The following is a 57671-nucleotide window of genomic DNA, read 5'->3' on the forward strand; positions in this document are numbered from 1 at the left end:
GCGAATGTTATTTACAGCTACCCAGGTATAAAAGTACATTCTAAAATTTTATATATAGAGCGTATTGAAGAAAATGCACCGCGTGCTTATGGATATATCAGTACGGGTAACTTTAATGAAAAAACGTCAAGAATCTATACTGATTTTGGGTTAATGACAGCAAACCCTAAAATAACAGAAGAACTTTCTCAAGTATTTCAGATACTAGAAGGACAAATTATAATTCCAAAATCAAAGCAATTTTTAATATCCCCATTTACAACACGACGTCATTTTAAAGCACTCATAGATATAGAAATTAAAAATGCATTAGCAGGGAAAACGGCCTATATCATTTTAAAGTTGAATAGCCTTCAGGATGCTAAAATGATTAAGCAGCTCTATAAAGCAAGCTGTGCAGGTGTAAAAATAAGACTGCTGATCCGTGGAATTTGTTGTTTGGTTCCGGGCATTAAAAATCAAAGTGAAAACATTATTGTAACCAGTATTGTAGATCGGTTTTTAGAACATGGACGACTCTATGTTTTTGGCAATAACGGAAAAGAAAAAATGTTTCTTGGTTCTGCCGATTGGATGACTCGTAATCTAGACCATAGAATAGAAGTTATAATCCCTATTTTGGATCGGGATATTCATTTAAAATTAAAAGAAGTATTAGAATTGCAATTAAACGATACTGTAAAATCAAGAGTTATAGATGCTAATCAAACCAATAATTATGTTGCTAAAGATGACTTAAGTGCGTCTTCGCAACATCAAATTTATAAAACGTTATTATGAGCAATAAATCAAAAGAAAAAGCAGAAGACAAATATTTAATGGACGAGTTAAATATTGATAAAGACGCCTTAAAGCAATTAAAAAAGAAATTGGCTAAAGTAGCACCAAGGTCTGAACGTGGTGTAGAAACATTATTTAGGTTATTGTCTAAAAACCAATATACCTTAAATACCATGATTGATACAAAGTCTAACATTTTAATATCTATTAATGCTTTAATTTTATCGTTAATATTAGGAACTGTTATGGGACAATTAAGTAGCGACCCGCATCTTATTTATCCTATAATCATGATACTATTCACCAATTTAGCCTCTATTGCTTATGCCATTTTTGCAACCCGTCCAGAATTAGTGCATGGAAAAAGTGATGCGAACAACTTGATGTTTTACGGTAATTTTCAAGATATGGAACAGGATGAATACGTTAATAGTGTTACTAACTTAATGAATGAAGGCGATGAACTTTATAAAACCATTGCCAAAGACACGTATCATTTAGGAAAAACGATTGATCGTAAATTTAAGTTGCTTCGAAAATCATTCAATATCTTTTTATTTGGTATTATTTTATCGGTTTTAGCATTTGTTGCTTGTCATGTTTTTTTTGGATAATAAATATAATAAGGTTTATGCATTACTATATTATTTTAACTATGTTATTCTACGCCTTCACGCATCCCATAATTTAATTATTTAAAACCTGCGTTTTCGGCGCTATTTTTGATAATCGCTCCAACTCAAAAATCAAAGCGAAACGGTAGGCGCTATCTCTAAAGTCTGCATAGGATCTGGATTCCTGCCTTCGCAGGAATGACAGGTTTTTATTCATAATCCTATTTTTATTGATACTTTCAGCATTGCAATTCAAAAATGCTGTTTAGTTGGTTCTCGATACTTCCCGACCAAAAAGGGTCGGGACACTCGAACTGACGTAGAGGTTCTCGATACATACTGACAAAAACGTCAGGGCAGTCGAACTGACGTCAACGGTTTTGAAGTGTTTATTAGATTGCCTATTGTTTAATAAGGTTCTCGATACATTTCTTAATGTTTCGTTGCGCTTCTCACTAAGAAACACTCGAACTGACGTGGTGGTTCTCGATACATCCCGACTGAAAAGGAGGCTTTCTTTTTTCTCATTTGTGAAAGCGAAACCTGCTGTGGTTGAGCTTTAGATTAAAAACAAATTGTTTTAGAGTGTTCAATTTTAACAACGCTGCGACTATTCGATGAACTGCAGGTCACTTTTCGATGAACGACACGTAATTGATACTTAAAATGCTATTTTTGTTATACTTAACCTACAAATATTATTTTATGGAAATTAAAAAACTACTATTTAGTTTCGTTGTTTGCTATTCCTTTTTTAATGTTAGCAAGCCTCTAAACGCACAGTCTGATCCCGTAAATCCTACAGCAGCCGCTACAAATTTTAATGTATTTACCTCTGGTGATGCTATCGCTATTAAAACAGAATCTGAAGGCTCATGGGCCGTTGGAGGAGATTTAACCTTAGATGGTACACTGAATATCTTTGGTGGTAACACGAATTATAATGGTGATACACAACCTACGGCTTTGGTGGTAAACGGTAAAGTCAATTATGTTTCTGGTCGACTACAAGTTTTAGAACATAATTACATTAAGATCGGAGATTTGTCTACGAGTACTATTTTTGAAGTGGACCAAAACAATGTGATCAGTAATACACGAATTACTCCATTAGGAGGCCATTTTGATAGTACACCAAGTATTGCGCTTTCCACTCCACAGCCCTCTACCTCTATTGCTGCTGATCCTCAAATAGATTTTGCCGCGGCATTTAACCAGTTTACAGCGGTTTCAGATTATTTAAGTACGCTATCTACCAATGTGTCTTGGAATTCAAATGCATTTAGTCAGGGTAAATTATGGGTTGATTTAATTCCGAATGCCACCAACGTCATTAATTTAACGGTTGACGAATTTAATAGTTTTAGTGAGATTAAGTTTAATGGCTTAGTGCCCTCAGAAACGACTCCGTTCATTGTTAATATTACTGCTGTTAGTGCAGATCAGGATGTGGTTACGTTACACAGTTGGCCTAATATTGTTGGAGGGCCGTTAAGTTATGCTCCTTATATTTTGTACAATTTTGCAGATGTTAACTCCACTCTTAATTATACCGGAGGATCCCAAATTTACGGCACTATTTACGCACCAAGTGCTCGTTTTAATAACCGAAGTAATTTTAATATCGATGGCCAGATTATTGTTGAAGCTTTTGAGCAGAACTCAGGAGAAGTTCACCCTTATATATTTGATACGACTATAGGTTTTCCGCCAACACCGTCTGAAGAAATCTGTGATGGTATTGATAATAACGGAGATGGTGTTATAGACGAAGGCTTTGCCGATACTGATGGAGATGGTGTTGCGGATTGTATTGATAATTGTCCTGAAGTTTCGAATCCTGATCAAGCTGATTTAGATGGCAATGGTATTGGAGATGTTTGTGACGAACCAGAAATAGAAGAAATTTGCGATGGGATTGATAATAACGGAGACGGAGTTATCGATGAAGGGTTTACTGATACTGATGGAGATGGTGTTGCGGATTGTGTAGATAATTGTATTTATGCCTATAATCCAGATCAGACGGATTCTGATGGTAATGGTATAGGAGATGCTTGTGATGGAGTTGCAGCAGCAGGCCCTTTTTATAGAAGTAGTTTTGGTTTAGAAACTTACCCAGTTCCGTTTAATGGGACGTTGAATTTAAAATACAGCACTACTCTAGATGCTAATGCCACTATTGAAGTCGTTGATATTAGCGGCCGTTTATTAAAACGCCTAACACATACGATTAGTAAGGATGATATCAATTCGGTTATCACCGTTGATTTATCAACCGAGTCTCAAAATAATAAAGTCTTATTTGTACGCTTTATAACCAGTGAAGGCACAATTGTAAAACGTGTGATGTCTAAGTAATACTTATATTCTTACTGTATTTAAAAAGCCAGATGAATAACGATTCAGCTGGCTTTTTTTTTGTTTAATTTTTAAGGTCGATTACTCCAATTAAGAACGCGAACTGACGCGGTTGTCTTTGATGTGTTATTTTAAGAAGGGTTAGGATGCTTGTATGACTAAAGTATTAGCTACAATCCGATAGGAACTATGGCTTTTCGTTCTCTTATAAAAAAGAAAAAGCTTTAAGAAAAATCTTAAAGCTTTTAATAATTGAATTGCTATTAATCAACTATTTATCACAAAATATACTAGTTAGGGTTCATAAATTTTGCGATATCTTCTAGGGATATTTTAGGGTTGGCTCCTTCGCTACCTGCCACTAAAGCTCCAATGGCACAAGCGAAGTTTATCGCCTCTTGAGGATCGTGTTTATTAATTAATTTACTAATCAAAGATGCAAGGAAAGAATCACCAGCACCTACGGTATCTACCACATTAATATGGTAACCACTGTTGTAATAAAACGTATCGTTGTAATACAAAATAGCACCATGACGCCCTTTAGTGACACAAATGGTTTTGGTATTGGTGTGTTTTGCAATGAATTGCATATTTTCTTCTAAGCCATTTGTTTTAGAGTTTAACTTTTCGCCAATTTCAAATATTTCGTCGTCGTTGAATTTTATGAAATCAGCCTCATTCATTAAATGGTTTAAAACGTCAATAGTATAATAAGGAACTCTTAAATTGACATCAAATATTTTATAGGACGCCACTTTTAAGAGTTCGTACAAGGTATGCCTTGATACATCATCTCTAGCAATTAAACTTCCAAAAACAAAAGCATCTGCGAGTTCTGTTGTTTCCATGGCGCTTTCGGTAAGCTGAATATTATCCCATGCTCTTGGATACATAATATTATAAGAAGCCGACCCTTTTTCATTCAACATCACTTTTACTTTTCCTGTTTTAAAGCTGTCGTCAATTTGTAGGTTATCTGTATTTATGCCATGATCCTGAATATAGGTCTTAATTTTATTACCTTTTTTGTCAATACCTATACGCGTAATCATAGAAACGTTGTTACCAAAGGACTGCAATCGTAACGCAACGTTTAGTGGTGCTCCTCCAATTTTTTTATGCGTTGGGAATACGTCCCATAACACCTCACCAAAACAAACTATATTTTTCATTTAAATTTCGTTTAAAATAGTACTATTAATATCCTTTACCGCCTTTTCAATACCGTTTTGAACAATGTTTTGATAGGCCTTAGTGTACGCTTCTACAAATGTTGTATTGTCTTTAAGGGATCCGAATATGGCTTCAATTTCAAGAAATGCTTTTGGATGCGCTCTAGAGGCTATGGCTTTTTCATTCAAAACGTTTTCCATAGCGTCTTTAATCATCAGTTGCGTGCCAAATTCATTGACGCCAACACTATATATAGCGAATGCCGCAATTATAAAAGCCGCATGATCTATAGATCCCTTTGTCTCTAATTGGGAGTTGATGGTTGGTAAAATAAATATGGGAATTTTGGCGGAACTCTGTGAGCAAATACGATCAATTTGGTCTTTTATATACGTGTTTCCAAAACGTTGGATTAAAGAGAATTTATAATTTTTTAGGTTCACACCCTCTAAATCACCTAAAGTTGGTGTGACTTCGTTACCCATATAGATTCTTAAAAATGAACTGATATCGGCATTACTAGCGGCTTCATCAATGGTTGAATAGCCATATAATGCCCCAAGAATACCTAATACAGAATGGCCTGCATTGAGTAAGCTTAATTTCATTTTTTCGTAAGGCACGACGTCCTCAACAAATTGTGCGCCAACGGTTTCCCAAGCTGGTCGTCCTGCTATAAAATCGTCTTCAATAACCCATTGTTTAAACGGTTCGCAAACCACAGGCCAGGCATCATTAATCCCAGATGTTTCTTTTAGTAATTCTATATCTAAGGCTGATGTGGCAGGTGTAATTCTATCGACCATAGCATTTGGAAATGAGACGTTGTCTTCAATCCATGCTAACAATTCAGGTTCTGCCGTAGTCACATAACTCATTAACATTCTCTTGGTCATATGGCCATTACCTTGAATATTATCGCAAGATTGAATGGTACATCCTTTTAAACCGCGTTCTTTTCTCAGTTTTAAAGCTTGTGTGAGGTAACCAAAAATCGTCTTTGGAGCTTCAGGGTGTTTTAAGTCGTGCTGAATTAAGGGATTGCTAAAGTCGAATTCTTTGGTCGCTTCATTATAATTGTATCCACCTTCTGTAATCGTTAAGGTGATGATCTTAACGTCAGAACTCGCCATTTTCTCAATCACTTTAATAGGATTCTCAGGAGCAAATAAGCATTCCGTTATAGATCCAATAACGCGTTTGGTTAATGTGCCATCGAGTTCTTTTACGATTAAGGTGTATAAACCGTCTTGTTTTTTTAATGTGTTATATATTTTAGTATCAAAGTCTAATAAGGCGACACCACAAATGCCCCAATCTTTACTAGCTTCATCATGTAATAGTTCATCGGTATAAAATGCTTCGTGTGCTCGGTGAAATCCACCAATACCTACATGAACGATGCCAGTTTTTAATTGACTTCTATCATAGGTTGGACAAGGTATTCGTTTTGCAATTTCTGCTAAATTCTCTTGTTTAAGTTCGACTATATGTTCCATGATATTTAGGTGTTTTTGATTTTTCCACGTTGAAGTGCCCAATAGGCCGTAATAAAATAAGTTAAGGTACAGATGAAGGCATATTTATAAAAGACTTCTCTGTTTTGCGTGTATATCGCTTCATCGGCACTTCCGAATAACACAATACACGCTAAGACTACTGTGATGAGTAATGCTATTAAAGATATACTTTTTAATACTTTAGTACCTATTGAGGTGTCTTTAATAATCACCTGCTCTGCTTCTGCTTGTTGTTCTTGAAATTTTGAGATGTTTACGTTTCGTATGTTTTCTTTTTCTTCAGCTTCAGGGTATTTGTCTTTAGCACCATATTTTCTCGCTAACAGCGTATACACGATTATGGTGAAAATCCAAGTGGGTATAAATAGGTAAAAGAAAGACATTACATCTAATGTGTTTAGTCCAAACCCAAATGCTAGACCAAGTGCCCAAGAAGCGATTGCAGGCTTGCTCACGGTTAATTGGCGATAATGCAACCAATAACGTGTATAACCAATACGAGGGAATATTTGATGTTCAGCAAATACAATCGCTCCGACAGGGACTACTAATAAACCAGCATAAGTAAGTAGGGGTAATATTTGAGAGAATACAAAAGGAAAACAAGCGACTACCATGGTCACTAAACCAACAGCTATGGTGGTTTTTTTACGCGAATGATTTTTGAATATGGCTTGTGCTGCTAAACCAGCTCTATAAAGGTTTGCAACCGCAGTTGTCCAACCTGCTACAATAACAATTACAAAGCCAGACCATCCTAAGGCATAATAAGCTACATCACCTGGATCGAGTTCTACAATAGACTTCCCAATGATAACGGCTGCTCCAGCGCCCATAATTCCGGCAGAAATCCATGCGACATAGTGTCCAAACATCATTCCTGTACTGGTGGTTAATCCGTAAGCTTTCTTTTTAGCAAAGCGAAACAAGGCCATGTCTATAAGTCCGAAGTGCGTAATGGTATTGGCAGCCCAAGCAAAGCCAATCACTTCCGTTAAACCGATACCAGGTTCTCCATCACTGTTAATGCCTGTCCAAATAGATTGATCACCTAAGCTTATAAAGTCGCTCCATCCACTAGGTATGGTTTTACCTAATACTTCTAATGATAAGGCTGGTAAAAGGACAAAAGCACCACAAGTAAACATGACGAATAACCAAGGAGCACAGATCCCAGAAAAATCAGAGACGGCCTTAAAACCATATATGGCAATAGACACCACAACCGAACCTACAATTAAAACGATTACTATAAACCATAAATTAGTGGGATACCAATTGAGTTGTGCCGGAATATTAAAAGCAAACCGTACTGCTGTAGCTGATACGGTAATCATAGCTGCAGAAATCACGGTAAAAATAATGACATTCGCCCAATTATATAATTTGGTCATAGAGTCTCCAGCAATTTTGTTGAGGTACGTGTATAAACTTAATCGCGTATCAACGGCTATGGGAGATGTAATAAAGGTCCAGCTTAAAACGGCTAAGATATTACCAATTAACAAGCCTAATAAAATATCTTTGGTTGTAGCGCCTAAGGCTACAAAGGTTGCACCAATAACAAACTCAGTTGCTGCCACATGCTCAGCGGCATAAATTCCTGCAAAATGCGTCCAATTGTGCAATTTATTTTTGGCAATTGGTAGCTGTTCTGCTTCCAAGTTTTGGAACTGTTGAAAATTATTGGATGTGTCCATAATATAATGTATTGAATTTAGCCGATATTGTTTTTACTAGTATAAAGAGCAGTCATTATTATGTTTTAAAATATTGTGATATCTAATTGTAAGACCGTTTTTTGCTTTTCGGGATTCCACATCGCTGTAACTTCTGCAGGAATTTTCACTTTACCTAAATTGATATTTTTATTTAAAGCAGCGCCTACATTAACAATGTTGCCTTGGCCTTCTGTATAAAATGTTTTGTCTGTAATAAAAGACCATGCACCACCGACAAAAAGCGATAGTTTATAATCGTCTTTCTCCCAAACTTTACTTTTTATTTCTAAATAATGAGTCCAAGAGTTTTCTAAATCGCCATTATCTTGAATTTCATAATCTCCTGAACCTCCACCAAGAATTGTTGCAAAATATAACGCTGTATGTTTAGAAACATTAAGGCCAAAGTTTAAATCTACAAAATTGTAGCCTTGATCCCTATCGTAGCTCCAATAGCGTAATTTATCACCTCTTTCTTCAACACCTGTAAAATTATTATGTGAAACTGCTTCAATAAAGACATTTTCTGAAAAACGATACTTTGCATATATCGATAACTCTTGATAATTAGCACTAACATAGTCACCTGTATTACTATTTAAAACATCAATAGTGGTTAAACCCGCTCCGCCCCACAATCCTATGGTCAATTTAGAATTACGTGAATTATATTCTAAACTTGTTGCAAACATGGCGCCTGGGTGGACAACAAACCCATGCCAGGTATGCATGTTTTTTAAATGCGCGTTCATACTAAATGGCATGTAATCGTCTTGCGTCTCCATCTCTTCTTCTTGTGCAGCGATTACATGACATCCAAAAAACAATAAACAACATAACATTGGTAAATAAAGATTTCCCAAATTAAGAGTTGTCTTGTTTACCTTGTTCTTTGCCAAATTGTTTTCTATATTTTTCATTTGATGTGTTTTAAACGTCAAAAACTTACAAACGTCATTTTTACGTTTATTTTTCAAATGTATAGTAAAAAAATGATAAAATCCAAATTAAAATAAAATAATGTGTGTTAAATTATTCATTATGTATGCTATATTGATAATTTAAGCGTTAGTTTTGGTATCGTTAAAATCTTGAATTATTAGTGTTAATATGACGTTTAATATTATTTTTTTATATATTAGACGTCCATAAAGTAACTTGTTATTTCTTATTAAATAAGCCTATGAAACCTGAATTAATATTGAATATATCTGTTGATTGCGTTGTGTTTGGATATGATTTAAGTACTAAATCTTTAAATGTATTAGTGATAAAACGTTTCCTAGAATCTGAAACTAAAAAAGAGGTTTTGGTTGATGATTATGTATTAACAGGCTATCATGTTTACACTAATGAAACGTTAGATGACACTGCGACGCGCGTCTTAAAGGAATTAACAGGTTTAACGGGTCAATATAAAAAGCAATTTAAAGCCTTTGGTGATCCAGATCGATTGCTCAACCCAAAAGATTTGATATGGATAAAAAATGCAGAATTTCATGAAAGAACTACCACGATCGCCTATTACTTTCTATTAAAAACCGAAGAGGTCGATTTAAAAAACAACACTTCACAAGCGCAATGGTTTCCTGTAGATGCCTTACCTGAGTTGGGATTTGATCATAAACAAATTATACTAGAAGCTTATGAAGATCTCAAAGGAAAGTGTTTATCTGAACCTATTATATTTGAGTTACTACCCGAAAAGTTTACTATAAATGAAGTTCAAGATTTATATCAGTCTATATTAGGAATTACCATTGACAATCGAAATTTTAGACGCAAATTGATAAATAAAAAATACATCATTGCATTAGACGAAAAACAAGTTGGCGTGTCTAAAAAGCCTGCACAGCTTTATATGTTTAGTAAAGAGGTTTATGATAAGGTATTTCAAAAAAATTATTTAATTAGTATATAGTCGACTTCATCAGTGCTAAAAGAAAAAGGGATTCAATTTGATTTTTTAGACATGTGTGAGCTTAAGTTATTAAATAAGCAACACTTAGCCTTCATTCAATCGATTCAATACTTCCAGTCCTTCCATAGATATTAGGAGATGCATAAATATAGCATGTAAAAAACATGAACAATTAAGTTAAGCTTAACAGCAAAAAACATATAATAAAGTACCTTTGTTTCATTGTTATTTGAAGTCTAAATCTTCACTTATTTTTAATCCAAATCTTTTATTATGAAACATTCAATTATAGTAGTTTTAGCGCTATTATTAAGCTTAACGTCTTATGCACAATTTCAAGTTTCGGCTAGTGGTGGCTATGCCATAGGCAGTGCCGGAATGAAAATTGGTGAAATACAAACTGTAAATAAAACCGAAAACACCTATGGTAGTTACGGTGAAGGTTTAAACACACAAATACGAGGAACGTATTTCTTTAATGATACGTTTGGTGCCGATTTAAGTTTAGGGTATTTACATGGTGATGATCAAACCGTATCAGAAATTAATGCACCAGGTGTTGAGGTTGATGCTGTTGCTAGAGCCCGTGCTTTTGGTGCTGCTCTGTCTTTAGTTTATAAATTTAATAATAATGTATATGGCCGTTTAGGGGCTTTAGTAAAGTTAGGAGGAAAAACGGAAGCTGTTGCTTATCAAAATATGGTCATGTCTGATGATCAAGCTGCAGGATTATCACAAGCCTACGGAACAGATATTCCTTCTGGATCTAGCTTTGAAACGAATTTTGTAGAAGACTATCATGGTCAATTCCCCTTAGGGTTCGTTGCTGCTATTGGTTATGAATATCCAATAAGTACTAATTTTAGTGTTTTTGCTGAAGCTGAATATTATGGTATTAGTTTGAAACGTAAAGATTCTGAAATTGTAGAATTTAATACTGATATTGTAAGACCTGATGGAACAACTGCAGTACAAGGGTTTTATTCTTTAAATAACTTACCTGAAGGTACCAATAGAACGACGACTTATGTTGATGAGATTGCACCAGAAGATAATTATGAGGGCTCGTCAAAAGAATTAGCAGTAAAAGTACCGTATTCTTCTTTCGGGATTAACTTTGGAATTACATATAAATTTAAAAGCGCTAGTGCAGCCACTACGAGATAATACGCTTAGCTTATAATTTAAAAAAAACTCCTAATACTATACATATTGGGAGTTTTTTTATGTGTTATTCTTAATTTAACTCATCCATAATTTCGGCAAACAATTTATAAGACCGAATTCTGTCATTTATATCATATAAATGCGTGACTGCAATAAGTTCGTCTGCTTTAGTTTGTTCTAAAAACTCTTTAACCTGTGCTTTTACTTTAGATTTACTACCAATAAATGAATACTTCAACATTTGGTGGACTTGCGGATTTCTCATAATATCTCTCAAGTCTTCCGTCATGTCTGTTGGAGGTTGCACTTTTGCGCGTCTGCCTGTAAAAATGCCTACAACCATGCGGATTAATGAGGTAGCTAGGCGTTCGGCTTCTTCGTCTGTGTCTGCAATAATGATGTTTACGCCAGCCATAACGTAGGGTTTTTCTATAACTTCTGACCGTTGAAATTCGTTGCGATAAATAGTTATAGCATCCCATAAATGTGTGGTTGCAAAATGACTAGCAAAAGCATAGGGTAGTCCTTTTTTTGCTGCTAAATGCGCACTATCCGTACTAGACCCTAAAATATAAATAGGTACCTCTACTCCTTCGGCTACGGTTGCACGTACCTTGGCGTCTTCATTTTTTGAAGAAAAAAAGGTTTGTATTTTATTAACTTCATTTGGAAACGAATGTGCGGCTTGCATAAAGTCTGAACGAATGGCTTCTGCCGTTTCTCTATCTGTTCCTGGAGCTCGTCCTAACCCTAAATCAATACGATTAGGATATAGCGCGCCTAGCGTACCAAATTGTTCTGCTATAATTAACGGAGAATGGTTAGGTAACATTATGCCACCTGAACCTACATGTATTGTTTTAGTGCCTTGCGCTACGTAGCCAATAAGTACCGACGTTGCACTACTTCCTATGTTTTCAGCATTATGATGTTCTGCTAACCAAAATCGCTTATAACCAAAACGCTCAGCTTGTTGTGCTAATTTTAAAGCGTTATTAAAAGTCTGTTTTAGTGTTTGTCCCTCAGAGACTAAGGCTAAGTCTAAAATAGAATATTTTATTTGTTTAGGATTCATAAATATATTCAAGTAAAAAAATTGGGTTAAAACGATAAATTTACAACAACATAGTCGATTTATTTAGTAAATATTTACAATACCATTCGAAATACTATTGTTTCTGTAGGTATTATTGGACTCTATTTTTAAAGTGTTTTAGTGTTTATAATACCGCAGACGACTAGGTGATTTTATTCTGATTTGGTGGGTTCCTGCCTTCGTAGGAATGACAGGTGATATTGAATGCGCTTTTGGATTCAATTGGATCAGTGAATTCTTGGTTTTGCAGTAATTACAAGTGTTCTCTGTGGTACTATGTTACTTTTTCTTTCTCCAAACAAAGTAACTGATAATAAGCAATATAGGTAACACAATAAAAACGATCACATCAAACGGACTTGAAAAATCGATCCCTGAGTTTTGCCCTGGATTTGGTGTTCCTGAGGGTATTTGTGCAAGTAATTTGGTATATGTTGTTAGCATGTTCTTTAATTAACGGATTAAATGTTTTAATTCTTCAAGTTAAAGAATTTCAACTAAAAAACCGTGAATATTATGTTAAGCTAATGCGATCAACGGATTAAAACTAGCTCAATCTTATTGGGGATGATCTCTTTTAAAATCTTCGTTCAGCAGTTTTTCTTGTTGTTCTAATTCTTGCTTGGCTTTAAAAATATAGTTGGCATCACGATTAGGCTCACTAGCTAAACGTCTTAAGCTTTCTTCGTCGTATTTAATAAAATTTTCAACTTGTTTCTTTAAAGCTTCTTTTTTAAATCCGACTTTAGTGAGTACATCAGTAGCCATTGTTAGAGACGTTTCTAAGGTTTCGCGATAAATATTATCTATACCTAAATTGACCAATTCATAGGCATCATATCTATTTCTTGCTCTAATCATGAGTTCTACATGTGGATATTTTTCTTTTACGCGTTTGGTAATTTGATACGCTGCATCTGGATTGTCAATAGCACAAATTAAAATTTTAGCATTCGCAATTCCTGCAGATTCTAATAAATCGAGACGTGTGGCATCTCCATAATATACTTCGAATCCCATTTTTCTTAAAAAATCGACCCGATTGGAGTCGTGATCTAATATTGTAGCTTCCACATCGTGCGACCTTAAAAAGCGACCAACGGTATTTCCAAAACTGCCAAAACCCACTAGTATAATTTTTCCATCTTTTTTATGGTCTGTATCCATTGGTCTTTCAACAGATTCTTTTGTGCCTATTCGCGGTAAGATTAGTCGCTCGTTAATCATCCCAATAATTGGTGTAATGGCCATAGTTAAGGCTGTAATAACAAGCATAATATCGAGTTGTTCTTGTTCTAGAATGTTAGATTGAAACGCAAAGGATAAGACAACAAAAGCAAACTCACCAACTTGTGATAAACTGAAGGTTAGTATTAAATTTTGATCAATTTTTAGTTTAAAAATGAGGCCTGTAATAAATAACACAAATGCTTTTATAGCGATAACGGCAATTAAAATACCTCCAATGGTTAATGGGCTGTTCGCAATAACAATAAAGTTAATAGATGCACCAACAGCCAAAAAGAACAAACCTAACATGAGGTTTTTAAAGGGTTCTAAGGTACTTTCTAATTCGTGTTTAAATTCACTATTTGATAGCACGACTCCACCTAAAAACGCTCCTAAAGCTGGACTCAACCCTACATATTCCATTAAAAATGAAATTCCAAAAACGATTAAAAATGCGGCTGCGATTAGAAGCTCTCTAACTCCAGATTTCACGACTTTACGTAACATTGGCACAATTAAATAACGACCTGCGACAATAATTAAAGCTACAGACAGTATAATGGCAAGCGTTTGCAATCCTATTGGTAAACTATCTAACAGATTCACCTGTTCGCCATGATTATTATGCGATGATACGTTTTCTGATGCTGATGCCGATAATAACGGAATAGCACCAATCATAAAAATGACTATAATATCTTGAAACAATAAAATAGAAAAGGCCGAAGTTCCAGATGTTGTGGCCATTAAGCCTTTTTCTTTAATAGTTTGTAGTACAATAGCTGTAGAAGATAAAGCAACAGCCATAGAAATGACAAGCGCCACTATAGAGTCGTAACCAAACGAGGTAAAGCATACATAAGACAAGAGCATTGTAGCGGCGACTTGAATGCCTCCCATACCTAAAATGGTCTTACGCATGTTCCAAAAATTCTTGGGTTCAATTTCTAGACCTATTAAGAATAGCATAATCACCACTCCAAACTCAGCAAAATGCATAATGTCTTGGCCTTCTTCTCCAATAACTCCTAATAGATACGGACCAATTAAAATGCCTGCGAACAGGTAACCTAATACAGAACTTAGACCTAGTCGCTTGGCAATAGACACACATATTACAGCTGCTGCTAATAACATTATAGCTTCAAAAAGTAAGCTTCCAGTCATAATATATTTAAGGTATTTATATTGTGCTCTGCTTCTATTGTGGAGATTTACAGCGGCGTCAATATGTGGTTATTTTCGAATGTAGACGAAAAATAAATAGAAATCCTTAAATATTAAATATAATTAATGAAAAAATAAATTGAACGATTATTAGGTGAGTAGATGAGCATTAACGAAATACTTCGATTTTTATCGCGAGTAAATACTAGGCATAATTACTTTTATGACATTAAACTAAACGAAATCTTAATCCCTTGAATCACCATACCTGTACCAATAATGGCGATGATTAAACCCATGAGTTTACCTATTACAGAGATGACATTATTTCCAACAATTTTAACCACATAACTACTCAAACTAAAGGTGACGTACGTAATGATGCTCATGGATCCAAAAATGGCAATCACTAAAAATATTTTTAAAGGCTCGACATTGGCAACAAAATTCATTGCCGTAACAATAGTTCCTGGTCCTGCTAAAATTGGAATAGCAAGTGGAGAGATCGCTATGTTTTCGTCTTCATCTACATTTTTTATGTTTTTTACATTAGATTTTTTAGACTGTAACATCTCAAAACCTATGAAAAAAATTAATATGCCTCCTGTGATTTTAAATGCTGGAATACTGATATTGAATAATTCGAATATAAACTTACCAAGAAGAATGAATACGGTTACTATAATAAAGGCAATTATATTAGCACGCTTGTTAATGTCCTGCTTGGTTTTTCTATCGTCTCCCTGTGTAAGTGATAAAAAAACAGTCATGTTTGAGATGGGGTTAGTAATAGCAAAAAAACCCGTAAATACAGTGATTGAAAACGTTATTAGGTTATCCATTTTATTAAAAAAATTAATCGCGCAAGAACTTAAATTATCACAATATAAACAAAGTAATTAAGATTTATTTGTAGCACAGTAAAAATTGAAAAAATGACAGGTGCTTTTTACTATTTATTTGCTTTACATAAATATATTTTCTTATTATTACATTATATCGCAATATAACGAGATGAACTTCAGCTATAAAAATATTCTAGAAAACGCCTATCATGAAATTCAACAAAAGGACAATGATGGTAAAATAGCGACCTACATTCCTGAATTAGCCCATGTAGCGCCGTCAAAATTTGGTGCTCATATGACTTGTTTAGATGGTACAAGTTTAGGAATCGGCGATCATATAGAGAAATTTTCAATACAAAGTATCGCTAAAGTATTGTCACTAACCTTAGCATACAAGTTAGTTGGTGAGACGCTATGGGAACGTGTAGATGTGGAACCATCGGGTACTAAATTCGACTCTTTATTGTTGCTAGAAACCTATAAAGGAGTTCCTCGTAATCCGTTTATAAACTCTGGTGCCATTGTGATTTGCGATATATTAATTTCGCAATTGGATAATGCAAAAGAAGCATTTCTTCATTTTGTACGCGATTTAAGCGATTTACCAAACCTTACCTACTCCGATAAAATAGCAGATTCTGAGAAACGTACAGGCTTTAGAAACGTCGCGCTGTGTAATTTTATAAAGTCCTTAGGAAATATTAAAAACGATCCTGATGACGTCCTCGACTTTTATTTTGATATGTGTTCGCTTGAAATGACATGCCAGCAACTTTCACACACTTTTATGTTTTTAGCGAATGATGGTTGTAAAGTATCAGATGGAAAACCAATTATTACCGTAAATAAATCTAAACGAATCAATGCCTTAATGTTAACATGTGGTTTCTATGATGAATCGGGAGAGTTTGCCTTTAGAGTTGGGTTACCTGGTAAAAGTGGTGTTGGTGGTGGCATTGTGGCGTTATATCCAGATAATTATACCATAGCCGTTTGGAGTCCATTGCTTAACGAACATGGTAATTCTTGTAAAGCGATGAAATTACTTGAAGAAGTGACAACACATTCAGAAATGAGTATTTTTTAAACTGGGTATTTGTACCGGTTACTACTATAAGTAAGATTAATTCTCCAATTATCCCCTAGCTGAGCGCTTAGACGAATTACTTTAAGGCCATTTAAATTTTTCAAAATTTGAGAAGTATAAACCTTTGTTAAAAAAAAGAATGAACGTTCATTTTTATCGTATATTTGCATCAGAATTAAACACAATGGCAAAACTTCAGAAAAGTATAGACAAACGTAATGCACTGGTTAAGGCAACCATAGAATTGGTTAACAACAACGGATTTCATGCGACACCCATGAGTAAAATTGCTAAAATGGCTAAGGTGTCACCAGCAACGATTTACTTATACTTCGAAAACAAACAAGATTTAGTGAATCAAACTTATATAGATGTTAAGGCTGAGTATACCAACTATGCTTTCGCCAATTTTGAGCCTAATATGCCAATTGAAGCGGGATTTGAATTAATTTGGAAACGTATCGCTGATTTTAAACTCAACGAATGCGAGCATGCTATGTTTTTAGCACAGTGTGATAATACTCCCATAATAGATGAGGAAAGTAGACAGGAAGGTATAAAACACCTACAGCCACTACTCGATCTGTGGGAACGCGGAAAAAAAGAAGGTATTATAAAACCAATGACCAACTACATGTTGTACGCCTACTCTATTAATCCACTATCATTTTTAATGATGTCAGAAAAAAGAGGTGTTCTAAAATTAGATCAATCGCAATTAAATGATGCTTACCAATCGGCTTGGAGCAGTATCAAAATGTGTCATTAAGATGAAAAAGACAGCCATCATATTAGGCGCAACTGGTTTAACCGGGAGCCTATTGCTTCAAAAATTAATTGATGATGATAGTTATGGTCATATCCTATTGTTTTCGCGTTCTAAAATTGAAAACCTACCTAGTAATGTCACGCAATTTATAGGTGACCTTTTAACGTTAGAAGATTTCAAGTCGCAATTTATAGCCGATGAAGTTTATTGTTGTATTGGTACAACAGCGAAGAAAACTCCAGATAAAAATCTATATAAAAAGATTGATTATGGAATTCCTGTAACAGCTGCAAAGCTCGCCAAGGAAAATAATATAAATACGTTTTTAGTGATCTCAGCAATGGGAGCTAATAAAAACAGTAAGGTTTTTTATAATAAAACGAAAGGCGAAATGGAAGACGCTGTATTAGCACAACATATAAAAAACACTTTTATTTTAAGACCCTCACTAATTGGTGGTAATCGTAAAGAAAGTCGACTATTGGAAAACATAGGTCTAGCTATATTTAGGATTATTCAACCCTTATTTATAGGAAAGTTGAAGCAATATAAAATTATTGAAACAGAAGACATTGCTCAAGCAATGATCAACTTAGCAAAGAATTCAATTCGTGCTGAAGTCATTTTGACTTCAGACGAAATAAAACAAATTTCAAAAACAATTAAGTAAAAAAATCATATGGAATTATTAGATAAATTAAATTGGAGATATGCGGCTAAAGCCATGAATGGTGAAAAAGTAGCAGAAGATAAAATAGAACGCATTTTAGAAGCAGCACGTTTAGCACCAACATCAAGCGGTTTACAACCATTTGAAATTATCATGATTAAAAATCAAGATGTAAAAGAAAAAATTAAACCAGTTGCTTGGAACCAATCGGTAATTACAGACTGCTCTCACCTACTCGTCTTTGCAGCTTGGGATACGTATACGGAAGATCGAATTAATTACATGTTCGATTTAACCAATGAGATCCGTGGTTTTAAAAATGAAGGTTGGGAAAATTACCGACAAATGTTATTGAGCTCGTATCCACAAAAAGATGCCGAAGAAAATTTTAATCACGCTGCCAAACAAGCCTATATCGCTTTTTCACAAGCCTTAGCAGCTGCTGCTTTTGAAGGTGTTGATGCCACTCCAATCGAAGGTTTTGATCCCGCCGCTGTAGATGAAATTTTAGGGTTAAGAGAAAAAGGCTTACGTAGCGCCGTATTATTACCACTTGGCTACAGAAAAGAAGATAAAGATTGGTTAGTAAACCTTGTAAAAGTGAGAAAACCAATGGAAGAACTAGTATCAGTAATTGACTAAAAACATTAAATTATGACAAAGACCATTTTATTAAAAAATAGACCAGAAGGAAAGCCTTCAATATCAGATTTCGAATTTATATCAGAGGAAATTGATACCGCATTAGCTAAAGGAGAATTACTATTAGAAACCAAATATGTTTCTGTAGATCCTTATTTAAGAGGACGTATGAGTGATGCTAAATCGTATGTGCCACCATTTCAACTCAATAAACCGATTCAGTCTGGTGTCGTTGCAAAAGTACTTGAATCTAAAAATGACAAATTTGCATCCGGAGATTATGTTTCTGGGATGTTAAATTGGCAAACACAACAAATTTCACATGGCGAAGGTCTCACAAAAGTAGATCCGTCTAAAGCTCCATTATCTGCCTATTTAGGTATTCTTGGTATGACAGGTTTAACAGCTTACACAGGATTAACTCAAATCGGAAAACCTAAAGCAGGAGAAACCTTAGTTGTATCTGGAGCAGCTGGTGCTGTTGGTTCTGTTGTAGGACAAATTGGAAAAATACTGGGACTTAAGGTTATTGGTATTGCAGGTACAGATGAAAAAATAGAGCTTCTTAAAAGTAAGTTCGGTTTTGATGCTGGTATCAATTATAAGACAACAAAAGATATGAAAGCTGCCATTGCAGAAGCGGCACCAAATGGCGTAGATATCTATTTTGATAATGTCGGTGGACCGATCTCAGATGCTGTATTAGTTAACATTAATAGATTAGCACGAATTATTGTATGTGGAGCGATTTCGGTGTATAATAACACAGAAGTACCAAAAAGTTTAAGCGTACAACCGTTCTTAGTCAAAAATAGTGCTTTAATGCAAGGCTTTATTGTTTCTAATTATACAGATAAATTTCCTGAAGCGATTGAACAATTATCAAATTGGTTAGCACAAGATAAATTGACCTATTCTGAAACTATTGTAGAAGGTTTCGATAATATTCCACAAGCATTCATCGATTTATTTGATGGTAAAAACAAAGGAAAAATGGTAGTAGAGGTTTAAAACCGATTTGTTACTACTTTGAAGAATAGAAATTAATGAAATTATAAAATAAAGAATTATGAACAATTTTGAATTTAAAAACCCTACCAAAATCATTTTTGGAAAGGACACGATAGAAAAACTAGAAAACGAAATCCCTAAAGACGCTAAAGTATTATTGCTTTACGGCGGAGGAAGTATTAAGAAAAATGGCATTTACGATCAGGTAAAAACAGCTTTGTCTAAAGTAGATGTTGTAGAGTTTGGCGGTATTCCGGCAAATCCAGAATACGCTAAATTACTAGAGGCTTTAAAAGTAATAAAAGACGAAAATATTACGTATTTATTAGCCGTTGGTGGTGGGTCTGTCATTGATGGGACTAAGTTTTTATCAGCTGCAGCTTTATATGAAGGTGATACTCCTTGGGATATTTTAACCCAAAACATTAGAACTGAAAAAGGAATGCCTTTTGGAACGATTTTAACCTTGCCAGCAACTGGTTCTGAAATGAATTCAGGTTCGGTTATTACAAGAGCAGAAACCAAAGAAAAATTAGCTATGGGAGGGCCAGGATTATTTCCTGAGTTCTCCATATTAGACCCTCAGGTGATTACCTCTATTCCAGAACGTCAATTGGCCAATGGATTAATGGATTCATTCACCCATGTTTTAGAGCAATATATGACGTATCCAATTGGAGCGCTGTTGCAAGATCGTTTTGCTGAAAGCATTTTACAAACCATTATTGAAGTGGCTCCAAAAGTATTAAAAGACCCAACAGATTATAAAGCAGCGTCTAATTTTATGTGGAGTTGTACGATGGCCTTAAACGGATTAATCCAAAAAGGAGTGCCTACGGATTGGGCTGTGCATGCGATGGGACATGAGTTAACGGCGTTATTTGGAATAGATCACGCGCGTACTTTGGCCATAATTGCACCAAGCCATTACAAATTTAATTTTGAAGCAAAAAAGGAAAAATTAGCACAATACGCAGAACGTGTTTGGAATATAACCGAAGGTAGCATAGACGATAAAGCGTACGCGGCTATTGAAAAAACAACTGAATTTTTCCATGAATTAGGTATTAAGACGAAACTATCGGAGTATACAGAAGATTATGAAGGTACAGCTGAAGAAATAGCAAAACGTTTTACGGATCGTGGATGGAAAACCTTAGGTGAGCATCAATCATTGTCTCCAGATAAAGTAGAAAAAATTGTAAAAATGGCTTACTAATTTTAAACTAAATGTCAGTTCGAGTATCCCGGCTTTTCCGTCGGGATGTATCGAGAACAGCTTTTTTAACACTCAAACTGATAATAGAAATTACAAAAATGAAAACACTGCAAACCGTAGTAGTAATTCTATCATTAATTACAGCGTCAAGTTGTAAAAAACATAACGTTTCTGAAACCGTTTCAGAAGCAAAAAAAGAATTAAAAACAGAAAAGAAAATGAAGGTATTATTTGTATTAACATCTCACGATAAATTAGGAGATACAGGAAAGAAAACAGGATTTTGGGTTGAAGAATTCGCAAGTCCTTATTACACCTTATTAGATAAAGGCGCGGCTATAACAATAGCAACCCCTAAAGGAGGTGCTGCACCAATAGACCCAAGTAGTGATTCGCCAGATGCAGCAACTGAAGCTACTGAACGTTTTAATAAGGACGCAGAAGCCAAAAATAAAATAGCAAACACTAAAGTTTTAGCAGCTATGAATCCAGATGATTTTGATGCTGTATTTTATCCAGGAGGTCATGGTCCTTTATGGGATTTAACTAATGATGCTAATTCAGTAGCATTAATTGAAAAGTTCGATCGCCAAAATAAACCTATTGCTTTTGTTTGTCATGCACCAGCAGTTTTAAAAGACGTGAAAAATGAAGACGGTTCAGCCTTAGTAAAAGGTAAACAAGTGACTGGTTTTTCTAATTCTGAAGAAGCTGCAGTGGGTTTAACAGAAGTTGTGCCGTTATTATTAGAAGATATGCTTATTGAAAACGGAGCTTTATATTCAAATGCCGACCAATGGGCGCCTTATGCCGTACAAGATGGTAACCTTATTACTGGGCAAAATCCTGCATCGTCAGAGTTAGTTGCAGAAAAATTATTAGAAACATTAAAATAATCAATTCCCTAAGTTGATTAATAGCGAGAAGCCTGTATAACTTTATGTTTGCAGGCTTTTTATATTTAAAACAGGGATGCTTTTACTTTAAAAAAGTTATTTTTAGTGATAGCATGACATCAGTTTGATTATAGTCAATTTTAAAATGTATTGCGATAATAATAGTGATTGTTCTTGAATATATTGGGTACAAAGAAAACAGTAAAGCAAAAAACATGAAACCAAAAACATTAACTTCAATCTTATTCAGCGCATTATTATTATTATTAGTCTCAGCCTGTAAAGATAATAATGACAACGAGCGGTATCTAATTAACAATACACCAGACACAGCTGGTATTGGATATATAGAAACCAGCGATGCACCTGCTGACATATATACCACTATTATTTCTAATTTAAACTCTAATGATAATATTGGTATTGTTGCAGAAGTCAACCACTCTGAAAACGCACAAAATGTTGGCTTATCTTTAGATTTTACAAAAACAGTATATTTTGGAAATCCGGCTTTAGGAACTCCCGTGATGCAGAATAATATTGAAGCCGGATTAGATCTTCCTCAGCGAATTACGGTTTATAGAGATGAAGATGGAGATACCGTTGTTACATATAATTCTATAGATTATATAATTAATAGGCATAATTTGGGAAATTTATCAACTACAACTATGATTGCAGATGCACTTTCAAATATCGTAAGCACTGCAACCACTAAAGAAGTGATTTTAAATGCTGTAAATACCCAACAAACTGATGGAATTATGTCCGTAACAAGTACTACCGATTTCGATAGCACTTATAATTCGATTATATCAACTTTAAACGGTTTAGACAATATTACTATAATGGCAGAATTAGATCACCAGGCCAATGCCCAAAGTGTTGATATGGATTTGATGCCTGCTAAACTTATAATTTTCGGAAATCCGGAATTAGGAACACCATTGATGTCAGCGTCAAAAACGACAGCCTTAGAATTACCTCAAAAAATGTTAGTTTATGAAGACAGCAACGGAGAGGTGAAAATTTTATACAACGATCCCTTTTATATAGCTGAAAGACATGATATTGATACTAATGACGAAACCCTAACAACGATTTCTCAAGCCTTACAAAATATAGCAGCTTCTGGAGCTTCAGCAGACTAAAAGCAATATACCTTTTGATCCAAGCTATAGTATTAAAAACAGAACTCTTCAAATTAAACCAGCCTATTTATTTCGACGTTACAGGGAAAAAGCTGGTAAAAGTTTGATATTGAAATTTTAGAAATTTCATATGCCTATAAATTTTTTATAGGCTTTTTGTTTTAGTCCTATTTCAATTCAAAATTATTGATCTACACCACTAAACATTTGTATTTTTGCGCCGCATTTAATGAGCAGGCTTATTATTAAGATACCATAACATGATTATATCTAAATTACATTACATATCTCAAGGAAACACTCCTGAAGATCACCTTAAAAATATTCAAAGTGCATGTACATCTGGTATCGAGTTAGTACAATTGCATTTAACTGATGTTCCGGAGGCTAAATATTTAGAGATTGCCAAAGCGGCTAGAGATATCACGTTTCATTTTCAAACCCGATTAATCATCAATGGGAATTATAAAATAGCTAAAGTCGTAAAAGCCGAAGGTGTACATTTAGAAAAATCAGACCTATGCCCTACTGAAATCAGACCACATTTACATACCTGGCAAATTATTGGTGCCACAGCAAACACCTTAGAAGATTGTGAAGCATTACTTGTTAAAGACATCGATTATATTACGTTAGAACCTTTTAGAACATCAACGAAAGATAGTTCAACTATCACTTTAGGTATAGAAGGCTATACCGCTATTAATAATGCATTAATATCAGAAACGCCAATTATAGGTTGTGGTCATATTACTACAGATGATGTCACAGATATATTAGAAACTGGTATTTCTGGGATTGCGGTTTCTGAGGCCATCACTCAAAATTTCGACAGCATAAAACAATTCAATCTGTTACTAAAAGCATCTGCAACCGGAGAGATCCGTCACACGTTTAATTAAACTAACATTGACTTCTTCGCAACAATAAACTACTTCTAAATCGTGTCCGATATGTGGATTTATTTAGGCTTATTAGCCGCCCTTTTTTTAGGCTTACACAACTTATGTAAAAAACATGCCGTACAGGGCAATGAGGTGTTTCCTGTGCTTTTTGGTACTGTTTTTTCTGGTTTTTTAGTGCTATTACCGCTCTATTTAGGTTCTATTTTTTTTGAAGAACAACTTATAAAAATGCAGTTGTATATTTCAGAGATATCGTGGCAAGTTCATGGATTTATTGCAATAAAATCAGCTATCATGGCAAGTTCATGGATATTGGCTTATCAGGCCTTAAAGCATTTGCCTATAACTATTGTTACACCTATTCGATCTGCTGGGCCGTTTTTCACCTTTATCGGTGCGATTTTAATTTACCAAGAGCAACCTAATACATTTCAGTGGCTTGGTTTCTTCCTTATTATTTTTTCGGTGTTATTATATTCAAAAATCGGCAAGAAAGAAGGCATCATCTTTAAACGCAACAAATGGATTCTTGCTATTATTGCCGCTACGTTTTTAGGTGCTTCAAGTGGTTTGTATGATAAGTTTTTAATTCAGAATTTATCTTTAACTCCGCAAACCTTACAATTTTGGTTTTGCTTTTATACCGTTTTAATACTATTTATTATTTTATCCATAACCTGGTTTCCTTTTCCAGAAAAACGAAAAGCCTTCACGTTTCGTTGGACCATTATTGCTGTTGGTGTGTTGTTAGTCGCTGCAGATTACTTCTACTTTAAAGCTTTGCAAGATCCTGATGCTTTAATTATGTTGTTGTCTGCCGTAAAACGAAGTCAGATTCTAATTGCTGTGGTTGTCGGTGGTTTAATTTTTAAGGAACAAAATAAGCGTAAAAAATTAGTGCCGCTTACTGGCATTATGATTGGAGTCTTTTTAATCTTGTACGCCACCTAAAGTGATCTAGTCTCACCACACTGTATTAAAACACTTCGCTTTAAGCAAATCCATCAAGAATTTATGCGTCCAAGTCAATAGTCGTAAGTCTTTATTTTTAAATTGAATCAAACCTTAAAAAAGAAAGACTTATGAATAAAGAAAGCAAACAAAACCAGTACAATTCAGATATTACAGAAGAAGACAAAAAAAACCTTAGGTGACAAATCTGGGAATTTAAGACAAGACAATGGAGATGATGAAATTCTTAAAAAACGAGAAAATGAGCCCGATTTTGCTGCTAAGAATTTAGATATTCCTGGTGGACGTAACGCAAGACCAATTACAAATGATAGACATTCTGATGAAGAAAACCGTCATCACAGTCTTGGTAGCGATCATAATGAGAATCTTGAGTTAGATATTGAAAATAATAAGGACAAATGATAACACGGCATTAAATTTAGTGTAACATTAAATTATCATTAAAACTACTTTTATTATTTGGCTCTAAACTTCATTTTCTGGAACTTTACAAAAAAAATGCAATGACAATATTTGTAGATATGGATGATGTGTTAGCCGATACGTATGGCAAACACATAGAGTTATATAATAAAGAACACCAACAAGAATTACACATCAATCATATTACGTCTGGCGAAATGTGGCAAAATGTGCCCGAAGTTCATCACGATAGTATTAGAAAGCACGCTTTACAACCTGGATTTTTTAGAGATCTAGCTCCTATAAAAGATAGTATATTAGTTATGGAGGCTCTTTACAATAAACATGAAGTGTATATTGCAACTGCGGCCACACAATTTCCAAACTCATTAACAGAAAAAAGCGAGTGGTTAGATGAGCACATGCCCTTCATTACTTGGCAACATCGTATAATGTGTGGCGATAAATTTATTTTAAATGGTGACTTACTCATTGACGATAGAACCTATAATTTAGAAAAATTTGAAGGTGACACGTTATTATTTAACTCACCTCACAATGTTGAAGATACAGGCTATAAAAGAGTAGCGACTTGGGAAGAAATTGCCTCACTTTTGTTATAAATGCTATTATTGTAGACAGTAAGGAGTACTTTTAAAAAGAAGCAAAAGCCCTCGAAGCATTGAGTGAAACGTGGTTTTGAATCACATAAAAAAAGATCGCAACATTGTAAAAGAGATTAGGAAGAACGCATAGTTAACTTAAAGAATACACATAAAAAAAATCCCGATTAACTCGGGATTTTTATTCTATAAATAAAGGCGTTTTAATACTTTATGTCATTTAAAAACTCATTTACACGTTCTTTAGATTCACCTGTACGTTTCTGAATTTTTCCAACGATTTCATCTTCCTTACCTTCTGCATAATCTAAATCATCATCGGTAAGTTCGCCCCATTTTTGTTTTAGTTTTCCTTTCGCAATATTCCAATTGCCTTTTGCTTTATCTTGCCATGGTTTATCCATAATTTCTATAGTTTTTAAGTTGTTGAAGTAAACCGCTTTGATTTACTATTATAAAAGTAAGAGAAACTACAGTGAGTTATTGACGCTAAACATTTAGTTATTGATGCAAATAACCACAATAAAAAGTTAATATGATTTATACTATTATCGACGTTGAAACCACAGGGCAAAGTAATCGCATCACAGAAATTTCCATATTTAAATACGATGGCAATACTGTAATAGATGAGTTCACTTCTTTAGTCAACCCAGAAACTTACATTCCTCAGCATATTACTGCCCTGACAGGTATTGATGACCATATGGTTGCAGACGCTCCACGTTTTGAAGAGGTGGCACAAGATATTTTGAGCATAACTGAACATACTATTTTTGTAGCTCACAACGTCAACTTTGATTATAAGGTTATTAATGGTGAATTTCAGCGTATTGGTTTAGAATTCACACGAAAAAAATTGTGTACGGTTCGATTATCTCGACGATTATTACCAGGACACCGGTCGTATAGTTTAGGGAAACTATGTAAAGCCTTAGATATTAATTTGGTCGGAAGACACCGAGCCAGAGGTGATGCAGAAGCGACCGTCATTTTATTCGAATTGTTATTGCAGCAAACTAAAGCTTCTGAAGTATTTAACGAATTTCTAAATAAGAATTCTAGAGAAGCAACCTTGCCTCCTAACCTACCAAAAGCCACTTTTGAAGCCTTGCCACATGCTGCAGGTATTTATTACTTTAAAGATAAAAAAGGGAAAATCATTTACGTTGGAAAAGCTAAAGATCTCAAAAAGCGTGTATTAAGTCATTTTTACAGCAAGATTAAAAAGTCCCAAGACATGGTAAGAGAAACCGCAGATATCGATTTTGAGGTTTCAGGAAGTGAACTTATTGCCTTATTAATGGAAGATGCAGCTATTAAGCATCATTTTCCGACTTATAATAAATTATCCAAACGAACGGTTCAAACGTTTGCTATTTTCTCGTATGAAGATCGAAAAGGAATTTTACACTTAGCCAGCAATAAAGGCCGTTTGGTACCGAATCCTATTATTACGTTTTTCAATATTAGAGATTTACGGTCTTACGTAGAAAAGGTTTGTGCTAAATTTAATTTATGTCCTAAGTACTGCCATTTACAAGAGTCCGTTTCAGAGTGTTCTCATTATAGTATTCAAAACTGTAAAGGAATTTGCAGAGATGAAGAATCTGTAGAAAGTTACAATAACCGTGTTCTTGAAGCTATTCACGACATGTCTAATCAAAAGGACGATATCATCTTAAAAGAAAAAGGAAGGCAAGCTAATGAAACTGCTTTTGTAATGATTAAAGACGGATCTTATTTAGGATATGGTTTTATTGATAATGATGAACAAGTGAATCATTTAGATGATTTCATTACGTATCTTATTCCACAAAAAGATAGTCTAGATATTCAGAAAATCTTACGACCTTATATTTTAAAAGTGTCATAACGACAAGACAGCTATCACTTGGTTTTTTTCTGAAAAGAGAAAACAGTACAAAATGTACTGCTTTCAATTTAGAAAAATAAGTGGCATATACTAAATCGTTAGGGAAATAGATTTATGTTTATTTTCCTTTTTTAAATCTATTGTATATGTGATTTCTGAGCCTTTATCATGATCATAGCTAACGTTACAAGTACTATAATGAAAAGCCCAACCTGGATAATCTTTAGCCAATTGGTTACTTATTTTTACAGGAAGTCTTACATCTTCATAATATTCCTCTGAGTTTAGAATAATACCGTGAGTATTATAAACTGCAGTAATACGATTTTCGTTAGACTGAAAATTAACCGTATACGTTATAGACTTATTTTTGCTGTACACTGGATCTTTAGTGACATCAAAATCTGCAGCTACTTTCTGTAATTTTTTAATACAGATAGCCAAAGGTTGAGCAGCTTCAACTTCTAAATTTAAATAATTTTCATTTGAAATAGAACTGCTGCTTGACGTAAACTTTTCGTCATTTAACTGAGTGGTCGCCATTGCTAGGTCGTGTTGTGCTGTACTAAGGTTGGTTAGTCCTAAAAAAATTAAACCAAAAAGACATGTTTTCATGAGTGATACGGTTTTAGAGTTATACTTAATAATTAAAATGGTTAAAGCTTTTTCTACAGAAATATGGAGTTTAAGTAGAACACAGCTAATGTATAACCTAAGTCGGAATCCACCGTATAATAGGAATAGACCACTAATGTACAAGCGATAGACATTTAATAGACAACAAATCAAGGTGTGTCTTAAGTGCTTGTTGTATAAGTGTTTATAAGTTTTGAATAAAGAAATCTAAATCGGTGTCTTCAGAGAGGTTTAATTTTTTTCGTAAGCGATAACGACTTGTGTTTAGGGATGCCAAAGTGATATTTTGAAGGGTAGCAATACTTCGACTTTCAATTTTTAAGCGAATTAAAGAGCATAGTCTAATTTCGTTTTTACTTAAATTAGGATAACGTTTTGTAAGCTCACTATAAAAGGTATCACTCAATTTATCTAAGCGTTCAAAAAACTCTTGTGTATCGCCATCCACACTTATTTTATTAGAAATAGCGGTATCCAATTCATTAATTAAAACAGCACGATCTGCCGAACTAGCTTGTTTAATCACTTCCAATTGTTCAGCAAGTGATTTAGCCCAGTCCTGATCTTGCGTTAATTTAATAGCAAAATCTGACAAGTCGCGCTCCTTAGATTTTATTTCTGAATTAAGCTGTTCTACTTTTAATGCTGAATTCTCAAGTTTTTGCTCTGCCAGCAGTTGCTTATTTTTTGCATTGGTAAGATGTTGCCTCCTACTGATAATAAGCGTAACCAAAAGGATGATAAAAATAGACGACAATAGCCCTATAAACCAAAGTTTAGTTCGTTGGCTTTTTATCATATTCTCTTTTTGAATACGGTCTATTTTAAAATTCAATTCAATTTTGTCTATGGTAATGTCATTTAATTCCTCTTGCCACTTTTTGTCTGCATAATTAGAAATTTCTTGTAAGCTATCAGAAACATGTGTTATTAGCCGTGCTGTATCATAAGCCTCCGAAATGTTGTTTTGAGTGCGTAGTAATAGTTCTTTTGCTTTCAGAAATTCTAATTTTGAGCTGGTGGTTACATTAGCTTTGGTTTCATTAAAATCTACAATAGCTTCCAACGCTTTAAAATTTTGTTGTGCAGCATTTAATTGATTTAAATGGGTTTGAGTTGAGACGAGTTGTGCACCAGCGCTAATTAATCTAGGGATATCCTTTGCTAACGTTTTTTCATTAATAGCCGTTTTAAAAAACTTAAAATTTTCCTCATAAAGTGGCAGCGCATCGTCGTAAGATTGTTGTTCTGTATATATGTCAGCAATATTATCGCGTATGCTCCCATTTAGTGTATGCTTGGGGAATTTAGCTTGTGTTAAAGCATAAGCGCGCTTAAAAAAGTACATTGCGGAATCGAGGTCTTTTTTGTGCCAATAAAAAAATAGTCCGTAATTGTTTATGGATGACGGATGATAGATGTAATTTAAGTTTTTACTAAATGCTATATTGGTTTTGTGTTGTAGTGCCGCACTATCTAATAGACCGAGTTTCGCATAGCTTTCAGCGAGTATGCTTCTAGCATAGCTACGCATTTCCAAAAAGCCTTCGCGCTCTATAGAGGTAAGCTCGTTTTCGTGAGTTTCATAATACCTAAAAAAGTCGAGATACGATTTTATCGATTCTTTTGGAAACCCCACTTCTCTAAACCAATTTCCAGAATGTAAATAACTATCTAAAACAAATTTAGTATGACCTTCTATATGATTTAATACATCTAAACGTTTAAAATGCAGTGACAAGTATTTCTGCATTTCTGCATCAGAAAAGGAAGCACGTCGAAACGTTCGTATAGCGTTATCCGGAAATGCAATGGCCATAGAATCACTTATCTGTTCATATTGTCTAAAAGCGGTTTCACTAGTAGGCATGGTGATTTGCGACCATAATTGAGGAATAGCAATTATGAAAACAAATAAGAACGATGTATAATACTTAAGCATTAATTATCAAAAGGTTAGACAGGTTTAAATATACTTATTTTTTAAGAATATGTAATAGGTGTATTATTGTAGTCTAACCCTAAATAAAATATACTCATCTACCCTTCTCTTCGCAATACTTCTAAGGGAGAACTTCGAATAACAGTTCGGATATTACTTAAACCAATGGCTAAAACCAATACCGTAATGCCTGGTAAAAACACTAAAAATGGAATAAAGGATGGCGTAAAAGGTTCTTTAAATAGAAACAGTGCTAATGCGAGGCTACTTATTAAAGCTAATAGCACACCTACCAAACTACCTAATAATCCTAAAAATAAATATTCAAACGCCGAAATTTTTAAAATCTGACCATTTTTAGCACCAAGTGTTCGTAATAAAACACTTTCCTTAATGCGTTGGTATTTGCTCGTTCGGACTGAGCCTATTAATACTATAATACCAGTGGTAATACTAAAAAATGCCATAAAATTAATGACCCAAGAGACTTTATCTAAAATATCTTCGACTATGGTGTAAACCTGTCGTAAATCTATTATAGACACATTAGGAAATTCTGCCACTAAATCGCGTTGTAATGCTGCAGAAGCGGCTTCATCTGGTACATAAGTTGAAATGACACGAAACTGAGGAGCTTGCTCAAGAGCTCCAGCAGGAAATACAATATTAAAGTTGGGTTGAAGCTGTCTCCAGTCTACTTTTCTAATACTTCCAATCGTAGTTTCCATCAGCACTCCTTGGACATTAAAAGTTATATTATCGCCAATATCTATGCCGTCTTCAGCAAGGTTGTCTGATATTGAAATTACAATAGGAGCATTTGGTGTTGCATGAGATGTCCACTCGCCGGCAATAAGTTCTTCTGAATCAATCATCGTTTCACGGTAAGTACTTCTGAACTCATGGTTTAACACCCAATTTCGCATTTGTTTGGTGGTGTCTTGTCGTAATTCATTTGCTAGACGTCCTTTTATTTTATGAATCCTTGTGGTAACAATAGGTATGCTATTAACAATAGATAAGTCGTTTTCAGTTATACGATTTTCTATAGCTTCTTGCTGTTCTGATTGTACATCTAAAATAATAATATTGGCATTATCAGTGCTTTGATCTACTTCAGTTTTAGCTAATAAAATATCTTTGGTAAAATATAAGGTGCTGATTAAACAGGTTCCTAAACCAATTGCAACCACCAAAACAACGGTTTGATTGTTAGGTCTAAATAAGTTCAATAAACTTTGTCGCGCCGTAAAACCCCATCGTTTTGGGAAATACTTTCTAATTCCTTTAATAAACAACGTTGCTACACCAGCTAAGGCAGCAAAGGCTATTAATGTGGCAAACATAAAACCTAAGGCGAAAAGGGCATCATTTAATAACCAAAACGAAAATAAAAATAGAAACAACAGAACGGCTCCGATTACTACATAGCGCACTTTACGAGGTTCTTGTGCTCCTTTTTCATCAACGCGTAACACCTCTAATGGTGAAACATACCAGGTTCTAAGTAATGGTAATAGTGCAAATAGAACAGACATAAATAGTCCAAGAAAAATACCAATTAAAATGGGTTGTGCAGAAATTGAAATTTCAACTGAGAATGGTAAAAAGTCCTGTAAGATATAAGGAAATAATTCTTGAAGTCCAATACCTATCAGCGATCCGATTAAACCACCAACTATACCAATACCAGCAATTTGAATTAAAAAAATGAGAAAACTTTGCATTCGCGATGCTCCCATACATTTTAAAACAGCTATGGCTTTTAATTTTTCTTTTATATAAATATGAACAGAACTTGCAATCCCAATACAGCCCAATAATAAAGCAATAAAAGCCGCAAGATTTAGAAATTTCCCAACGTTATCATAGCGTCTTCCCAAGCGTTCACTTGTACTTGTATGTGTATCTAAATCGGCCTCTTCAGCTTTTAATTGTGGATCTATAATGTCTTCAAACTGTTCTAAATCAATAGGTTCTTTGGTTTTATAGAAAAACTGATATTCCTTTCGACTTCCAAACTGTAGGAGGTCTGTTTGTTCAATATATTCATAAGGAATTACAATTGGAGGTGCTACCGAAGTAGAAATAGCAGTACTTCCAGGAATGGCTTTTAAGGCGCCTAAAATAGGAAGCGTTACCGCACCAACTTTTATAGAATCTCCAGGTTTTACATCAAATTGAAGCATTAATGTGGCGTCAACTAATGCTCCACCTTTATCTTGATACGTGTCTGCAGCAGCGCTAGGTTGTGTGTCTATAATTCCGTAAAACGGGAAATCTCCTCCTAAGCCACGTACTTTAACAAGTTTAGTGCCTCCATTCTTTGGAAACGCAATCATGGACACAAAATTAATCTCCTTGGCATCTGGCTGTAACGAATCTATAAGCGCTTGTGCACGTTCTGTTGGTTCTTGTTTTGAATCAATGATATAATCTGCACCCATTAGGGCTTTAGACTGAAGCTTTATATTGTCTTTGAGATTGGCACTAAATAATTGAATAGATACTACAGCTGCAATACCTAAAATTATAGAAGCCATAAATAACAACAAACGTACTCTGCTTGCTTTGGCATCTCTCCAGGCCATTTTAAAAAGCCAGGTTGTATTTTTATTCATGTGTTATGTAATGTTTACAGTACAGCTGTACGTTCGTTGGTTAAAACTTGGCCGCCTTTAAGTCTTAATATTTGTTGTGTTCTATTGGCTAAATCTAAGTCGTGCGTAATGATGACTAAAGTCGTTCCAGCTTCTTTATTGAGCTCAAACAACAGTTGAATGACTTTTTCGCCAGTTTCCTCATCTAAATTTCCAGTTGGTTCATCCGCGAATAAAATAGAAGGTGCATTGGCAAAGGCTCTTGCTAACGCTACACGCTGTTGCTCACCACCAGATAATTGCGATGGATAATGATGCACTCGGTCTGCTAAGCCTACTTTATCTAGTAAAGCCAGGCTATTTTTAACAGCATCTTTATGTCCTTGTAATTCTAATGGAACACTTACATTTTCAAGCGCTGTAAGTGTTGGTAGTAATTGAAAATTTTGAAATATGAACCCCACATTCTTATTACGCAATTGTGCACGTTCATCTTCATTAAGAGTGCTTAAGTCCTGACCACACAACTCTATGCTCCCAGAATTTGGCTGATCTAGGCCAGCGCACAAACCTAGTAAGGTTGTTTTTCCACTTCCGGAAGGTCCAACTATAGAAAACGTTTGTCCCTTTTCTACAGAAAACGAAATATTTTGTAGTACTGTTAATTGTTTGTTACCGCTAGAATAAGTTTTCTCTAGACCAGTTATGTTTAATATCTTTGGCATATCAATTTTTAATTAAGACTCTTTATGTCGAAGGCTCAAAATAATCATTTGCATTTAATTTTACCAATTTCAAAGGTCTCTAAACTCATAAAGTTTTGTTATTTTATAACAGCCTTTTTATTGGTTGCTTGTGGCAATAACCAATCGGATAAAACGGCTACAGAACCACAGTCCTCTGAACAAATAGAAAACACAGAAACTTCTGAAACGACTGCAAAAACTATTTTATGCTTTGGTGATAGTATTACAGCTGGTTACGGATTAGACGATACTAATGATGCGTTCCCTGGTGTTTTACAACAGAAAATAGATTCTTTAGACTTGAATTATACCGTGGTGAATTCTGGAGTAAGTGGAGAGACTACGGCAGGTGGAAAAGGAAGAATTGATTGGATCTTAAACCAAGAGATTGATATCTTTATATTAGAGTTAGGAGCTAATGATGGACTTCGTGGTGTTAACCTTGTAGAAACGGCCTCGAATCTTCAGTCTATTATTGATGCTGTAAAATCTAAAAACCCTAAAACTAAAATTATATTAGCCGGTATGCAATTGCCACCTAACATGGGACAAGAATACACGCAAGATTTTAAACAGGTCTTTATGAATATTGCCGAAAAAAACGACTTAGAGTTTATTCCTTTTATTCTAAAAGATGTTGGAGGTATAAAAGAACTCAACCAAAATGATGGCATACATCCCACAGCAGAAGGCCATAAAATATTAGCCAATACAGTTTGGGAAGTTTTAGGCCCTTTACTTAAGTCTTAGATGTTGATTTTTTAGAGCTTTATATTAAGAACGCTTACTGTTTTTTCTTTTTCTTAGGTTTAGAATCGTCAGATTTTTGTGCATCTAATGCGGTGTTAGCGACTTGATTTGCTAATACTTTCTCTATTAACTCTTCTTTTGTTAAGTGATGGAATACGGTTCTGACTTCTTTTCTTAATTGTTCAGAAATATTTCGGTTGGGTTTGGTTTTAAATATTTTTTTAGCCCACAACAAGGTTTTGTTTTCTTCAATACTTTTAGTGTCTGCTTTTTTATATGCTTTAAATTCAATACCCAATTCGTCTTCAAAATTGTCAATATCAATAACTTCTTCCTGTTGCAAAATGGTTAAAGCTAAGCCCTTTGCTCCTGCTCTTGCCGTTCTACCGCTTCTATGAACATAAGCATCGTAGGTATCTGGTAAGTGGTAATTAATTACAAATTCAACCGCTTTAATATCTAGTCCACGTGAAGCCAAATCCGTCGCCACCAAAATATCAATGTGACCATCTCTAAATTGTCCCATTATCCGATCGCGAATCCCTTGTGTTAAACTACCATGTATAGCACCAGATGAGAATTTATTAATCGCTAAGTTTTTACCTAATTTATTGACTGCAGCCTTTGTTTTACAAAAAATGATACCACGTTGCCCAGCTTTAGAATTTAAGAAATGCAATAAAACATCTAGTTTTTCAATAGGCTCAACCACTACAAATTGATGATCTATACCTTGATGTCCAACCGTTGCCATATCGGCTTCAATATGATTGACATGTTTAGACATGTAATTTTGCACTAATTGTTTTATAGTGCCTGGCATAGTTGCCGTAAACAGTAATGTACGTCTTGTTTTTGGGATTTCTTTAATTATAGCATCTAGCCCTTCTTTTAAAGCGCTAACCATTTCGTCCGCTTCATCTAAAATAAAAAATGAAATATTAGAGATGTCAACGGCATTTCGCTTTACTAAATCGGCCAAACGACCAGGAGTTGCTACAACGATGTGTGTAGTATTTTGTAAGCGTTCAATTTGTGGTTTAATAGGAATACCACCACAAACTGTAGCTATCTCCACTTCTGGCATATATTTCGAAAAGGCTGATAAATTAGCACTTATCTGCTGACCTAACTCTCGTGTTGGAGCTAAAATAACAGCTTGAATATTAGTGTTTTTTACATCTATTAACTGAAGTAATGGAAGTCCGAATGCAGCTGTTTTTCCTGTTCCTGTTTTAGCTAAAGCGACCACATCTTTTGAATGATCTAATACCGCAGGAATAGCTTTTTCTTGAATATCGGTTGGAACTGAAATTTGTAAATCAGCTAAACCTTTTTGTAGTTGTTCATTAATTCCTAAATCGGAAAAACGTTTGGACATAAAAAATAATTTTTACAGTAGTAAGTAGCTCTACATGCGTTAAGTTGGTATGCTATTTATTTTTTTATCACACGAACATTCGTAGCTATTAGGCCTTTTTTACCTTTTTCAATATTGAAAGTTACTTTATTCTTTTCTCTAATCTTACCGATTACATTAGTTGTATGAACAAAAATCTCTTCATCAGAATCTTTTAGTATTATAAATCCAAAGCCTTTTCTTGCATTAAAAAATTTAACGGTTCCTTCTTTCGTTTCGCTTGCTTTGTTAAGATTAAATAATTTGTTTATGAAACTTCTAATCATCTTTATGTTTTAAATTTTAATATAGTGTAAAAGTAATATATTGATTTGACTACTTTTATGAATTATCGCTACAAAAATAGTATAAATAATAGAGTTTGTCAGTAAGACTTCATATATAGTTGATTCGTATTATTTTTCATCATAAAGATTATATGAATTTATATCTTTACATTTTTGTTAATTAGCCTTCAATAAATCGTGGAACAAATTAAAGCGCATTTAGACCAAATAGCAACAATATCGCAAGCAGATTGGGACTTCTTTACGTCTAAACTTCAACGACGTGTAATTAAAAAGAAAAGCATTTTTTTAAAGGTTAATGAGATAGAAAATCATATTTCCTTTATTGAATCTGGTGTGGTACGCTTATTTATTCCAAAGGATAATCCAGATAAAGAAATCACTTTTGGCTTTAGTTTTAAAGACCAATTTATTAGTGCTTATGACTCGTTTTTAACACAGACGCCTTCAGCATATCAGTTACAAGCCCTTTCAGAAACAAGCTTGTTGAGTATAACATATTCAGATTTGCAAGATGTTTATAAAACCACCCAAATTGGAAACTTAATTGGACGTTTAACAGCAGAACGTCTCTTTTTATTAAAATCTAGTCGCGAACAAAACCTGTTAAACCTCACTGCAGAAGAACGGTATTTAAAATTGTTTAAAGAACGCCCAGAACTGTTAAAGATAATTCCACTGAAATACATCAGTTCTTATATTGGTATTACGGCTCAAGCCTTGAGCAGAATTAGAAAACGTGTCTAAATTAATTTTTCGTCTTACTTAGATTATTATAGTGATTTGTACCACATAAAACAGATCTAATTTTATTGATTTAGATTCATTGTTTGGCATAAAGTGTGTACATATCTTTGCAAAAAAACAACTATGATTATACTACTTTTTGTTTTGGTGCTTTGGTATGGAGGTCTATTTTTTCAGTCATTCTTTTTGCATCGTTATGCTGCACACCAAGTCTTTACCATGTCTAAAACCATGGAACGTATCACTTTTATTTTAACTTGGATTTTTCAAGGTTCTAGTTATTTAAGTGCTTATGGTTATGGTATTATGCATCGTATGCATCACGCCTATACAGATACAGAAAAGGATCCACACTCACCATCGTATGATGCCAATGTGTTTGCCATGATGTGGAAAACAAAAACAATATATCAAGATATTAATAAGCAACGTATTTTAGTCGATGAGCGTTTTACTAAAAATGTACCACAATGGAAAAGCTTTGATAGTTTCGCGAGTTCACGATTTTCGAGATTACTTTGGATTTCGTTATACATTTTATTCTTTGCCTTTTTTGCAACGGCTTGGTGGCAATGGTTGTTATTACCAATTACGTTTTTAATGGCACCAATACATGGCGTTATTATTAATTGGTTTGGACATATTTATGGTTACGTGAATTTTAAAATGAAAAATACAAGTAAAAACTTATTCCGATTCGATTTTTTAATGATGGGAGAAGGCTATCACAACAACCATCATAAATACGCAAGTAGAGCTAATTTTGGTGTAAAATGGTATGAAATCGATGTGACTTACCTTATCATAAAGGTATTAGATGCTGTAGGTTTTATTCAATTAAAACCTGTTAGAGTAAAGCGTTAGTTTTAAAATTATAGAATTAAAAAAGCCCATCAATTTTTGATGGGCTTTTTTTTGTAAAACTTTTAAGTCTATATCTTAGATAACTTTTACGTTTACTGCGTTTAATCCTTTATTACCTTCTTTAAGATCAAATTCAACGGCATCGCCTTCACGAATTTCGTCAATTAATCCAGAAATGTGTACAAAGTGATCTTTATCAACACCTTCTTCTGTGATAAATCCAAATCCTTTAGTATCGTTGAAGAATTTTACTTTTCCTGTATTCATTGTAATTTAATTTATATAATTTTTAAAAACGCAAAGATGACGCCATTTTTATAACCTACACTACTTTATGGCTTTTATTTTTATAAATAGTTATATTTAAGGTAAATCAGGTGATTTTTTTAGTATTTCAAAACATTGAATTACGTCAAGTTTATACTGAAAATGAACCTGAAACATGACAAATCTCATAATTTCGCTGGTCTAAATCATTAATTTTGTACAATATTTTACATTAAGATTAATTATTTATCATCAACACAAATGAATAAAAAAGCGACTAACAAAGCCATCTATATAACCACTACCGAACCTAATAGTGGTAAGTCTATAATTTCCTTAGGATTAATGCAATTATTACTAGGAAAAGCTGCAAAAGTAGGTTATTTCAGACCAATTATAGATGATTTTAAAGCAGGAGAAATAGACAATCACATCAACACTATAATCACGTATTTTAATCTCGATTTAAAATTTGAAGATGCTTACGCTTATACGCGAAGTGAGGTGATTAAAATGAAAAATGACGATAAGGATGATGAGATAATTGGTAAAATTATTGATAAATACAAAGCCATAGAAGAACGTTTCGATTTTGTATTAGTTGAAGGTAGTAGTTTTATCGGTGAAGGTGCTATTATAGAATTTGATATTAATGTTTTAATTGCTAAAAACTTAGGTGTTCCTGCAATTATTTTGGCGAGTGGTGTTGGTAAAACTATGGACGATTTTGTTGGTAGTTTGCACATGGCTTACGATTCTTTTAGAGATAAAGGTGTTGAAGTTTTAGCTGTAATAGCAAATAAAGTAGAGCCTCAGAATCAAGCATTGGTAATTGCTGAATTAGAAAAAGATCTACCTACTGGTGTTATTGTTAATGCGATTCCATTAAATCCTATTTTAGCAAATCCATCTATAAAAGAAATTGTAGAAGTGCTTAATGCAGACGTGTTATTTGGTGAAGCACACATCAATAACCAAGCTGGTAATTACAGTGTTGGAGCTATGCAGTTGCGTAATTATCTAACCCATTTAAAAGAAAACGCTTTAGTGATAACGCCAGGCGATAGAGCTGATATTATTTTAGGTGCTTTACAAGCTAATATTTCGGAGAACTACCCTTCTATTTCGGGAATTGTATTGACAGGTGGTTTAAAACCTGAAGAGTCAATTATTAAGCTTATTGAAGGGCTTTCAGATGTTGTACCAATTATTTCTGCAGAAAGAGGTACATTTTCGGTAACGAATAAAATTGGTGCTATAAAATCTCAGATTTATGCCGAAAACACACAGAAAATAGAAACTTCAATTAAGGATTTTGAAAAACATGTAAAATCAGAAGCGCTTGTTGAACGTCTTATTACGTTTGAAACCAATGGAATTACACCAAGAATGTTTCAGTATAATTTATTAAAACGTGCTCGTGTAAACAAAAAACACATTGTATTGCCTGAAGGTTTAGATGAACGTATTTTAAAAGCGACAAAACAATTAATTGATGTAGATGCCGTAAACATTACATTACTAGGTGATAAAAAACAAATTGAAGCACAGTTATTAGCGCTAGATATTGACCTAGATTTAAACCGCGTAAACATTATAAACCCTATTGAATCAGATCATTTTGAAGCCTATGCCAAAACACTTTATGAGCTGAGAAAACATAAAAATGTAAATTTAGCAATGGCTAGAGATTTAATGGAAGATGTCTCTTATTTTGGTACTATGATGGTGCACAAAGGAGATGCAGATGGTATGGTATCTGGTGCAGTTCATACCACACAACACACCATTTTACCAGCGCTTCAGTTTATAAAAACAAAACCTGAAACATCAATAGTATCTTCTATATTTTTTATGTGTTTAGAAGATCGTGTTTCTGTTTATGGTGACTGTGCTATTAATCCAAACCCAAATTCTGAGCAACTGGCAGAAATTGCAATATCATCGGCATCGACAAGTAGAGCTTTTGGTATAGACCCTAAAATAGCGATGTTGTCATACTCTTCTGGGGCTTCTGGAGTTGGCGAAGATGTAGAGCGTGTAAGAAAAGCTACAGATATTATTAAGTCTAAACGAGCAGATTTAAAAGTTGAAGGTCCTATTCAATATGATGCTGCTGTGGATATTAAAGTTGGAAAAACTAAACTTCCAAATTCTGAGGTAGCAGGACAAGCCAATGTCTTTATTTTTCCAGATTTAAACACCGGAAATAACACGTATAAAGCGGTACAACGTGAAACTAAAGCTTTAGCGATTGGACCTATTATTCAAGGGTTAAATAAACCTGTTAACGATTTAAGTAGAGGCTGTACTATAGACGATATTTTTAATACCGTAATTGTAACCGTAATCCAAGCACAAGGGTTTTAAAATATGAATTGTATGAAAATATTAGTTATAAACTCAGGAAGCTCGTCAATAAAATTCCAATTGATAGAAATGCCCTCTGAAACTCTAGTTTGTAGTGGTTTAGTAGAGCGTATTGGAGAAAAAGATGCTATTTTAAATTATAAAACGCAACACAAAGATATTAAGCAAGTTGTACATGTTAAGGATTATAAACAAGGCTTAAAAAAAATTGAAGATTTATTATTAGATCCTGAAAAAGGAGTGATAAAAAATACAGATGAAATTGAAATTATTGGACATCGTGTGGTTCATGGTGGTAATTCGTTTTCTGAAACAGCTTTAGTTACTGAAACCGTAAAACAAGACATAAAAAACTGTAGTTCTTTAGCTCCTTTGCATAACCCAAATAATCTTGAAGGGATAATAGTAGCAGAACAATTGTTTCCTAATGCTAAACAGGTGGCTGTTTTTGATACGGCGTTTTTTCAAACACTACCAGAAAAAGCTAAAAAATATGCGCTTCCTAACGCATTATATAAGGAACATCAGATTCAGGTGTATGGTTTTCATGGCACAAGTCATAAGTATGTTTCAGAAAAAGCACTCAATTATTTAAACCTAAAATCCTCTAAAATTATCACTGTTCATTTAGGTAACGGTTGTAGTATGACTGCAATTAAAAATGGTAAAAGTGTAGATCATAGTTTAGGATTTACACCATCAAATGGCCTAATTATGGGAACACGAACTGGTGATATAGACCATGCTATTATTTTCTATTTAGTGAATACTCTAGGCTATAGTTTAGATGACGTAAGCACAATGGTGACGAAACAAGGAGGTATGTTGGGCCTAACTGGGTATTCAGATTTGAGAGATATAGAAAAAGAAGCCGGAAATGGAAACAAAGAGTGTCAACTAGCTTTAGCAATGAACGCATATCGCATTAAAAAATATATTGGTGCTTATGCTGCCGCAATGAATGGATTAGATGCTATTGTTTTTACCGCAGGAATTGGTGAAAACTCGAGTATTATCCGACAATTAGTAGGCGAAGATATGGATTTCTTTGGGATTGCTATCGATATCTCTAAAAATGAAATTAGGTCAAACTCAATAAGAGAAATTAATACCGACACATCAAAAGTTAAGGTTTTAATTATTCCAACGAATGAAGAACTAGAAATTGCTAAGCAGGCCTTTAATCTCGTGAATTAGAACTTCTATTGTGGTTTGTCATAGTTAAAATCACGAGGATCTTTTCGAACCCTTAAAGGAATATCTTCTTCATTCTTATATAATTTAAGTTCAGTAATATTGGCAGGAAGATTAAATCCTTTTTCATCGAGAAGTTCTTTGACTTGCTTAATTATAAGCCCTCGTAATACTCTTGATGACTTTCTATAATCTAAGGTTTCTACCCAGAAAAAGACTTTTAGATTAACCGTACTTGCCGATAATTCGTTTTCAATAACAAAATTATCGTGAACATCATCGTGCACAATTTCGGGATGGTTATCTAATATGTCTTGAATTGCTGCTTTGGCGTCCTCTATATTATCTTCATAACCAATACCTACAATAAATTCATTTCTAAAATAGCCATCAGCCGTGTAGTTTTCAACCGCTTTTGTAAGCACGTCGCTATTGGGTACAAAAATATCGCGTCCATCGGATGTTTTTATATGTGTATATCTAAAATTTAAGGCTTTTACTTTTCCAAATAATTCACCTACCATAATAGTATCGTTAACGTTAAAAGGTCTGTTGAAAGCTAAAATTATTCCGGCTAAAAAGTTTTTACCAATATCTTGAAATGCAAACCCTAAAATAATAGCTGCTCCACCTGCTGCTGTTAATATTCCTGTTGCTACTCCACTTAAACCAGCAACTTCTAATGCTAATAATATAGAGATTAAAACGAAAATAATCTTAATAGCTTGTACTAGAAATCGAGCCATTAAAGGGTCTTCAGCTTTTTTTAAGATACGTTTTTTGTAAATACTAGTCAATAGTTTTGCAATAAGTACTCCCACAACAATAACCAATATACCTAGTGCAATTCTTGGTAAAATGTCTAACAATTCATAGTAATAATTTTGAACAGATTTAGAGATGGTTTCCGAAGCTGTTTGTAGTAATATTATCATGTGTTTTTTAATTTGCTCTTAATTATGTTTCAACAATGCATATTCCTAAAAATAAGAATTATTACAATTAAGTTAAAGTTTATTTTAACATATTAAAAGTGAAAATAAAAAAAGCGTCCTAAAAGCATTAGGACGCTAAGAACACATTATAGAGTTTAATTATAAATTTGCTAATGTTTCATTAGCTTTTAAAGTAATATTACGTTCAGCAACCAAAATACCATCTTCTGTTTTTAATTTAAGTATTCGTGTTGGATCACCTTTTTTCACCATACGTTTTCTACAAGATTTTGTAAGAAGAGGGTCTTCATCAAATAAAAATGATTCTACAGCATACTCTTGCTTAGAAGGTGCTTTTATAAGTGGAAATATTTGTTGCGGTTGATTATATCTTCTATCTCCTCCAGGAACAAACGTGTATAACGTATAGCGTCCGTCAGCATCGGTTTTAACCCAACTTCTATGAAACACATAACGTCTATCACCTGTATTTCTCAAATCAAAATCACCATCTTCATCGGGCTGCTCTATAAATAGAATAACATCTTTTGCAGGTGTTACGCCATCACTTTGATAAATAATACCAGTTAGCTTTAACTTATTTGTTTTCGATCTATAGTCTGGTATTGTATCTGTATGACTCATCTGGTCTTCCGCGCGATCATATATAGGACTATTAAAATCTAAGTTAGAGTTCTGTTCTTGTGCAGAAACTCCAATCAATACGCTATGGAAGCATATAATACAAAATAAGGTCTTTAGATTTTTCATGAGAATTAGATTTTGGGTTTTACCAAAATTCCAGCTTTTAAATCATAATGCCTTAAAAATCACACCAATGCTACATTTTTACGATAAACCGAAAAAAAAAACAAATATTTCCGATGAACTACTTTTTTTCATTAAAATAGTTATTCAATAAAAACACGTGTGATTAGGGTTGCTTTTAGACCATAAAAAGACATGAAATCTAAACCGTTTTATATCAAAATGTACGTTTCACAATTCTTTATATTTATGACTTAGAATATATATATTAAAGTGTCGTTATTGTGGAAAATAGAGCTTGTAATTGGAAAAATTAAACCAGCAATAATTGTTAGTTTTATGTCAGTAAATCTTGAAAATATTCAGAAAACGAGCAAAAGTATTTCGTCGGTAAAATCAGCATTTAATCCACTATTAGTGCAGTTTAACTATAAAATATGTATTTCATATATGAATTGTTTTATGAAAAATGCTTAAATAAAGTTGTTTTATTTAATAAATTGTATAGATTTGTGGGACTAAGATTAATTAAATAGCGTAAATATGAAAACCAAATCTACTTTATTTTGTGCTCTATTTTCTCTAATGATGAGTGTAAGTTTTGCTCAAAAAGATGAGGATTCTCAAAGTATCATTAGTGGCAAAGTAAACATCTCAAAATACCATAGTCGTGAAGACTTAAAACAGAAGAAAAAAGGAGAATTACTTGTTCTTTATGTAGAGCGAATTGAAGTTATTGTAAATATCCTTCCAAATATTGCATTTGCAACTAAACCTGGTGTTACCATGGAAAATCTTGGAATACCTGATACAAAAGATAATAGAAAAGCATTAGAAGATAATATCGATGCCTCTACTTCTTATTTTGATAGTACTATGGAGTTTCAGAAGAAGATACTTCCCTATTCTGATACTAAAGATTTAATTGCCGCGATTCTTTTTTATGAATCCACATTAAAAGCTTTACATACTTACGATGATTTTAAAAAGGACTAGTTAATTTTTTTATTATTATATGTGTTTTAAAAACCTTGACTCAGAAATTGTGTCAAGGTTTTTTTATCCTATGTAATTACTTAAGAACAGGCAGATTTTAGTGGTTTTTTTATGATTTATTCAAATTACACCGATAATATGCTCTTTTGTGTAAGTAAAATAATACATTTAATATAATTGAGTGTATTTTGTCGATATAATTTGTGTTTCGTGGGATTTATTTATATGTTTGATAATAATTGTATTAAACGCCCTTTAATCTAATATTAAATTTACCTACTATGAAAAAAATTACGCTTACTTCACTTTTCTTTCTTTTAGTGTTTGGTAATTTATTTGCTCAACAAGAAAAAGGAATTACTGGCTACAATAACTGGCTAGATACATGGACCGACTTTCAACCTAACAAAGCGGACTACGAAGAACCAACGCAAATATTGTCTGGGAACATTTCAGAAGATATAACTCTAAACAAAAGAGATACCTATCTTTTACTAGGCGACGTTTTTGTTACAGATAGTACGACTTTAACTATAGAACCAGGTACTGTTATATTGGGAGACTATAAAACCAAAGGGGCATTAATTATAGCAAGCGGTTCTAAAATAATAGCAGAGGGAAAACCAACAGATCCAATTATTTTTACCTCTAATAGAAGTGATAAAAAGCCTGGAGATTGGGGAGGCCTATTTTTATTAGGCAATGCTCCTATTAATATATTTGGTAATGTAGCTTCTCTTAATTATGGGTTTAAACCGTCATCAACTGAAAATATTAGTTATGGTGGTGATAACACCGAAAGTAACTCTGGTAAATTAAACTATTTAAGAATTGAGTACGCAGGAAAGAAAACTAAAGATTTTGGAAATTTTAGTGGTCTTACCCTTGCTGGTGTTGGTAAAAAAACTGCTATTAGTAATATTATGATTAGCTATAGTGAAGGTAATTCTTTTAATGTATTAGGAGGAGAAGTAAACTTAACTAAAACAGTGTCTTATAGGTCTAATAAAAACGACTATAATTTTAATTATGGTACACAAAGTACTATTGAAAATGCTTTAGCGATTCGCTCTCCTTATATTTCAAGTCCAGATGGCTCGCGTTGTATTTCTGCTAGCTCTTATGATATAATTGAAAACGCAGATACAACTAAAAAAGAAACGTTTGTAAATGCGGAAAACCTTACGTTGGTTAATATCAGTAATGATTTAAAATCTGATATTCAAGTTGGTTTAGTTCAAGAAGCTATTTTAATTGGTCCAGATGTATCATTGAACCTAAATAGAAGTGTTATTTCTGGTTTTAAGCCTGCTATAATTTTAGACGAAAATATTGATATCAATAATGAGAGTTTAGAAAAGGTAAAAATTACAAATTCTTATTTTAATAATTGTAAAGGAAATATTTTTAAAAAATATGCAACTAACAACGATGACTTAGAAAGCTGGTATGGAAGTAGAGCTTTTGATAATGTGTATTCAAAAGGCCCAGATAAAGAAACATTTATCGATTCTGATAACAGTAGAACTCCAGATTTTAGATTGAGAATCAACAAAATTATAGCTTCAAATGATTATTTCGATGATGACGATGAAGAAGAATAACATACACTAAACGATTAACCTAAATTTTTAATTCATAACATATATAATAATAGTTTAAATATGTTACGACTCTGATAAAACCCTAAACAGCTTATAGACTAAAAATTACAATCCCAAACTAATGCTTAAACCTACTTACCTATCTCAATTCATATACGGAATTTGTATATGTCTCGCGTTTATGTTTCAAAAAGCGAATGCGCAAATAGTTATTGGTACGCCTAATTTAGGTTTTAGTCAAGCTTGTGCAAGTGACTCATTTAATACTTTTAATACCACATTTATTTTTTCACCGGAGTCTGTATTAAACGCATCAAATCAATTTATTATTGAAATGTCTGATGCGGATGGTGATTTTTCTGATCCAACCATTGTGCATACTACCGCTGCAGGATCTGTAACAGTATCACCAGCAACTATTGCGTTTTCTATTCCGGAAACTACTACAGGTGAAAACTATCGTATCCGTGTTAAGAGTAGCGCTCCTGCCGCAACCAGTGCAAGGTCAGTTCCGTTTGCTGCGTATTATAAAATTCAAGATTCACCATTTACAATAAATAACCTCGTGTCAACTGGCGCATTTTGTAGTGGTGGAAGCTATTTATTATCTATTGATAACCCAGGAAGTGGAAATAACGATTCACCGCTTCAATATCCTGGCCTAACCTATAAATGGTATAAAGAAACAGGACCAACAACATCTAGTTTTGTAGCTGATGGTCCTACATTAACTGTAGACACGGAAGGTACTTATTTTGTTAAAACGAACTACGGCACTTGTACTTCTAACTCATTTTCTAATCGTGTTACAATAAGTGAAGCTGTTTCAGGAGAGGCGAATGCCACTATTGTTTCAAGTTTAGGAAATCCGTATTGTCCTGAACAAGGCCTAACAACTTTAAGTACAATTGGTGGTCTTTCTTACCAATGGTATAAAGATGGAAATTTAATTGAAGATGCTACCAATCAAACTTACCAAACTAATGCGTCTGGTTCATTTTCAGTTCAAGTAGATTTAGGAGAGTGTTCTGCTTCTGGTTCAATAGAATTGGTAAGTGAATTGTTTGATAGCACAATTAATGTTCCAGAGTTTAACGAAATGACAGAAGAAGATACCTTACTGGTAACGGTAACGACTACAGCTATAAACCCAGAATTTACATGGTATTTGAATGCATCTGTTATTCCAGGTGAAACAAATGCTTCTTTTGAAGCTACCGAGTTTGGAGATTATAGGGTTAGTATTACACAAACCACAGGTTGTACAACTACGGTTGACTATTTATTTTCTATTGAAGAAGAACTCGATCTTTTTCCTGACGTAGAAAACATTCCAAACCTTATCAGTCCAAATGGAGATAGTATTAATGATACTTGGATTATACCAACGCAATACGTTAGTGGAACAGATACGGAAGTGATGATAATGAACAGTCAAGGAAAGGTAGTAGTACAAACCAAAGATTACTTAAACAATTGGCCAGAAAACGATTTAAAATTAACGCGTATTAATAAAGTCTATTATTACATTATCACAACATCAGATAATAAAACATTAAAAGGTTCAATAACTGTAGTGAAATAATATGAAAGCACATTTTCTACTTTTTATATTATGTATCTGTTCTTTACAGACATTCTACGCTCAAGAAGATGACGGCGTGGTTTCGCTTGCAATACCATCACGAAATTCTTTAACCTTTAACCGCTTTACCCAAAACCCAACATTTAGTTTTGTGAGAGAACAAACTAAATACATCAGTGTCTATAACAAAAGAGAATGGGTACAATTTGAAAATGCACCACTCACCTATTTAGCTAGTTATTCCGGACGATTTGGCGAGAATATTGGAGCTGGGTTGGGACTTTTTCAACAAAATTATGGAGTATTAACCACCTATGGTGGTATTTTGAATTTTGCATACAATGCACAATTAGGTTACGATAGCAACCTAACATTTGGGCTTAATATTGGAGCTTATAAAAGTGGTGTTAATACTGCAAACGTCATCACTAATTTCAGCGACCCTTCGCTAGAGAATGTACCAGAGAATTTCCTATTAACTATTAATCCTGGTATTAATTATGGGACTGAGTTTTTAGATTTCGGATTATCAATAAACAATTTAGCATTATACAATTTTGAATCTTCAGAACTTATTGAAGATAACCCACAACAAAGCATTCAAGCTCATGTAATGTATACAGGTTACATGGATAGTAGAGGTTTTTTTGACGAAAGTAAATTTACAGGATTGTTACGTTCCGAGTTTCAAAAAGAAGAAACCATTTTATCTGCTGTTGCCATGGTGACTGTGCCTAAAGGAATTTGGGCTCAAGCGGGTTATAATACACTTTACGGTGCCTCTGGAGGAGTCGGTTTAAATATCACAACGCAAATTGCAATAGAATACAATTATGAAACTGCTTTTGGTGATTTAAGCAATTATGGACCTTCACATGAAATTACTTTAGCATACCGATTTAAAAATGATAATTATTATAACTATAGCCGTGAAGATGAAGTGAGCAGTATTCTTTCATCAGACGGACGAAGAAAACGTCGTGTTACTAAACCTTCAAATTCAAGCGTAGCAAGTAGAAATGCAGCTGCTGAAAATAAAGCGAAAGCCGAAGCAGATGCAGAAGCTAAATTAGAGGCAGAACAAGAGGCTCAAGAAAAAATTGAAGCAGATAAGGAAGCTGAAAGATTAGCAATAGAATTAAAAGAACAACAAGAAGCTGAAGCACAGGCGAAGTTAATAGAGGCTCAAAAATTAAAAGACTTAGAAGAAGCTAAGGCTAAAGCCGAAAAAATTGAAGCGGATAAAAAAGCTGAGGAAAGAGCGAAAACTAGAGCAAAACTACAAGCTGAACAAAAAGCAAAGGAAGAAGCTGCTGCCCAAGCTAAACTATTAGCAGAACAAAAGGCTGAAGAAGAGGCTGCTGCTCAAGCTAAACTATTAGCAGAACAAAAGGCTGAAGAAGAAGCTGCTGCTCAGGCTAAACTATTGGCAGAACAAAAGGCTGAAGAAGAAGCTGCTGCTCAGGCTAAACTATTGGCAGAACAAAAGGCTGAAGAAGAAGCTGCTGCCCAAGCTAAACTATTAGCAGAACAAAAGGCTGAAGAAGAAGCTGCTGCTCAGGCTAAACTATTGGCAGAACAAAAGGCTGAAGAAGAAGCTGCTGCTCAGGCTAAACTATTGGCAGAACAAAAGGCTGAAGAAGAAGCTGCTGCCCAAGCTAAACTATTAGCAGAACAAAAGGCTGAAGAAGAAGCTGCTGCTCAGGCTAAACTATTAGCAGAACAAAAAGCCGAAGAAGAAGCTGCTGCTCAAGCTAAACTATTAGCGGAACAAAAGGCTGAAGAAGAAGCTGCTGCTCAAGCTAAACTATTAGAAGAGCAAAAAGCTGCAGAAGAAGCTGCTGCTCAAGCTAAACTATTAGCGGAGCAAAAAGCTGAAGAAGAAGCTGCTGCTCAAGCTAAACTATTAGCGGAGCAAAAAGCTGAAGAAGAAGCTGCTGCTCAGGCTAAACTATTAGCAGAACAAAAGGCTGAAGAGGAAGCTGCTCAGGTTAAAGAAAATGCGATATCAAATGCAACAGATGAACTTGCTGTTTCGATGCAGACAATAACTAAATCAACAGAAGCATCAAAAACAGTTCAGAATGAGTTATTGGAACAGTTTGATGAGATTGTTGCTATTAAAGATCAGGATCTTAAGGATATGAAAGAAGAAAATGACTTAAGCGATCAGGGAATTACTGTTCAGCCTAAGCCATTTAAAAGTGTGACAGCTGAGAACAATGCGTTAAGAGCAATTAGAACAGATTTAGATGATGTTATTAAAACCCGTACAGAGAAAATTGATGAATTAAATAAACTTTATGAAGAACGTGCTGCAATTGGTTCATTAGCTTTAGATGAAGTAACCCTGTTCTATGAAAAGGAGATTAAAAGATTAAAAGCTGAACAGTTAAAGGCTAAACAAGCAAAAGCGCAATTAGACGTAAGGTTAGAAGCTATTCAGGTCGCAACTGAATTTGAAAAGCGTAGACGAATTAAGCGTGCAGCTTTTAATAATGAAGACGATAGATATAGTCAAGGAAGAGCCAAGTTGAAAAACATAAGAGAAACCACAGAATTATCTGCAACACCTTTAAAAGCTGAAGATTTTGATTTTGGAGAAGCACAAGGTAATAGTATTAAGATATTAAAGAATATCAATCATATAGATAGTGGTTTCTATCTCATAATTGCAGTACATGGAGATGAGAAAAGTAGAGATGAATTTTTAACTAAAGTTGTTGCATCTGGAAGAACAAATGTAGATTTCTTTCATGACGTAAACACTAGTAAATATTATATCTATTACGATAAAGTTGATGATATCGCAAGTGCCAATAGAGCTTTAGAAGCCAAAGGTAATAGACCTTATAATGGAAAAATGTCAATAGTAAAAATAGAAAACCAATAATAGTTAAGCCAACTTTTTACGTTCTTCTTTGCCCCGAGAAGTAAAGTAAAATAATAAAAAATAGTATCATGAAAAAACCTACTTTTTCTAGAATAGCCATAATTGCCCTAACACTTATTTTGGGACAACTAACGTTAGCTCAAAACTATGAGCCCTTTACACCTCGATTTAATGAGGACTTAAAAGGTGATATTGTCTTAATCGGTAATAATATACTTGGGCCAGATAATGACCCATTTAATAATAATTCGGTATATAATCACCAAGTCGATATGCAATATATTGATATCGATAGTGATGGCTCTACTTTCAGTTCTTCTAGTGCAGATCTAACAATTCCTAACCCAAACTGTTATAAAATCATATATGCAGGTTTATATTGGGGAGCTGTAAATCCTGGCGATGCTCCTATAACAGAAGTAAAATTTAAAGGACCAGAAGGTGGTTATCATGATATAGAAGGTACTATTATTTATGATGCAGATGGAAATACTGTAGATGGTGGAGATAGTTTTTCTTATGCAGCTTATGCCGATGTAACCTCTATAATTTCAACGTTTAGTAATGATTTAGGTACATATACAATTGCAAACGTATCTTCTGCAGAAGGTAGAACAGCGTCATATAATCCCTATAATGGTACAGGACAATCTGCTGGTTGGTCATTATTTGTAGTTTATGAAGATCCTACTTTACCAGGAAAATCAATTACTAGTTTTGATGGTTTTAGTGCTATTAGTGTTGCAGGTGGTAATCCAAATTTAGATATTCCGGTAGATGGATTTAGAACTATTCCTGCTCCCGCTCCAGTAAGAGCTAATTTTGCTTTTGCAACTTTAGAAGGAGATAGTCCTATTTTAGGTGATCGATTACGTTTAAACGGAGTTAGTTTGTCAGCTACAGATCGCCCAATTGCAAATTTTTTCAACAGTTCCGTTACTCAGTTAGACGCTACACCTGTAAATGATAGAGTCCCGAACAGTACCAATACCTTAGGTTTTGATACAGGTGTAATGCATGTACCAAATCCTGGAAATTCAGTTATTGCCAATGATGCCACCTCTGGAACCATTCGTTTAGAAACAAGTGGAGATACCTATTTTCCTTATTTCTTTGCTTTTGCTGTAGAAATTATAGAACCTAACATTGTGCTCACCAAAATTGTAGAGGATGATTCAGGTAATAATATAGGTAATGAATTTGTAGGCCTTGGGTCTTCGCTTAATTATGTCATTGGTTTTCAAAATACAGGAAATGACAATGCTACAAACTTTCAAATCAGAGACATTCTGCCTGTGAATGTTATTTTTAATTATCCAGATGATTTAGTATTACCTCCAGGAGTAACTGTTTCTAGCTATAATGCTGCCACACGAGAACTTATCTTTAATATTGATGATTCTTTAGTAGAAGAAAATGATCCCGTTTATGAAATTCGTATTGAGGTAGAAGTTGTAGAATCTTGTAACCTACTAATTGATGCGTGTACTAATATTATTAGTAATCAGGCTTTTGGAAGTTATAATGGGTTTTATAATCCAACTTTTTCAATTTCAGATGATCCAAGTATTAACAATAACACAGGCTGTTTGTTATCACCTCAAGCCACAAATTTTTTAGCAGATTTAAACTGTACTTTTTCTCAAGATATTGTGTTATGTGGAGAAACTGTCGATTTAACTGCAGCAGATGGTTATGATTCTTACACTTGGTCTACAAGTCCAACCGGAACACCAGTTATTGGAAATACACAAACGATAACTGCCGATCAAACAGGCACCTACTACTCTTTCAATTCAGCTGTAGCTCCTTGTCAATCTATTGTTCAAGAATACCATGTAGAGATTTATGGTAATAATACTTCAAACCCTGTTATACCTTATGCAGATGAAGTCGTAACGTGTCCTAATGACGGAAAATTATTGCCAAATATCTTTTTGTGTGGTGCTGAAGATTCAAGATTAATTGAAACCAACATCTCCAATTCTACGTCAGTTATATGGGAACAATTAAATGAAGGAAGTTGTTCGGCTGTTGCAGATGCAGATTGTGCAAATGAAGACGCTTCTTGTACTTGGGATGAAGTAGGAACAGGTTCAAATTTTCTGGCTGACACAGCAGGTCAATACAGGTTAACTATTAATTATCCTGGTGGATGTTTTGTACAGTTTTATTTCAATATTTATGAAAACATATTAAATGCAACTGTTAATGCCACAGATATTATTTGTACCACGGATGGAAGTATTACCGTAAATGGAGTGCCTTCAGGATATGAATATAGTTTAGATGGCACTTCTTTTCAAGATAGTAATGTGTTTTCTGTAGATACTCCAGGTATTTACACAGCTTATATCAGACAGGTTGGTGTGGCAACTAACCCTTGTGTGTTTACTGTTCCAGATGTACAAATTAGAGATCGAGAATTTACAGGTTCAACGATAGTTACACAACCCCTTTGTTATGGTGATAAAGGCACAATTTATTTAGCAGCAAACGATATAGATCCTCAATATTCTTTTGCACTGACTGAAGGTGGAAGTTTAGTGAATAGTGTTGGTCCAATTGTAGATAACACCCATACATTTCAAAACTTAAACCCAGGAACATACACGGCAACGATTACATCTGAAAATGGCTGTGTATTCTCTGAAGATATTACAATTACTGAACCACCAGTTTTAACTGCTACTGCAGCTTTAACAAGTCCATTAAACTGTACTGATGGTGAGATTACAGTTTATCCAGTTGGTGGAACACCTCCTTATTTTTACTTTGTTAATGGTGCAACAGAGTTTCAAACTATACCAGAAGTTGTTGTGCCAACGGCCGGAGTTTATAACATTACTGTTATGGATTCTAATAACTGTAGCACAGACTTAACCCTTACAGTTGATGCTATTCCTGCACCCGATTTTAATATAGATATAATCGATATTGCTTGTGCAGATGCTAGTGATTCTGGAGTTTTATCAATTGATGTCATTAACGCAAATGGCAGTAGTATTTTATATAGTATTGATGGAGGAACGACTTTCGTTAACTCAAATGTCTTTACAGGTTTACCAGTAGGAGATTATGAAGTCGTATTACAATACGCAACAGGCTCTGATGTTTGTGAAACAAGTCCACAGACAGCAACTATTAATTCTGCCACACCAATTACCGGAACTGCAGAATTAACAGCTCCTTTTACATGTACCTCAGATGGTACCATTACAGTTACGGGAGTTACAGGAGGCGATGCACCATATACCTATAGTATTGATGGTGTATCTTTTCAAAATAGTAATAGCTTTAATAATTTATCCGCAGGAACCTATACTGTAATCGTAAAAGATGCCAGTGGCTGTTCTTCGGCAATGAATGACATTACTGTGGAAGCCTTAAATCCACCAACGGATTTAATCTTCGATAATTCACCAGTGACCTGTCCTACCAATACTTCTACAATTTCTATTACAGGAACAACAGGAGGTATTGGAATATTAGAATATCAAATTACAGCACCAGCTTCGGCAGCAACGGCTTATCAAACATCAACGGATTTTTCAGGTTTAGAGCCAGGAACGTATACGTTTCAAGTTAAAGATGAAAATGATTGTGTATATAGTGAGTCTTATACTATTGACCCTATTCCTACTCCAACGTTATCTGTTGTTTTAACAGAAGGTTTGGATTGTACAACGGCACCAGATGCGGTTATAACTGGAACAATTTCTGGACCTGCGCCTTACACATATTCGGTATCAATAAACGGAGCTGCTTATACATCTTTAGGTGCAACAGGTTCTCCATTTACATATGCAACGGCAGATGCAGGAACATATCAATTTGAAATAACAGATGCTAATGGTTGTTCAGCGGAATCTTCTGTGATAACAGTAAACCCATTATCGCCACCTGCATTAAGTTTGGTTGCACAAACGCAACCTATTTTATGTCATGGTGATACAAATGGAGCTATTGAAGTTACAATAGATACGTCAGTAGGAACCCCTCCTTTCACTATTAATGTGAATAACGATACAACAGGAACTGATTATGGTACACAAACGTCTGGATTACCAGCAGGAACATATACTGTAACTGTAACAGATTCTAAAATGTGTACAGCAACTGAAAACGTGACGATTAACCAACCAGACCAAATATCAATATCCCATGAAGCTATCGATATTACTTGTGGTGCAGGTGGCGTTTCACAAGGTTCGGTCATTGTAAACTCAGTTACAGGTGGAACACCACCTTATAACTATTTTGTTACAGGTACAAATGGTTACTCTAATTCTGAACTTAATAATATCGGTTCAACATCTGTTAGTTTTGATGTGGTAGATTTTGGTTTATATCAAATAAATGTGGTAGATGCTAACGGTTGTTCTGTTCTAGTTCAAGATGTATTGGTAGCCTCTCCTCCAACAGATTTAGATATTGATATTACTACAACTGTCGATTGTTCTACTGGTGGTGAAGCTGAAGTAAGTATAGGATCATCTCTTACAAGTGCAGGGCCATTCTTCTTTAGCATATACGAAGGTCCTGGTACGGTATATCCTACTACTGGAACATGGTTAAGTGAAGACGCTCCAGGAAGTGAGTCTGCTACATTTACAGGGTTAATGCCTGGTGTATTATATACATTTATTGTGTATGACCAATCTACAAATTGTAGTTACTACGAACCAGCTACGGTTCCAATTCCAACTAATTCAACATTAACAGCTACAGCGGTTAGCGCGAATAATATAACCTGTACAGGGAGTGCTGACGGAAATGTATCATTTACTATTAATAGTGTATATGGAAGTTCTGTTGCTGTAGATTATGAAATATTCGATTCTTTAAGTTTAACCTCAACTGGAATCACAGGTTCAGGTTCTGTTCCTGCAAATGGAGCATTAAATGTTACAGAATTAGGGCCATTACCATTTGGAAATTATTTTGTTTCTATTAGCGAAAGTTCAGGTCCAAATGCTGGTTGTGGAGTTGTAACAGTGCCTTTTAATATTACAGAATCTGCCTTTCTTTTAGAGTTAGAAGCTTCTATTGATCAGAACGCGAATTGTAATCCTAACTCAGGAATTATTAGTGCTATCGGTTCAAACGGTACACCTCCTTATCAATATCAAATTACAACAACACCCGCTGCTCCATTAGCAACAGATGCTGCTTGGGATGCTTCAAGTACATTTAATATGGATGCTGGTAGTTATTATGTGCATGTTATTGATGCTTATAACTGTATTGTTACGAGCCCGGTTCAAGTTTTAGACATGGATCCAACTCCAGTAATTTCAGCAACATTAACAAATCAATGTACTGTTGTTGAAGGTGAATATGAAATTGATGTTACATTAGACACACCTGGTTTGTCTCCTTATAGTGTAAGTATTAATGGAGGAGCATTTCAATCACAAACATTCCCTTTTACACTTTCAAATTTATATTCAGGAACACATACAATAGAAGTTCAAGATGTAAATGGTTGTGGTAATACGGTATCAATAGATGTTGTACCACCAATAAACATTACACCAGAAGTAACAACGCTACCATCTTGTAATAATGATGATGGTGAAATTACGGTAACTGGTTCTGGAGGATCTGGATCTTATGCTTACAGCATTTTACCAAATCCAGCTTCAATAAGCTTAGCAGGAAATGTATTTTCTGGTGTGCCTTCAGGAAGCTACACCATTACTATAACAGATACTGTGACTTCTTGTACAGAAGAGGTTTCTGTAACGGTTTCTGAAGCTATACTTCCTACATTTACTTTAACTCCAAATGAAGTAACCTGTTTTGGGGATAACTCTGGATCTTTCGAGATAAATATTGCCAACTATTCTGGAGCGTATACGTATGAAGTATTTGATAGTTCTGGAGCGTCAGTAACAGGAGTCATAAACGCCAACACGTCCACCAACCCTGAAATAGTAACAGGAATGGAAGCTGGAACATTTTCTGTACTTATAACAGAAACAGATATTCCTTTCTGTTCGGCAACTTCAAATGTAATTATTGCATCTCCACTAGAAGCTATGACACTTAATGTATCAGAAACTTCAGATGTAACTTGTAATGATAACGAAGGTACAATTACTGCTATTGCAACAGGTGGTTGGGGAGATTATGAATATGAATTAACGGGAGATGCTACTGTAGCTTATTCTTCAAATGGATCATTTACAGGATTGTCAGCTGGAAATTACACCGTAAATGTTAGAGATGCCGGTGGTTGTATCGTATCTGAAGTAATAACATTAGAAACTCCAGATCCAATAACAGCTACATTTACACCAAGCACTACAACTTTATCTTGTTTTGGTGATCAGGATGCTAGTATTACTATTACAAATGTTACTGGTGGTCAAGGCACAAACTATACGTATACGTTAAATACGGTTTCACCAACACCAAGTGTTTCTGGCCCACAAACCTCTAATGTGTTTGACAACTTAGGCCCTGGAACTTATTTTGTAAGAATTACAGACGGTTATGATTGTGAATTTTCATCAGCAAATATGGTAATTACTGAGCCAGATCCAATTGAAGCTAGCTTAGTAAGAGCATCAACCCAAACCTGTTTAACAGAATCAACATTAACATTGAGTGCAACAGGTGGAACAGGATTATATTCCTATAGTGAGACCCCTTCCTTTTCACCACTAATTGGAACGTTTACAACTTCGACAACATTTACGGTTTCAGAGGGAACGTATTCATATTATGTAAGAGATGCCAACGGATGTGTTACTAATGTATCTAATGAAATTACAGTTGATCCATTGCCGACTTTAGAAGTGACATTAGAATCAACCAACCCTACAATTAATTGTGCTGGTGATAACAATGGTACCATCTTAGCAACTGCTATAGGTGGATTAGGAAATTACACCTATACGTTACAAGATAATGCAGGAAACCCTGTTACTGCAACAGAAAACAGTCCAGGTTATTTCACAGAACTTTTTGCAGGTGATTATATTGTATACGTAGAAAGTGGAGATTGTACTGCTACTTCTGCTCCAATAACTATTACGGAACCAGATGCTCCACTCGATGCGTCAGTGGTTGTTAATAATGTGAGTTGTGCAGGAAGTAATAATGGTTCTATTGAAGTTACTGCGTCTGGAGGAACAGGAATCATTAAGTATGCTATTTCACCACAATTAAATCAGTTCTTCGATATTAATACTTTCGAAAACTTAGCTCCTGATGATTACACCATCATTGT

Annotated in this window: 45 protein-coding genes (2 of these 45 only partly in view); 27 read left to right on the top strand and 18 right to left on the bottom strand. The window is 34.3% G+C overall.

The features are described from left to right. The 3 genes from ppk1 to K1X16_RS12000 form a co-directional block, all read left to right on the top strand. A protein-coding gene (gene ppk1 / locus K1X16_RS11990; RefSeq protein ID WP_225036413.1) for a polyphosphate kinase 1 crosses the window boundary here: on the top strand, positions 1-780 show its final stretch. It extends 1215 nt beyond the left edge of the window; 780 of the gene's 1995 nt are visible here — the last part of the coding sequence; the start codon falls outside the window, past its left edge; its stop codon occupies positions 778-780. Continuing rightward, entirely contained in the window at positions 777-1394 is a 618-nt protein-coding gene (locus K1X16_RS11995; protein WP_195871867.1) for a Pycsar system effector family protein, read from the top strand. Before ppk1 ends, K1X16_RS11995 begins: the two co-directional genes overlap by 4 nt. A 705-nt stretch (positions 1395-2099) precedes the next feature. Then, a complete protein-coding gene (locus K1X16_RS12000; protein WP_225036418.1) occupies positions 2100-3755 on the top strand; it encodes a collagen-binding domain-containing protein in 1656 nt (551 codons plus the stop codon). Positions 3756-4045: 290 nt separating this feature from the next. Here K1X16_RS12000 and K1X16_RS12005 read toward each other — a convergent pair whose 3' ends face one another. From K1X16_RS12005 to K1X16_RS12020, 4 genes are all read right to left on the bottom strand, one after another. Continuing rightward, positions 4046-4930 (bottom strand): carbohydrate kinase family protein, encoded by an 885-nt coding sequence (locus K1X16_RS12005; protein ID WP_225036419.1) that lies wholly within the window; start codon positions 4928-4930, stop codon positions 4046-4048. Continuing rightward, complete coding sequence (locus tag K1X16_RS12010) at positions 4931-6430, bottom strand: mannitol dehydrogenase family protein (RefSeq protein WP_225036421.1); 1500 nt, start codon at positions 6428-6430, stop codon at positions 4931-4933. It lies immediately after the preceding gene. 5 nt (positions 6431-6435) lie between these two features. Next, positions 6436-8151, bottom strand: a complete 1716-nt coding sequence (locus K1X16_RS12015; protein ID WP_225036423.1) for a purine-cytosine permease family protein — start codon at positions 8149-8151, stop codon at positions 6436-6438. Between the two features lie 65 nt (positions 8152-8216). After that, a complete protein-coding gene (locus tag K1X16_RS12020) occupies positions 8217-9092 on the bottom strand; it encodes a hypothetical protein (protein WP_225036425.1) in 876 nt (291 codons plus the stop codon). 263 nt (positions 9093-9355) lie between these two features. On the opposite strand from K1X16_RS12020, the gene K1X16_RS12025 reads away from it, so the two are divergent. Together K1X16_RS12025 and K1X16_RS12030 are read left to right on the top strand one after the other, a co-directional pair. Then, positions 9356-10093 carry an NUDIX hydrolase gene (locus tag K1X16_RS12025; protein ID WP_195871873.1) on the top strand — a complete coding sequence of 246 codons (738 nt, stop codon included), beginning with the start codon at positions 9356-9358 and terminating at the stop codon, positions 10091-10093. A 273-nt stretch (positions 10094-10366) separates the two neighbouring features. Further along, complete coding sequence (locus K1X16_RS12030; RefSeq protein ID WP_225036426.1) at positions 10367-11260, top strand: outer membrane beta-barrel protein; 894 nt, start codon at positions 10367-10369, stop codon at positions 11258-11260. 70 nt (positions 11261-11330) lie between these two features. Here K1X16_RS12030 and K1X16_RS12035 read toward each other — a convergent pair whose 3' ends face one another. From K1X16_RS12035 to K1X16_RS12050, 4 genes are all read right to left on the bottom strand, one after another. Further along, a complete protein-coding gene (locus K1X16_RS12035; RefSeq protein WP_225036428.1) occupies positions 11331-12335 on the bottom strand; it encodes an LLM class flavin-dependent oxidoreductase in 1005 nt (334 codons plus the stop codon). 300 nt (positions 12336-12635) lie between these two features. Then, positions 12636-12800, bottom strand: coding sequence for an adenylosuccinate synthetase (locus tag K1X16_RS12040; protein ID WP_195871876.1), 165 nt, complete (start codon positions 12798-12800; stop codon positions 12636-12638). Between the two features lie 114 nt (positions 12801-12914). Then, positions 12915-14753 (bottom strand): cation:proton antiporter, encoded by a 1839-nt coding sequence (locus K1X16_RS12045; protein ID WP_195871877.1) that lies wholly within the window; start codon positions 14751-14753, stop codon positions 12915-12917. A 221-nt stretch (positions 14754-14974) separates the two neighbouring features. Further along, positions 14975-15595, bottom strand: coding sequence for a MarC family protein (locus K1X16_RS12050; RefSeq protein WP_225036430.1), 621 nt, complete (start codon positions 15593-15595; stop codon positions 14975-14977). Between the two features lie 172 nt (positions 15596-15767). Between K1X16_RS12050 and K1X16_RS12055 the strand changes: the two genes are divergently transcribed. The 11 genes from K1X16_RS12055 (at position 15768) to K1X16_RS12105 (ending at position 25951) form a co-directional block, all read left to right on the top strand. After that, on the top strand, positions 15768-16688 hold the full coding sequence (locus K1X16_RS12055; protein ID WP_195871879.1) for a glutaminase: 921 nt from the start codon (positions 15768-15770) through the stop codon (positions 16686-16688). Between the two features lie 184 nt (positions 16689-16872). Continuing rightward, complete coding sequence (locus K1X16_RS12060) at positions 16873-17457, top strand: TetR/AcrR family transcriptional regulator (protein ID WP_195871962.1); 585 nt, start codon at positions 16873-16875, stop codon at positions 17455-17457. 1 nt (position 17458) lies between these two features. Then, a complete protein-coding gene (locus K1X16_RS12065; protein ID WP_225036431.1) occupies positions 17459-18127 on the top strand; it encodes an NAD(P)H-binding protein in 669 nt (222 codons plus the stop codon). Positions 18128-18136: 9 nt separating this feature from the next. Next, entirely contained in the window at positions 18137-18769 is a 633-nt protein-coding gene (locus K1X16_RS12070; RefSeq protein ID WP_195871881.1) for an NAD(P)H-dependent oxidoreductase, read from the top strand. Positions 18770-18781: 12 nt separating this feature from the next. Continuing rightward, positions 18782-19780, top strand: coding sequence for an NADP-dependent oxidoreductase (locus K1X16_RS12075; RefSeq protein WP_225036433.1), 999 nt, complete (start codon positions 18782-18784; stop codon positions 19778-19780). Positions 19781-19838: 58 nt separating this feature from the next. After that, positions 19839-20999, top strand: a complete 1161-nt coding sequence (locus tag K1X16_RS12080) for an iron-containing alcohol dehydrogenase (protein WP_195871883.1) — start codon at positions 19839-19841, stop codon at positions 20997-20999. 98 nt (positions 21000-21097) lie between these two features. Further along, positions 21098-21895 (top strand): type 1 glutamine amidotransferase domain-containing protein, encoded by a 798-nt coding sequence (locus K1X16_RS12085; protein ID WP_225036438.1) that lies wholly within the window; start codon positions 21098-21100, stop codon positions 21893-21895. 215 nt (positions 21896-22110) lie between these two features. Continuing rightward, positions 22111-23046, top strand: a complete 936-nt coding sequence (locus K1X16_RS12090) for a DUF302 domain-containing protein (RefSeq protein ID WP_225036440.1) — start codon at positions 22111-22113, stop codon at positions 23044-23046. Positions 23047-23306: 260 nt separating this feature from the next. Continuing rightward, the gene (locus tag K1X16_RS12095) at positions 23307-23948 is read left to right on the top strand and encodes a thiamine phosphate synthase (RefSeq protein WP_225036448.1); all 642 of its coding nucleotides are present in this window, start codon (positions 23307-23309) and stop codon (positions 23946-23948) included. A gap of 51 nt (positions 23949-23999) precedes the next feature. Continuing rightward, a complete protein-coding gene (locus K1X16_RS12100; RefSeq protein WP_195871887.1) occupies positions 24000-24902 on the top strand; it encodes an EamA family transporter in 903 nt (300 codons plus the stop codon). Positions 24903-25429: 527 nt separating this feature from the next. After that, entirely contained in the window at positions 25430-25951 is a 522-nt protein-coding gene (locus K1X16_RS12105; RefSeq protein ID WP_225036450.1) for a 5' nucleotidase, NT5C type, read from the top strand. A gap of 203 nt (positions 25952-26154) precedes the next feature. Here the strand turns inward: K1X16_RS12105 and K1X16_RS12110 are convergent, their stop codons facing one another. Then, positions 26155-26355 carry a CsbD family protein gene (locus K1X16_RS12110; RefSeq protein WP_225036452.1) on the bottom strand — a complete coding sequence of 67 codons (201 nt, stop codon included), beginning with the start codon at positions 26353-26355 and terminating at the stop codon, positions 26155-26157. A 131-nt stretch (positions 26356-26486) separates the two neighbouring features. Here K1X16_RS12110 and K1X16_RS12115 point away from each other — a divergent pair, with 131 nt between their 5' ends. Continuing rightward, positions 26487-27827 (top strand): exonuclease domain-containing protein, encoded by a 1341-nt coding sequence (locus K1X16_RS12115; RefSeq protein WP_225036454.1) that lies wholly within the window; start codon positions 26487-26489, stop codon positions 27825-27827. A 90-nt stretch (positions 27828-27917) separates the two neighbouring features. Here K1X16_RS12115 and K1X16_RS12120 read toward each other — a convergent pair whose 3' ends face one another. The 4 genes from K1X16_RS12120 to K1X16_RS12135 all read right to left on the bottom strand — a co-directional run bounded on the left by K1X16_RS12120 (position 27918) and on the right by K1X16_RS12135 (position 33730). Further along, complete coding sequence (locus K1X16_RS12120) at positions 27918-28442, bottom strand: hypothetical protein (protein ID WP_195871892.1); 525 nt, start codon at positions 28440-28442, stop codon at positions 27918-27920. Between the two features lie 205 nt (positions 28443-28647). Continuing rightward, positions 28648-30405, bottom strand: a complete 1758-nt coding sequence (locus K1X16_RS12125; RefSeq protein ID WP_225036456.1) for a transcriptional regulator — start codon at positions 30403-30405, stop codon at positions 28648-28650. 98 nt (positions 30406-30503) lie between these two features. Further along, positions 30504-32996 (bottom strand): ABC transporter permease, encoded by a 2493-nt coding sequence (locus K1X16_RS12130; RefSeq protein ID WP_225036563.1) that lies wholly within the window; start codon positions 32994-32996, stop codon positions 30504-30506. Positions 32997-33040: 44 nt separating this feature from the next. Beyond that, a complete protein-coding gene (locus K1X16_RS12135; protein WP_225036458.1) occupies positions 33041-33730 on the bottom strand; it encodes an ABC transporter ATP-binding protein in 690 nt (229 codons plus the stop codon). 24 nt (positions 33731-33754) lie between these two features. Here K1X16_RS12135 and K1X16_RS12140 point away from each other — a divergent pair, with 24 nt between their 5' ends. Then, the gene (locus K1X16_RS12140) at positions 33755-34501 is read left to right on the top strand and encodes an arylesterase (RefSeq protein ID WP_195871895.1); all 747 of its coding nucleotides are present in this window, start codon (positions 33755-33757) and stop codon (positions 34499-34501) included. Positions 34502-34535: 34 nt separating this feature from the next. Here K1X16_RS12140 and K1X16_RS12145 read toward each other — a convergent pair whose 3' ends face one another. Further along, a complete protein-coding gene (locus K1X16_RS12145) occupies positions 34536-35882 on the bottom strand; it encodes a DEAD/DEAH box helicase (protein WP_225036460.1) in 1347 nt (448 codons plus the stop codon). A gap of 56 nt (positions 35883-35938) precedes the next feature. Beyond that, the gene (locus K1X16_RS12150) at positions 35939-36187 is read right to left on the bottom strand and encodes a cold-shock protein (protein ID WP_262902572.1); all 249 of its coding nucleotides are present in this window, start codon (positions 36185-36187) and stop codon (positions 35939-35941) included. Between the two features lie 198 nt (positions 36188-36385). On the opposite strand from K1X16_RS12150, the gene K1X16_RS12155 reads away from it, so the two are divergent. Both K1X16_RS12155 and K1X16_RS12160 read left to right on the top strand, forming a co-directional pair. Then, positions 36386-36955 carry a Crp/Fnr family transcriptional regulator gene (locus tag K1X16_RS12155; protein ID WP_195871898.1) on the top strand — a complete coding sequence of 190 codons (570 nt, stop codon included), beginning with the start codon at positions 36386-36388 and terminating at the stop codon, positions 36953-36955. A 123-nt stretch (positions 36956-37078) separates the two neighbouring features. Further along, positions 37079-37819, top strand: coding sequence for an acyl-CoA desaturase (locus K1X16_RS12160; protein ID WP_225036461.1), 741 nt, complete (start codon positions 37079-37081; stop codon positions 37817-37819). Between the two features lie 75 nt (positions 37820-37894). Here the strand turns inward: K1X16_RS12160 and K1X16_RS12165 are convergent, their stop codons facing one another. Beyond that, positions 37895-38086, bottom strand: a complete 192-nt coding sequence (locus tag K1X16_RS12165) for a cold-shock protein (RefSeq protein WP_195871900.1) — start codon at positions 38084-38086, stop codon at positions 37895-37897. Between the two features lie 261 nt (positions 38087-38347). Here K1X16_RS12165 and pta point away from each other — a divergent pair, with 261 nt between their 5' ends. Both pta and K1X16_RS12175 read left to right on the top strand, forming a co-directional pair. Continuing rightward, positions 38348-40456: a phosphate acetyltransferase gene (pta, locus tag K1X16_RS12170; protein ID WP_225036463.1), complete on the top strand. Its 2109-nt coding sequence runs from the start codon at positions 38348-38350 to the stop codon at positions 40454-40456. Between the two features lie 12 nt (positions 40457-40468). Then, positions 40469-41653 carry an acetate/propionate family kinase gene (locus tag K1X16_RS12175; protein ID WP_225036465.1) on the top strand — a complete coding sequence of 395 codons (1185 nt, stop codon included), beginning with the start codon at positions 40469-40471 and terminating at the stop codon, positions 41651-41653. Positions 41654-41658: 5 nt separating this feature from the next. On the opposite strand, the gene K1X16_RS12180 is transcribed toward K1X16_RS12175, so the two are convergent. Together K1X16_RS12180 and K1X16_RS12185 are read right to left on the bottom strand one after the other, a co-directional pair. Then, positions 41659-42585, bottom strand: coding sequence for a mechanosensitive ion channel family protein (locus tag K1X16_RS12180; RefSeq protein WP_225036473.1), 927 nt, complete (start codon positions 42583-42585; stop codon positions 41659-41661). Positions 42586-42744: 159 nt separating this feature from the next. Next, entirely contained in the window at positions 42745-43356 is a 612-nt protein-coding gene (locus tag K1X16_RS12185; RefSeq protein ID WP_225036475.1) for a hypothetical protein, read from the bottom strand. A 540-nt stretch (positions 43357-43896) separates the two neighbouring features. On the opposite strand from K1X16_RS12185, the gene K1X16_RS12190 reads away from it, so the two are divergent. The 5 genes from K1X16_RS12190 to K1X16_RS12210 form a co-directional block, all read left to right on the top strand. Next, on the top strand, positions 43897-44349 hold the full coding sequence (locus tag K1X16_RS12190; protein ID WP_195871905.1) for a hypothetical protein: 453 nt from the start codon (positions 43897-43899) through the stop codon (positions 44347-44349). A gap of 281 nt (positions 44350-44630) precedes the next feature. Further along, positions 44631-45953 carry a hypothetical protein gene (locus K1X16_RS12195; protein ID WP_225036476.1) on the top strand — a complete coding sequence of 441 codons (1323 nt, stop codon included), beginning with the start codon at positions 44631-44633 and terminating at the stop codon, positions 45951-45953. A 181-nt stretch (positions 45954-46134) separates the two neighbouring features. Beyond that, positions 46135-47538, top strand: coding sequence for a gliding motility-associated C-terminal domain-containing protein (locus K1X16_RS12200; RefSeq protein WP_225036478.1), 1404 nt, complete (start codon positions 46135-46137; stop codon positions 47536-47538). A 1-nt stretch (position 47539) separates the two neighbouring features. Continuing rightward, positions 47540-50431, top strand: coding sequence for a PorP/SprF family type IX secretion system membrane protein (locus tag K1X16_RS12205; RefSeq protein WP_225036482.1), 2892 nt, complete (start codon positions 47540-47542; stop codon positions 50429-50431). Positions 50432-50499: 68 nt separating this feature from the next. Then, positions 50500-57671: the 5' portion of a T9SS type B sorting domain-containing protein gene (locus K1X16_RS12210; RefSeq protein WP_225036486.1), read on the top strand. Its footprint extends 1039 nt past the window's final position; only the first 7172 of its 8211 coding nucleotides appear in the window; it begins with the start codon at positions 50500-50502; the stop codon falls past the right edge of the window.

Source organism: Winogradskyella sp. SM1960, assembly GCF_020179375.1.
In the GTDB taxonomy this organism is placed as follows: Bacteria; Bacteroidota; Bacteroidia; order Flavobacteriales; family Flavobacteriaceae; genus Winogradskyella; species Winogradskyella marina.

Bases quoted from the DNA above. Each gene is read 5' to 3' on its own strand.
- K1X16_RS12040 (WP_195871876.1), bottom strand. From the start codon at position 12,800: ATGCTAACAACATATACCAAATTACTTGCACAAATACCCTCAGGAACA.
- K1X16_RS12180 (WP_225036473.1), bottom strand. From the start codon at position 42,585: ATGATAATATTACTACAAACAGCTTCGGAAACCATCTCTAAATCTGTT.
- K1X16_RS12055 (WP_195871879.1), top strand. From the start codon at position 15,768: ATGAACTTCAGCTATAAAAATATTCTAGAAAACGCCTATCATGAAATT.
- K1X16_RS12110 (WP_225036452.1), bottom strand. From the start codon at position 26,355: ATGGATAAACCATGGCAAGATAAAGCAAAAGGCAATTGGAATATTGCG.
- K1X16_RS12150 (WP_262902572.1), bottom strand. From the start codon at position 36,187: ATGATTAGAAGTTTCATAAACAAATTATTTAATCTTAACAAAGCAAGC.
- K1X16_RS12050 (WP_225036430.1), bottom strand. From the start codon at position 15,595: ATGGATAACCTAATAACGTTTTCAATCACTGTATTTACGGGTTTTTTT.
- K1X16_RS12160 (WP_225036461.1), top strand. From the start codon at position 37,079: ATGATTATACTACTTTTTGTTTTGGTGCTTTGGTATGGAGGTCTATTT.
- K1X16_RS12175 (WP_225036465.1), top strand. From the start codon at position 40,469: ATGAAAATATTAGTTATAAACTCAGGAAGCTCGTCAATAAAATTCCAA.
- K1X16_RS12095 (WP_225036448.1), top strand. From the start codon at position 23,307: ATGATTATATCTAAATTACATTACATATCTCAAGGAAACACTCCTGAA.
- K1X16_RS12125 (WP_225036456.1), bottom strand. From the start codon at position 30,405: ATGCTTAAGTATTATACATCGTTCTTATTTGTTTTCATAATTGCTATT.
- K1X16_RS12080 (WP_195871883.1), top strand. From the start codon at position 19,839: ATGAACAATTTTGAATTTAAAAACCCTACCAAAATCATTTTTGGAAAG.
- K1X16_RS12015 (WP_225036423.1), bottom strand. From the start codon at position 8,151: ATGGACACATCCAATAATTTTCAACAGTTCCAAAACTTGGAAGCAGAA.
- K1X16_RS12085 (WP_225036438.1), top strand. From the start codon at position 21,098: ATGAAAACACTGCAAACCGTAGTAGTAATTCTATCATTAATTACAGCG.
- K1X16_RS12060 (WP_195871962.1), top strand. From the start codon at position 16,873: ATGGCAAAACTTCAGAAAAGTATAGACAAACGTAATGCACTGGTTAAG.
- K1X16_RS12185 (WP_225036475.1), bottom strand. From the start codon at position 43,356: ATGAAAAATCTAAAGACCTTATTTTGTATTATATGCTTCCATAGCGTA.
- K1X16_RS12035 (WP_225036428.1), bottom strand. From the start codon at position 12,335: ATGAATCCTAAACAAATAAAATATTCTATTTTAGACTTAGCCTTAGTC.
- K1X16_RS12090 (WP_225036440.1), top strand. From the start codon at position 22,111: ATGAAACCAAAAACATTAACTTCAATCTTATTCAGCGCATTATTATTA.
- K1X16_RS12165 (WP_195871900.1), bottom strand. From the start codon at position 38,086: ATGAATACAGGAAAAGTAAAATTCTTCAACGATACTAAAGGATTTGGA.
- K1X16_RS12130 (WP_225036563.1), bottom strand. From the start codon at position 32,996: ATGGCCTGGAGAGATGCCAAAGCAAGCAGAGTACGTTTGTTGTTATTT.
- K1X16_RS12135 (WP_225036458.1), bottom strand. From the start codon at position 33,730: ATGCCAAAGATATTAAACATAACTGGTCTAGAGAAAACTTATTCTAGC.
- pta (WP_225036463.1), top strand. From the start codon at position 38,348: ATGAATAAAAAAGCGACTAACAAAGCCATCTATATAACCACTACCGAA.
- K1X16_RS12075 (WP_225036433.1), top strand. From the start codon at position 18,782: ATGACAAAGACCATTTTATTAAAAAATAGACCAGAAGGAAAGCCTTCA.
- K1X16_RS12100 (WP_195871887.1), top strand. From the start codon at position 24,000: ATGTGGATTTATTTAGGCTTATTAGCCGCCCTTTTTTTAGGCTTACAC.
- K1X16_RS12190 (WP_195871905.1), top strand. From the start codon at position 43,897: ATGAAAACCAAATCTACTTTATTTTGTGCTCTATTTTCTCTAATGATG.
- K1X16_RS12020 (WP_225036425.1), bottom strand. From the start codon at position 9,092: ATGAAAAATATAGAAAACAATTTGGCAAAGAACAAGGTAAACAAGACA.
- K1X16_RS12200 (WP_225036478.1), top strand. From the start codon at position 46,135: ATGTTTCAAAAAGCGAATGCGCAAATAGTTATTGGTACGCCTAATTTA.
- K1X16_RS12070 (WP_195871881.1), top strand. From the start codon at position 18,137: ATGGAATTATTAGATAAATTAAATTGGAGATATGCGGCTAAAGCCATG.
- K1X16_RS12065 (WP_225036431.1), top strand. From the start codon at position 17,459: ATGAAAAAGACAGCCATCATATTAGGCGCAACTGGTTTAACCGGGAGC.
- K1X16_RS12025 (WP_195871873.1), top strand. From the start codon at position 9,356: ATGAAACCTGAATTAATATTGAATATATCTGTTGATTGCGTTGTGTTT.
- K1X16_RS12030 (WP_225036426.1), top strand. From the start codon at position 10,367: ATGAAACATTCAATTATAGTAGTTTTAGCGCTATTATTAAGCTTAACG.
- K1X16_RS11995 (WP_195871867.1), top strand. From the start codon at position 777: ATGAGCAATAAATCAAAAGAAAAAGCAGAAGACAAATATTTAATGGAC.
- K1X16_RS12120 (WP_195871892.1), bottom strand. From the start codon at position 28,442: ATGAAAACATGTCTTTTTGGTTTAATTTTTTTAGGACTAACCAACCTT.
- K1X16_RS12195 (WP_225036476.1), top strand. From the start codon at position 44,631: ATGAAAAAAATTACGCTTACTTCACTTTTCTTTCTTTTAGTGTTTGGT.
- K1X16_RS12000 (WP_225036418.1), top strand. From the start codon at position 2,100: ATGGAAATTAAAAAACTACTATTTAGTTTCGTTGTTTGCTATTCCTTT.
- K1X16_RS12205 (WP_225036482.1), top strand. From the start codon at position 47,540: ATGAAAGCACATTTTCTACTTTTTATATTATGTATCTGTTCTTTACAG.
- K1X16_RS12140 (WP_195871895.1), top strand. From the start codon at position 33,755: ATGTCGAAGGCTCAAAATAATCATTTGCATTTAATTTTACCAATTTCA.
- K1X16_RS12045 (WP_195871877.1), bottom strand. From the start codon at position 14,753: ATGACTGGAAGCTTACTTTTTGAAGCTATAATGTTATTAGCAGCAGCT.
- K1X16_RS12010 (WP_225036421.1), bottom strand. From the start codon at position 6,430: ATGGAACATATAGTCGAACTTAAACAAGAGAATTTAGCAGAAATTGCA.
- K1X16_RS12005 (WP_225036419.1), bottom strand. From the start codon at position 4,930: ATGAAAAATATAGTTTGTTTTGGTGAGGTGTTATGGGACGTATTCCCA.
- K1X16_RS12145 (WP_225036460.1), bottom strand. From the start codon at position 35,882: ATGTCCAAACGTTTTTCCGATTTAGGAATTAATGAACAACTACAAAAA.
- K1X16_RS12115 (WP_225036454.1), top strand. From the start codon at position 26,487: ATGATTTATACTATTATCGACGTTGAAACCACAGGGCAAAGTAATCGC.
- K1X16_RS12105 (WP_225036450.1), top strand. From the start codon at position 25,430: ATGACAATATTTGTAGATATGGATGATGTGTTAGCCGATACGTATGGC.